General features: G+C 68.7%; 54 protein-coding genes and 1 pseudogene (2 of these 55 cut by a window edge). 24 read left to right on the top strand and 31 right to left on the bottom strand.

All coding sequences use genetic code 11. The annotated features are described in order from the left end of the window. Both mnmE and AC07OA_RS05785 read right to left on the bottom strand, forming a co-directional pair. Positions 1 to 689: the 5' portion of a tRNA uridine-5-carboxymethylaminomethyl(34) synthesis GTPase MnmE gene (mnmE, locus tag AC07OA_RS05790; RefSeq protein WP_494662806.1), read on the bottom strand. The gene continues 655 nt to the left of window position 1, outside the view; 689 of the gene's 1344 nt are visible here — the first part of the coding sequence; its start codon is at positions 687 to 689; the stop codon falls past the left edge of the window. After that, positions 686 to 943, bottom strand: coding sequence for a DUF6489 family protein (locus AC07OA_RS05785; RefSeq protein ID WP_494662805.1), 258 nt, complete (start codon positions 941 to 943; stop codon positions 686 to 688). Before AC07OA_RS05785 ends, mnmE begins: the two co-directional genes overlap by 4 nt. 105 nt (positions 944 to 1048) lie before the next feature. On the opposite strand from AC07OA_RS05785, the gene AC07OA_RS05780 reads away from it, so the two are divergent. Next, positions 1049 to 1744: a dienelactone hydrolase family protein gene (locus AC07OA_RS05780; RefSeq protein WP_494662804.1), complete on the top strand. Its 696-nt coding sequence runs from the start codon at positions 1049 to 1051 to the stop codon at positions 1742 to 1744. 4 nt (positions 1745 to 1748) lie between these two features. Continuing rightward, complete coding sequence (locus AC07OA_RS05775; protein WP_494662803.1) at positions 1749 to 2714, top strand: quinone oxidoreductase family protein; 966 nt, start codon at positions 1749 to 1751, stop codon at positions 2712 to 2714. An 862-nt stretch (positions 2715 to 3576) separates the two neighbouring features. Here AC07OA_RS05775 and rho read toward each other — a convergent pair. From rho to hemE, 4 genes are all read right to left on the bottom strand, one after another. Next, entirely contained in the window at positions 3577 to 4989 is a 1413-nt protein-coding gene (gene rho, locus AC07OA_RS05770) for a transcription termination factor Rho (RefSeq protein WP_494662802.1), read from the bottom strand. A 262-nt stretch (positions 4990 to 5251) separates the two neighbouring features. Next, on the bottom strand, positions 5252 to 5719 hold the full coding sequence (locus AC07OA_RS05765) for a HemJ family protein (RefSeq protein WP_494662801.1): 468 nt from the start codon (positions 5717 to 5719) through the stop codon (positions 5252 to 5254). Next, the gene (gene hemH / locus AC07OA_RS05760; protein ID WP_494662800.1) at positions 5716 to 6738 is read right to left on the bottom strand and encodes a ferrochelatase; all 1023 of its coding nucleotides are present in this window, start codon (positions 6736 to 6738) and stop codon (positions 5716 to 5718) included. The genes AC07OA_RS05765 and hemH overlap by 4 nt, the downstream gene beginning before the upstream one ends. Further along, on the bottom strand, positions 6735 to 7763 hold the full coding sequence (hemE, locus tag AC07OA_RS05755; RefSeq protein WP_494662799.1) for a uroporphyrinogen decarboxylase: 1029 nt from the start codon (positions 7761 to 7763) through the stop codon (positions 6735 to 6737). Before hemE ends, hemH begins: the two co-directional genes overlap by 4 nt. A 454-nt stretch (positions 7764 to 8217) precedes the next feature. On the opposite strand from hemE, the gene AC07OA_RS05750 reads away from it, so the two are divergent. The 5 genes from AC07OA_RS05750 to dnaQ are packed head-to-tail and all read left to right on the top strand — an operon-like array spanning position 8218 to position 11907. Next, positions 8218 to 9117 carry a pyruvate, water dikinase regulatory protein gene (locus AC07OA_RS05750; RefSeq protein ID WP_494662798.1) on the top strand — a complete coding sequence of 300 codons (900 nt, stop codon included), beginning with the start codon at positions 8218 to 8220 and terminating at the stop codon, positions 9115 to 9117. Next, a complete protein-coding gene (locus AC07OA_RS05745) occupies positions 9114 to 9713 on the top strand; it encodes a Maf family protein (protein ID WP_494662797.1) in 600 nt (199 codons plus the stop codon). Before AC07OA_RS05750 ends, AC07OA_RS05745 begins: the two co-directional genes overlap by 4 nt. After that, positions 9710 to 10564, top strand: coding sequence for a shikimate dehydrogenase (gene aroE, locus AC07OA_RS05740; RefSeq protein ID WP_494662796.1), 855 nt, complete (start codon positions 9710 to 9712; stop codon positions 10562 to 10564). The genes AC07OA_RS05745 and aroE overlap by 4 nt, the downstream gene beginning before the upstream one ends. Further along, positions 10561 to 11184 (top strand): dephospho-CoA kinase, encoded by a 624-nt coding sequence (gene coaE, locus AC07OA_RS05735; RefSeq protein WP_494662795.1) that lies wholly within the window; start codon positions 10561 to 10563, stop codon positions 11182 to 11184. Before aroE ends, coaE begins: the two co-directional genes overlap by 4 nt. 6 nt (positions 11185 to 11190) lie before the next feature. After that, a complete protein-coding gene (dnaQ, locus tag AC07OA_RS05730) occupies positions 11191 to 11907 on the top strand; it encodes a DNA polymerase III subunit epsilon (protein WP_494662794.1) in 717 nt (238 codons plus the stop codon). A 708-nt stretch (positions 11908 to 12615) separates the two neighbouring features. Here dnaQ and AC07OA_RS05725 read toward each other — a convergent pair. Then, a complete protein-coding gene (locus AC07OA_RS05725) occupies positions 12616 to 13503 on the bottom strand; it encodes an SDR family oxidoreductase (protein ID WP_494662793.1) in 888 nt (295 codons plus the stop codon). Between the two features lie 79 nt (positions 13504 to 13582). Between AC07OA_RS05725 and AC07OA_RS05720 the strand changes: the two genes are divergently transcribed. Then, positions 13583 to 14428: a helix-turn-helix transcriptional regulator gene (locus AC07OA_RS05720; protein ID WP_494662792.1), complete on the top strand. Its 846-nt coding sequence runs from the start codon at positions 13583 to 13585 to the stop codon at positions 14426 to 14428. A gap of 161 nt (positions 14429 to 14589) precedes the next feature. On the opposite strand, the gene AC07OA_RS05715 is transcribed toward AC07OA_RS05720, so the two are convergent. The 5 genes from AC07OA_RS05715 to AC07OA_RS05695 all read right to left on the bottom strand — a co-directional run bounded on the left by AC07OA_RS05715 (position 14590) and on the right by AC07OA_RS05695 (position 20087). Beyond that, positions 14590 to 15396 carry an exodeoxyribonuclease III gene (locus tag AC07OA_RS05715; protein ID WP_494662791.1) on the bottom strand — a complete coding sequence of 269 codons (807 nt, stop codon included), beginning with the start codon at positions 15394 to 15396 and terminating at the stop codon, positions 14590 to 14592. Positions 15397 to 15653: 257 nt separating this feature from the next. Continuing rightward, entirely contained in the window at positions 15654 to 16298 is a 645-nt protein-coding gene (locus AC07OA_RS05710) for an outer-membrane lipoprotein carrier protein LolA (protein WP_494662790.1), read from the bottom strand. A gap of 240 nt (positions 16299 to 16538) precedes the next feature. Then, a complete protein-coding gene (locus AC07OA_RS05705) occupies positions 16539 to 16772 on the bottom strand; it encodes a CsbD family protein (protein ID WP_494662789.1) in 234 nt (77 codons plus the stop codon). A 67-nt stretch (positions 16773 to 16839) separates the two neighbouring features. Continuing rightward, on the bottom strand, positions 16840 to 19272 hold the full coding sequence (locus tag AC07OA_RS05700) for an FtsK/SpoIIIE family DNA translocase (RefSeq protein WP_494662788.1): 2433 nt from the start codon (positions 19270 to 19272) through the stop codon (positions 16840 to 16842). A 308-nt stretch (positions 19273 to 19580) separates the two neighbouring features. Then, positions 19581 to 20087 (bottom strand): DUF1993 domain-containing protein, encoded by a 507-nt coding sequence (locus AC07OA_RS05695; protein ID WP_494662787.1) that lies wholly within the window; start codon positions 20085 to 20087, stop codon positions 19581 to 19583. 146 nt (positions 20088 to 20233) lie between these two features. On the opposite strand from AC07OA_RS05695, the gene AC07OA_RS05690 reads away from it, so the two are divergent. Beyond that, positions 20234 to 20668, top strand: coding sequence for a CBS domain-containing protein (locus AC07OA_RS05690; RefSeq protein WP_494662786.1), 435 nt, complete (start codon positions 20234 to 20236; stop codon positions 20666 to 20668). A 173-nt stretch (positions 20669 to 20841) separates the two neighbouring features. Here AC07OA_RS05690 and mdh read toward each other — a convergent pair whose 3' ends face one another. Then, positions 20842 to 21804, bottom strand: a complete 963-nt coding sequence (gene mdh / locus AC07OA_RS05685) for a malate dehydrogenase (protein WP_494662785.1) — start codon at positions 21802 to 21804, stop codon at positions 20842 to 20844. Positions 21805 to 21937: 133 nt separating this feature from the next. Between mdh and AC07OA_RS05680 the strand changes: the two genes are divergently transcribed. Together AC07OA_RS05680 and AC07OA_RS05675 are read left to right on the top strand one after the other, a co-directional pair. Then, entirely contained in the window at positions 21938 to 22984 is a 1047-nt protein-coding gene (locus AC07OA_RS05680; protein ID WP_494662784.1) for a MaoC family dehydratase, read from the top strand. Beyond that, a complete protein-coding gene (locus AC07OA_RS05675) occupies positions 22977 to 23402 on the top strand; it encodes an HIT domain-containing protein (RefSeq protein ID WP_494662783.1) in 426 nt (141 codons plus the stop codon). The genes AC07OA_RS05680 and AC07OA_RS05675 overlap by 8 nt, the downstream gene beginning before the upstream one ends. Before the next feature lie 34 nt (positions 23403 to 23436). On the opposite strand, the gene AC07OA_RS05670 is transcribed toward AC07OA_RS05675, so the two are convergent. After that, a complete protein-coding gene (locus AC07OA_RS05670; RefSeq protein ID WP_494662782.1) occupies positions 23437 to 24438 on the bottom strand; it encodes a hypothetical protein in 1002 nt (333 codons plus the stop codon). An 11-nt stretch (positions 24439 to 24449) separates the two neighbouring features. After that, positions 24450 to 25328: an HpcH/HpaI aldolase/citrate lyase family protein gene (locus AC07OA_RS05665; protein WP_494662781.1), complete on the bottom strand. Its 879-nt coding sequence runs from the start codon at positions 25326 to 25328 to the stop codon at positions 24450 to 24452. Positions 25329 to 25456: 128 nt separating this feature from the next. On the opposite strand from AC07OA_RS05665, the gene AC07OA_RS05660 reads away from it, so the two are divergent. Then, on the top strand, positions 25457 to 25837 hold the full coding sequence (locus tag AC07OA_RS05660) for a DUF2237 family protein (RefSeq protein WP_494662780.1): 381 nt from the start codon (positions 25457 to 25459) through the stop codon (positions 25835 to 25837). Positions 25838 to 25932: 95 nt separating this feature from the next. Here the strand turns inward: AC07OA_RS05660 and AC07OA_RS05655 are convergent, their stop codons facing one another. The 4 genes from AC07OA_RS05655 to AC07OA_RS05640 form a co-directional block, all read right to left on the bottom strand. Further along, positions 25933 to 27312, bottom strand: coding sequence for an FAD-containing oxidoreductase (locus AC07OA_RS05655; protein WP_494662779.1), 1380 nt, complete (start codon positions 27310 to 27312; stop codon positions 25933 to 25935). Positions 27313 to 27321: 9 nt separating this feature from the next. Further along, entirely contained in the window at positions 27322 to 27786 is a 465-nt protein-coding gene (locus AC07OA_RS05650; protein ID WP_494662778.1) for a DUF4126 domain-containing protein, read from the bottom strand. 111 nt (positions 27787 to 27897) lie between these two features. Continuing rightward, the gene (thpR, locus tag AC07OA_RS05645; RefSeq protein WP_494662777.1) at positions 27898 to 28437 is read right to left on the bottom strand and encodes an RNA 2',3'-cyclic phosphodiesterase; all 540 of its coding nucleotides are present in this window, start codon (positions 28435 to 28437) and stop codon (positions 27898 to 27900) included. A 144-nt stretch (positions 28438 to 28581) separates the two neighbouring features. Then, entirely contained in the window at positions 28582 to 29634 is a 1053-nt protein-coding gene (locus AC07OA_RS05640; RefSeq protein WP_494662776.1) for an aldo/keto reductase, read from the bottom strand. Positions 29635 to 29795: 161 nt separating this feature from the next. Here AC07OA_RS05640 and AC07OA_RS05635 point away from each other — a divergent pair, with 161 nt between their 5' ends. Further along, a complete protein-coding gene (locus tag AC07OA_RS05635) occupies positions 29796 to 30545 on the top strand; it encodes a Bax inhibitor-1/YccA family protein (protein WP_494662775.1) in 750 nt (249 codons plus the stop codon). A gap of 213 nt (positions 30546 to 30758) precedes the next feature. On the opposite strand, the gene AC07OA_RS05630 is transcribed toward AC07OA_RS05635, so the two are convergent. From AC07OA_RS05630 to acnA, 3 genes are all read right to left on the bottom strand, one after another. Next, positions 30759 to 31097 (bottom strand): DUF2794 domain-containing protein, encoded by a 339-nt coding sequence (locus AC07OA_RS05630; RefSeq protein ID WP_494662774.1) that lies wholly within the window; start codon positions 31095 to 31097, stop codon positions 30759 to 30761. A gap of 594 nt (positions 31098 to 31691) precedes the next feature. Further along, positions 31692 to 32405 carry a DUF1223 domain-containing protein gene (locus AC07OA_RS05625; protein ID WP_494662773.1) on the bottom strand — a complete coding sequence of 238 codons (714 nt, stop codon included), beginning with the start codon at positions 32403 to 32405 and terminating at the stop codon, positions 31692 to 31694. Between the two features lie 172 nt (positions 32406 to 32577). Next, complete coding sequence (acnA, locus tag AC07OA_RS05620; protein ID WP_494662772.1) at positions 32578 to 35265, bottom strand: aconitate hydratase AcnA; 2688 nt, start codon at positions 35263 to 35265, stop codon at positions 32578 to 32580. Positions 35266 to 35458: 193 nt separating this feature from the next. Here acnA and ccmA point away from each other — a divergent pair, with 193 nt between their 5' ends. The 3 genes and pseudogenes from ccmA to AC07OA_RS05605 form a co-directional block, all read left to right on the top strand. Further along, entirely contained in the window at positions 35459 to 36073 is a 615-nt protein-coding gene (ccmA, locus tag AC07OA_RS05615) for a heme ABC exporter ATP-binding protein CcmA (RefSeq protein WP_494662771.1), read from the top strand. Beyond that, complete coding sequence (gene ccmB / locus AC07OA_RS05610) at positions 36070 to 36735, top strand: heme exporter protein CcmB (protein ID WP_494662770.1); 666 nt, start codon at positions 36070 to 36072, stop codon at positions 36733 to 36735. The genes ccmA and ccmB overlap by 4 nt, the downstream gene beginning before the upstream one ends. Positions 36736 to 36765: 30 nt before the next feature. Further along, positions 36766 to 36873: pseudogene (locus AC07OA_RS05605) on the top strand (hypothetical protein); the annotation flags it as partial. A gap of 8 nt (positions 36874 to 36881) precedes the next feature. On the opposite strand, the gene AC07OA_RS05600 reads toward AC07OA_RS05605, so the two are convergent. Further along, positions 36882 to 37781 (bottom strand): DMT family transporter, encoded by a 900-nt coding sequence (locus AC07OA_RS05600; protein ID WP_494662769.1) that lies wholly within the window; start codon positions 37779 to 37781, stop codon positions 36882 to 36884. A gap of 80 nt (positions 37782 to 37861) precedes the next feature. Further along, positions 37862 to 38212: a DUF3147 family protein gene (locus tag AC07OA_RS05595; RefSeq protein ID WP_494662768.1), complete on the bottom strand. Its 351-nt coding sequence runs from the start codon at positions 38210 to 38212 to the stop codon at positions 37862 to 37864. A 154-nt stretch (positions 38213 to 38366) separates the two neighbouring features. Here AC07OA_RS05595 and AC07OA_RS05590 point away from each other — a divergent pair, with 154 nt between their 5' ends. From AC07OA_RS05590 to AC07OA_RS05575, 4 genes are read left to right on the top strand one after another with little or no spacing between them, the layout of a single operon-like run. Continuing rightward, positions 38367 to 38924 carry a Spy/CpxP family protein refolding chaperone gene (locus AC07OA_RS05590; protein WP_494662767.1) on the top strand — a complete coding sequence of 186 codons (558 nt, stop codon included), beginning with the start codon at positions 38367 to 38369 and terminating at the stop codon, positions 38922 to 38924. A 48-nt stretch (positions 38925 to 38972) separates the two neighbouring features. Beyond that, complete coding sequence (gene ccmC / locus AC07OA_RS05585) at positions 38973 to 39722, top strand: heme ABC transporter permease CcmC (protein WP_494662766.1); 750 nt, start codon at positions 38973 to 38975, stop codon at positions 39720 to 39722. Positions 39723 to 39739: 17 nt separating this feature from the next. After that, a complete protein-coding gene (ccmD, locus tag AC07OA_RS05580; RefSeq protein WP_494662765.1) occupies positions 39740 to 39907 on the top strand; it encodes a heme exporter protein CcmD in 168 nt (55 codons plus the stop codon). After that, a complete protein-coding gene (locus AC07OA_RS05575; RefSeq protein WP_494662764.1) occupies positions 39904 to 40416 on the top strand; it encodes a DsbE family thiol:disulfide interchange protein in 513 nt (170 codons plus the stop codon). Before ccmD ends, AC07OA_RS05575 begins: the two co-directional genes overlap by 4 nt. 62 nt (positions 40417 to 40478) lie before the next feature. Here the strand turns inward: AC07OA_RS05575 and AC07OA_RS05570 are convergent, their stop codons facing one another. Further along, on the bottom strand, positions 40479 to 40838 hold the full coding sequence (locus tag AC07OA_RS05570; RefSeq protein ID WP_494662763.1) for a glycine zipper 2TM domain-containing protein: 360 nt from the start codon (positions 40836 to 40838) through the stop codon (positions 40479 to 40481). Positions 40839 to 41078: 240 nt separating this feature from the next. Between AC07OA_RS05570 and AC07OA_RS05565 the strand changes: the two genes are divergently transcribed. Then, positions 41079 to 41354, top strand: a complete 276-nt coding sequence (locus AC07OA_RS05565) for a hypothetical protein (protein ID WP_494662762.1) — start codon at positions 41079 to 41081, stop codon at positions 41352 to 41354. Between the two features lie 18 nt (positions 41355 to 41372). Here AC07OA_RS05565 and AC07OA_RS05560 read toward each other — a convergent pair whose 3' ends face one another. From AC07OA_RS05560 to AC07OA_RS05540, 5 genes are read right to left on the bottom strand one after another with little or no spacing between them, the layout of a single operon-like run. Beyond that, the gene (locus tag AC07OA_RS05560) at positions 41373 to 42686 is read right to left on the bottom strand and encodes a bifunctional folylpolyglutamate synthase/dihydrofolate synthase (RefSeq protein ID WP_494662761.1); all 1314 of its coding nucleotides are present in this window, start codon (positions 42684 to 42686) and stop codon (positions 41373 to 41375) included. Positions 42687 to 42694: 8 nt separating this feature from the next. After that, positions 42695 to 43627 (bottom strand): acetyl-CoA carboxylase carboxyltransferase subunit beta, encoded by a 933-nt coding sequence (locus tag AC07OA_RS05555; protein ID WP_494662760.1) that lies wholly within the window; start codon positions 43625 to 43627, stop codon positions 42695 to 42697. An 11-nt stretch (positions 43628 to 43638) separates the two neighbouring features. Further along, positions 43639 to 44475 (bottom strand): tryptophan synthase subunit alpha, encoded by an 837-nt coding sequence (trpA, locus tag AC07OA_RS05550; RefSeq protein WP_494662759.1) that lies wholly within the window; start codon positions 44473 to 44475, stop codon positions 43639 to 43641. Then, a complete protein-coding gene (trpB, locus tag AC07OA_RS05545) occupies positions 44476 to 45708 on the bottom strand; it encodes a tryptophan synthase subunit beta (RefSeq protein WP_494662758.1) in 1233 nt (410 codons plus the stop codon). A gap of 16 nt (positions 45709 to 45724) precedes the next feature. Beyond that, on the bottom strand, positions 45725 to 46372 hold the full coding sequence (locus AC07OA_RS05540; protein WP_494662757.1) for a phosphoribosylanthranilate isomerase: 648 nt from the start codon (positions 46370 to 46372) through the stop codon (positions 45725 to 45727). Between the two features lie 1146 nt (positions 46373 to 47518). Between AC07OA_RS05540 and AC07OA_RS05535 the strand changes: the two genes are divergently transcribed. Further along, positions 47519 to 48067 carry a hypothetical protein gene (locus AC07OA_RS05535; RefSeq protein WP_494662756.1) on the top strand — a complete coding sequence of 183 codons (549 nt, stop codon included), beginning with the start codon at positions 47519 to 47521 and terminating at the stop codon, positions 48065 to 48067. A gap of 138 nt (positions 48068 to 48205) precedes the next feature. Here the strand turns inward: AC07OA_RS05535 and AC07OA_RS05530 are convergent, their stop codons facing one another. Beyond that, the gene (locus AC07OA_RS05530; protein WP_494662755.1) at positions 48206 to 50494 is read right to left on the bottom strand and encodes an NADP-dependent malic enzyme; all 2289 of its coding nucleotides are present in this window, start codon (positions 50492 to 50494) and stop codon (positions 48206 to 48208) included. A 279-nt stretch (positions 50495 to 50773) separates the two neighbouring features. Here AC07OA_RS05530 and dapB point away from each other — a divergent pair, with 279 nt between their 5' ends. Together dapB and AC07OA_RS05520 are read left to right on the top strand one after the other, a co-directional pair. Beyond that, a complete protein-coding gene (dapB, locus tag AC07OA_RS05525; protein ID WP_494662754.1) occupies positions 50774 to 51577 on the top strand; it encodes a 4-hydroxy-tetrahydrodipicolinate reductase in 804 nt (267 codons plus the stop codon). 83 nt (positions 51578 to 51660) lie between these two features. Next, a protein-coding gene (locus tag AC07OA_RS05520) for an intermembrane phospholipid transport protein YdbH family protein (protein WP_494662753.1) crosses the window boundary here: on the top strand, positions 51661 to 54526 show its 5' portion. The gene runs 392 nt beyond the window's last position; the window shows 2866 of its 3258 coding nt (coding positions 1-2866); its start codon is at positions 51661 to 51663; its stop codon lies off the right edge, out of view.

Below are 54526 nucleotides of genomic sequence, written 5' to 3'. Positions count from 1 at the left end.
TTGAGCAGGGTGCTCTTGCCCGCATTGGGCGCCCCGACCAGGGCGATCCGGAAGCCGTCGCGCACCCGCCGTCCACGTGAAGCATCGGCCAGGGCCTCGCCGATCTCGGCGTGCAGAGCCTCCAGTCCAGGGCGAGCCCGGGCGGCGACGTCCTCCGGCAGCTCCTCGTCCGGAAAGTCCACGGCCGCTTCCAGCATGGCCAGGGCCTGGACCAGCAAGCCCCGCCAAGCGTCATAGCGCTGGCTGAGCGCCCCGCCCAACTGACCCAAGGCCTGCCGGCGCTGGGCCTCGGTCTCGGCGTCGATCAGGTCGGCCACGCCCTCGGCCTGGGTCAGGTCCAGCTTGCCGTTCTCGAAGGCCCGGCGCGTGAACTCCCCCGGCTCGGCGAGACGCAGGCCGTTCTCGTTCAGAGCCGACAACACCGCCTCGACCACCGCCCGGCCGCCATGCACGTGAAACTCGGCCGAGTCCTCGCCGGTGTAGCTGGCCGGCCCCTCGAACCAGATGACCAGGGCGTCGTCCAGCACCACGCCCTGGTGGGTCAGCTTTCGCAGAACGGCGCGCCGGGGCTTGGGAACGGCGCCCGCCAGGTCCCGCACCGCCTCGCTGGCGCGCGGTCCCGACACCCGGATGACGGCCACCGCCGCCCTGCCCGCGCCGGTGGCCGGCGCGTAGATCGTGTCGTTCATTCCGACTTGCCGCCCATGCCCGTCATGGCCGCCCCGGCCGCCGCCGTCATCAGCTTGCGGAACTGGTCCTGGGCGCCCGTGCCGAACGCCATCCAGTTCTTCATCAGCTCCTCGGGCGCCAGCATGGCCATGTTGCTGGTCATGCGGTCCTGCATTTCCTTGACCAGATGGTCGTTGAGCGCCGTGACGTCCGGGAGGCCGAGAAAAGCCCGCGCCTCGACCGGGGTGCAGTCAATCTCAATGGTCATCTTCATGATCTGGGGTTCCCTGGGGTCGAAGCACGATGTTGTTATGCCTCGACCGCGACGGCGCACGTTAGAGCGCTTCGGGCCAAACGCCCATCGATACGGAGAGCCCCTATGAGCGAGACCCTCACGATCACCACGCCCGACGGCGCCTTCTCGGCCTATGTGGCGCGTCCTTCCGCGGAGTCCGCCCCGGCGGTCGTGGTCATCCAGGAGATCTTCGGCGTCAACAAGGTGATGCGCGACGTCTGCGACGCCCTGGCCGACCAGGGCTTCCTCGCCGTCTGCCCGGACCTGTTCTGGCGGATCGAGCCGGGCATCGACATCACCGACCAGAGCGAAGCCGAGTGGAAGAAGGCCTTCGAGCTCTACAACGCCTTCGACGTCGACCACGGCGTAGCCGACATCGCCGCCACCATCGCCGCCGTCCGCGCCCTGCCCGGCGTGAACGGCAAGGTCGGGGCGGTCGGCTACTGCCTGGGCGGCCTGCTGGCCTTCCTGACCTCCGCCCGCACCGACGCCGACGCCACCGTCGCCTATTACGGCGTAGGCATCGAAAAGCACGTGGGCGAGGCCGAGAAGCTGGCGCGCCCCCTGCTGATCCACATCGCCGAGGAAGACCAGTTCGTGCCCAAGGAGGCCCAGAAGGTGATCCTCGACGCGCTGAAGGAACATCCGCAGATCGAGATCCACACCTATCCTGGCCGCGACCATGCCTTCGCCCGGGTGGGCGGCGAGCACTACGACGCGGCTGACGCGGGTAAGGCCAACGGCCGCAGCCTGACCTTCTTCAAATCCAACCTGGGCTGACCCGATGCTGGCCATACAAGCCGTCCGCACCGGCGGCCCCGAGGTGCTCGAGGCCGTCGACCTGCCCGCGCCCGCGCCGGGTCCGGGCCAGGTCCTGGTCCGTCACCAGGCCGTGGGCCTGAACTTCATCGACACCTATCATCGCGGCGGCCTGTATCCCCTGAAGATGCCCGCGGTGCTGGGGCTGGAGGCGGCAGGCGTCGTCGAGGCCCTGGGCGAAGGCGTCACGCGGTTCGGGGTGGGCGACCGCGTCGCCTACAACGGCACGCTCGGCGCCTATGCCCAGGCCGCCGTGGTTCCCGCCGATCGCGCGGTGAAGGTTCCCGACGCGGTCAGTCTGGAGACGGCGGCGGCGGTGCTGCTCAAGGGCATGACCGCCGAATTCCTGGTCCGACGCTGCCACAAAGTCGAACCCGGTCAGACCGTATTGATCCATGCCGCCGCCGGCGGGGTGGGCTCGATCCTGGTGCAGTGGTGCAAGGCCCTGGGGGCGACCGTGATCGCCACGGTCGGGTCCGAGGCCAAGGCCGCCCTCGCCCGCGACCACGGCGCCGACCATGTGATCCTCTACGGGCAGGAGGACGTCGCGGCCCGGGTGCTGGAGATCACCGGCGGCCAGGGCGTGGCGGTGGCCTATGACGGGGTCGGCAAGGACACCTTCGAGGCCAGCCTCAAGAGCCTGGGACGGCGCGGGGTGCTGGCCACCTTCGGCAACGCCTCGGGACCGGTACCACCGTTCGCCCCACTGGAGCTGTCGGGCAAGTCGCTGTTCGTCACCCGGCCCCGGCTGTTCGATTACATCGCCTCGACCGCCGAGCTGGACGAAAGCGCCGAGGCGCTGTTCGCCGTGCTGGCTTCAGGCGCGGTGAAGATCGAGATCGGCCAGACGTTTCCGTTGGCCGAGGCCCGTGCGGCGCACGAGGCGCTGGAGGGTCGGCGGACGACCGGAGCGACGCTGCTGATTCCGTAATACTTCTCCTCCCCCGTGAAACGGGGGAGGTGGCCGCGCAGTGGACGGAGGGGGCGTCCGGCCGCCGCACGACGCCCCCTCCGTCACGATGCGTATTCGCATCGCGACACCTCCCCCGCTTCGCGGGGGAGGAGGAAAGGCGCGTCTATCCCTAGCGGATAGCCAACGGAGTTCAGCGATTTCAATCGCCTGAAAAATCTCGACCACACTTATCCCCCACCTCACGGCCTGGCGCATAATCGAGGGACTTCAAGGCGATGGGGAGGGCGCTAAGGCCTGCGACCTTCGCGGCCTTGGGGTGCGGTCGAGCGGGCGCGCTCGTCGGCGGCGGTCTCGCAAGAGGCCGTAACCTTGTCCATCTGGTGCCGGCCGGGCCTCGAAAATAAACGGCGTTGGACGAAGGGCCGATGAGGGCGACAGGCTTGCGGCGACGCAAGCGTTCCGGGACCGGGCGACGCAAGCCCGGCCCGCCCGTCGGGGGCTAAGACCGGCGCGGTTCCAACAGGACCGGACGCCGGGCGCTCCCGGATAATGATCGCGCGGAGCGTCGGTCCAAGTCGAAACGGTATTTCTTCAAACAGCTTCCGGGCCTGGCCCGGCGCTCCGCAGCCCTCCCCGAATTTCGCAGCGAAAGCGCGAGGACGAGAGATCATGCGCGCTGACACTTGCCCCCACCTGGCGGCTTCGCCGCCTGTCCGCCCCCGTAGGGGGCGGAGGACGCGCACCTCTTCCCCTACGGGGGGAAGACGACCGCGAAGCGGTCCGTAGGGGGCAAGTGGGCGCCGCACCAACCCCTGCAAGCAACAAAAAAGGCGGCCGGTTCGCACAGGCCGCCCTTCGTGTTTCACGTGAAACACCAAGCTTAAGTGTTCATGCTCTGGAAGAAATCGCCGTTCGTCTTCGACTGGCGCAGCTTTTCCAGCAGGAACTCGATGGCGTCCGAAGCGCCCATCGGGTTGAGGATGCGGCGCAGGACGTAGGTCTTCTGCAGCTGGTCCTTCGGGGTGATGAGCTCTTCCTTGCGGGTGCCGGACTTGAGCACGTCGATGGCCGGGAAGATGCGCTTGTCGGCGACCTTGCGGTCCAGGACGATTTCCGAGTTACCGGTGCCCTTGAACTCTTCGAAGATCACTTCGTCCATGCGGCTGCCGGTGTCGATCAGGGCCGTGGCGATGATCGACAGCGAGCCGCCCTCCTCCACGTTGCGCGCCGCGCCGAAGAAGCGCTTGGGGCGCTGCAGGGCGTTGGCGTCGACACCGCCGGTCAGCACCTTGCCCGACGACGGGACGGTGGTGTTGTAGGCGCGGCCCAGACGCGTGACCGAGTCGAGCAGGATGACCACGTCGCGCTTGTGCTCGACCAGGCGCTTGGCCTTTTCGATGACCATCTCGGCCACCTGCACGTGGCGGGTCGCCGGCTCGTCGAAGGTCGAGGCGATGACCTCGCCCTTCACGGTGCGCTGCATGTCAGTGACTTCTTCCGGGCGCTCGTCGATCAGCAGGACGATCAGATAGCACTCGGGGTGGTTGGTCTCGATCGACTTGGCGATGTTCTGCAGCATCACCGTCTTGCCGACGCGCGGCGGGGCGACGATCAGGCAGCGCTGGCCCTTGCCCAGCGGGGCGACGATGTCGATGACCCGGCCCGAGCGATCCTTGATGGTCGGATCGGGCAGTTCCATGTTCAGGCGCTCTTCGGGATAGAGCGGCGTCAGATTGTCGAAGTGGACCTTGTGGCGGACGTTGTCCGGGCTCTCGAAGTTGATCTTCGAGACGCTGGTCAGGGCGAAGTAGCGTTCGCCTTCGCGCGGCGAGCGGATAGCGCCCTCCACGCTGTCGCCGGTGCGCAGGCCGAACTTGCGGATTTGCGAGGGCGACACGTAGATATCGTCCGGACCCGGAAGATAGTTGGCTTCCGGCGAGCGCAGGAAGCCGAAGCCGTCCTGCACCACTTCCATCGTGCCCGAGCCGAAGATCTCCACGCCTTCCTCGGCGAGGGTCTTCAGGATCGCGAACATCATGTCCTGCTTGCGCATGGAGTTGGCGTTCTCGACCTCGAAGGTCTCGGCGAAGGCCAGCAGGTCGGCGGGCGACTTTTCCTTCAGCTCCTGCAGCGACATCCGCGTCAGGCCCATGGCGGCGACGGCGGCGCTGATCTCGGAGTCTTCGTCGCCGGCGTCATCGCCGACGGAGGTGTCAGTGGCCGGCTCGACCGTCGTATCGACGACGGGTTCCAGCTCGGGGGTGTTTTCGGGGGTTTCGGTCTGGTCAGTCATAGTGACACTCAACGTCGCGCGGCCCGCGAGGTCGCGAGCCGTGCCTTGGTTCTAGACGGACTCGTCGCGGTGAAGCGGCGAGCGGGTCGCGCCATGACGACGGCGCGTATCGATCGGGGGACAGACCTTCGAAGCCAGAGCTCCGGGGGCGCGTCAGGACGAGCGCCGGTCCGTAAGAGGCGGGAACGCGGAGCCTTGGCGCCGCGCCTGTCTGGATGGGAACCACAAGCAGCCTCGCCGGTCAAGCAAAGCCGCCAGCAGATCAGTGTCCCAGGAACTTGGTCGTCACCGACAGCACGATGACGATCGCCGCCAGGAAGGGCAGCTCGTTGGTCATCCGCCAGAACTTCTCCGAGCGGGTATTGGTCCCCGAGGCGAACTGGCGGCGGGCCTTGGAAACGAAGCCGTGCCAGGCGAACAGGAAGATGAGGGCGGCGATCTTGGTCAGGGCCCAGGGCTTCAGATAGAAGTCCGGCCCCAGCCGCTGGGTGTCGGCCATGGCCAGCAGCAGGCCCATCAGGAGCGCCAGGATCATAGCCGGGTTGATGATGATCCGCAGGGTGCGCAGTTCGGCCAGCTTGAACGTCGCGTCCATCTCCGAACCGGGCTCGGCCTTCATGTGATAGACGAACAGGCGCGGCAGGATCAGCATGCCGGCGATCCAGGCCATCACGAAGATGATGTGCAGGCCGCGGATCAGGTCGAAATGACCGGCCAGGAAATCCATCATGCGCGCGCTTCCTTGACGCTGGAGCCTTGAACCCGGTCGTCCGAGCCGACGGCGGTTTCCACCGCGCGACCCAGGGCCCGGACGAAGCCCGGCGCGACGCCCAGGGCCGGCACGCGGACATAGACCGGGCAGCCCGCCTCAAAGGCCACTTCGCGATATTCGTGGTCAAGCTCGACCAGGGTCTCGATGTGCTCGGAGACGAAGGCGATGGGGGTCACGACGAGGGCCAGCCCCTGCTTGGCGGCGGCGCGGATCTCATCCTCGGTCGAAGGGCCGATCCACTTCATAGGCCCGACCCGGCTCTGATAGGTCACCCGCCAGTCCCAGCCCTCGCCCAGCCTGGCCGCCACCGCCGCGGCCGTCGCCTCGATCTGCTGCTGGTAGGGATCGCCGCCCAGGATCACCTTCTCCGGCAGACCATGGGCCGAGAACAGCAACCGCGCCGGACCCGGACGTCCGGCCTTGTCGTAGGTGGCCTGGATCAGGTCGGCATGGGCCTGAATGAAATCTTCGTCCGTCGGATAGCTGAGGATCGTCGAGACCCGACCCGGACCCTTGCGATAGGCGCGCTTCCACGCCTTCAGCGACGAGCCGGTCGTGGTCGTGGAGTACTGCGGATAGAGCGGCAGCAGCACCACCTCGTCCGGGGCGAAGGCCTTCACCGCCTTGGCCGTCTCGTTGGTCAGCGGCTTCCAGTAGCGCATGGCGATGAAGCAACGCGTCTCGGCGTCCGGCAAGCGGGCGGCCAGGTCGGCTTCCAGCGCCCGGGCCTGTTTCTCGGTTTCCGGCAACAGGGGCGAACCGCCGCCCATCAGGGCGTAGTTTTCCTTGGCGAGCTTCGTGCGGGTCGTCGCGATCAGGGCCGCGATCGGATAGCGCGCCGGGGCCGGCAGGCCGATGATCGCCGGGTCCCGGAAGAGGTTGAACAGGAACGGCCGCACCGAGTCCTGTCCGTCCGGTCCGCCCAGGTTGAACAGGACGACGGCGATCTTGCGCCTCTTGCCCCCCGTGGTCGTCATTTGCCGGTGACCCGCGCCAGCACCGCCTCGACATGGGCGATGGGCGTGTCGGGCAGGATGCCATGACCCAGGTTGAAGATGTAAGGGCCCTGCCCCCACTGCTCCAGCAGCTGATCCACCCGCGCCAGCAGGGCGTCTCCGCCGGCCCGCAGCAGCAGCGGATCCAGCGCGCCCTGGATGGCCTTGGTCTTCTGGATCGACTGGCCCAGGGCGGCGGAGGCCTGGGTGTCCAGCGCCACGCCCTGCACGGGGGCGAGCTTGGCGTAGGTCTCGACCAGGGTCCCGGCCCCACGCGGGAAGCCGATGATCGGGGTGGTCACGCCCTTGGCGCGCAGGCCCTCGACGATGGCGGTGTGCGGCTTGGTCACCAGGCGGTCGAACAGCGGCTCAGACAGCCCTTCGGCCCAGCTCTCGAACAGCTTCAGCACCTGAGCGCCCGAGGCCGCTTGCATAGCCAGGTAGTCGATGGTGGCGTCGACCAGCACCTGGATCAAGGCGTCCAGCTTTTCGGGGTTCTGATAGGCGAAGGTCCGAGCCCCGGAACGATCGCTGGATCCGCCTTCGATCATGTAGGTCGCCACCGTCCAGGGCGCGCCGGCAAAACCGATCAGGGTCCGGTCCGGCTCGAGAGCCGAACGCACCCGGCTCAGGGTCTCGCCCACCGCGCCCAGCGCCTGGCCGGCCTGGCTTGTCAGGTCGCGCATCGACTCGATCGACGGCAGCTCGCCCAGCTTGGGCCCCTCGCCCGCCTCGAACCAGACCTTCTGGCCCAGGGCCTGGGGTATCAGCAGGATGTCGGCGAAGACGATGGCCGCGTCGTACGGAAACCGCCGCATGGGCTGCAGCGTCACCTCGGCGGCCTTCTCCGGGTTCAGGCAGAAATCGATGAAGGTCGGCTCGGTGGCCCGGACGGCCCGATACTCCGGCAGATACCGTCCGGCCTGGCGCATGAACCACACGGGCGGGCGTTCGGCCTTCTGGCCATCAAGGACGGAAAGGAGCTTGGGCTTCTGAGCGTTCGACATGCAGGCCTTAAATCCCGTCAGGCCCGTGGGCTCAAGCCCGTATCTCCCCGGAGGCCTTCTTCCTTTCTACCTTCTTTCTTTAAGAAGATCTTAAGGAAGATTGTAGGAGATGGTGAGCAAGTGCCTAACGGGGAAAACCCGTTCGCGGTCGCGTGCGCTCTCAGGACATCGCCAGAACATCCAAGCTCCGCCCACATGTGGGCGCGGCCCTGTGAACTGTGGGGATCGTTTGCTAGAGCTTCGAAATTGCTAATGAAACGTTAATATGGCTAACGGCGCCGTAACCATGAGCGCGCGCTCATCCCCGGTTTGGGGGAATCGCGGCTACACGATCTGTGGAGACGATCTCAGACTGGGGATTGTCCGCGATCAACGCGACCGTTTAACACAGGGTCAGTTCGACGCACCGTAACGAGGCGGGATTCACCCCCGCTCATCCCCAGGGGTCAGGCCAGTGGTTAAGCAACCGTTAACGGATGATCCACAGGAAGCTGGCCTGGCTGAGGAAAAGGCCGCGCCCAGGTTCGCCACCTATTTCCACATCCACCTGGTGTCGGACTCCACCGGCGAGACCCTGAACGCCATGGCCCGGGCGGTCTGCGCGCGGTTCACCGACATTCTGCCGATAGAACACATCTACGCCCTGGTGCGTTCCACGCGCCAACTCGACCGGGCGTTGGAGGAGATCGCCGGCGCGCCGGGCGTGGTGATGCACACGATCATCGACCCCAATCTGCGCGCGGCGCTGGAAGAAGGCTGCCGGCGGCTGGAGATGCCGTGCATCGCCGCTCTGGACCCAGTGGTCAGCGCCATGTCGCGCTATCTGGGCGCGCGGATCTCGACCCGGGTCGGCGCCCAGCACGCCCTGAACAACGACTATTTCGACCGCATCGAGGCCTTGGACTACGCCATCGCCCACGACGACGGCCAGGGCGGTCAGGACCTGACCCAGGCCGACGTCATCCTGGTGGGGGTGTCGCGCACCTCCAAGACCCCGACCTGCATCTATCTGGCCCATCGCGGCGTGCGCGCCGCCAACGTGCCGCTGGTGCCGGGCCGCCCGCCGCCCGACGAGCTGTTCACCCTGAAGAACACTCTGATCGTCGGGCTGATGACCTCGCCCGAGCGGCTGATCCAGATCCGCCGCAACCGCCTGCTCTCCCTCAAGGAGAACCGCGAGAGCGACTATATCGACACCGACGCCGTGCGGCAGGAGATCATCGCCGCCCGCCGGCTGTTCGAGCGCCAGGGCTGGCCGATCATCGACGTCACCCGCCGCTCGGTCGAGGAGACGGCGGCGGCGATCATCAACCTGCTGTCGGGCGGCCGGGGCCAGGTCGAGGTCCTGGGATGAGCTCACCGCCCATCACCCTGGCTTCGACCAGCGCGACCCGCCAGGCGATCCTGCGCAACGCCGGCGTCGCCTTCGAGGCTGTCGCGTCCGGCGTCGACGAGGACGCCGCCAAGGCCGGCCTGCTGGCCGAGGGCGCCGCGCCCCGCGACATCGCCGACGCCCTGGCCGAGCTGAAGGCCTTCAAGGTCTCGACCAAGCGCTCGGGCCTGGTGATCGGCTCGGACCAGACCCTGGAGCTGGACGGCGTCCTGATCGACAAGGTCGACACCGTCGAAGAGGCCCGCGCACGCCTGATCCAGTTGCGCGGCAAGGTCCACAAGCTGCACTCGGCCGTGGTCGTGGCGCGCGACGGCCAGCCGATCTGGCGCATCGTCGAGACCGCCCGGCTGTCGGTGCGGACTTTCAGCGACGCCTGGCTCGACGGCTATATCGAGCGCAACAGCCCCGACATCCTGTGGTCGGTGGGCTGCTACCTGCTGGAAGGCGAAGGCGTGCAGCTGTTCGACCGCGTCGACGGCGACTATTTCGGCATCCTGGGCCTGCCGGTCACCCGCCTGTTCGATTTCTTGCGCCTGCACGGAGCCCTCCCCTCATGAGCGTCACGGGAGCGGCCATCGTCGCCGGGGTCTGCGGCCAGCCGATCCGCCATTCGATGAGCCCGGTGATCCACAACGCCTGGATCGCCGCGGCCGCGCTGAACGCCGCGTATGTGCCGTTCGCCCCGGGCGAGGACAGTTTCGAGACCTTCGTCGAGGGCCTGCGCGGCGGGGCGATCCGGGGGCTCAACGTCACCATCCCGTTCAAGGAGCAGGCCCTGGCGGCGGCCGACCGCTGCAGCGACCTGGCCCGCTTGGCCGGCGCGGCCAACCTGCTGGTCTTCGAGGCCGACGGCGCGATCGTCGCCGACAATACCGATGGTCCCGGCCTGATCGCCGCTATCGCGGTGCAAGCTCCCGGCTTCGACCTGGCGTCCTCGCCCGTGGTGATCCTGGGCGCCGGCGGCGCGGCGCGGGGCGCGGCGGCCGCCCTGGCCTTGGCCGGCGCGCCCCGCGTCAGCATCGTCAACCGCACCTTCGCCCGCGCCGAGGCCATCGCCCGCACCGTCGGCGGCGTGGTCGAGGCCGCCGCCGAAGACGAGCTGGACACCCTGCTGGCCGACGCCGGCCTCGTCATCAACGCCACGTCCCTGGGCCTGGGCGGCGGACCCGGTCCCGCCGCGCGGCTGGAGCTGACCCCGAAGAACGCCGTGGTGCTGGACATGGTCTACAAGCCCCTGCGCACCGAATTCCTCCAGCGCGCCGAGGCGGCCGGCCGGCGCACGGTGGACGGACTGGAGATGCTGCTGCGCCAGGCGGTCCCCAGCTTCGAGGCCTTCTTCGGCGTCGCGCCTCCCGCCGAAGTGGATATCCGCGCCCTCGCCCTGGCCCAGCTAGGAGCCGCGAAATGATCGTCGTGGGCCTCACCGGTTCCATCGGCATGGGCAAGTCGACGACCTCGACCATGTTCCAGGACGAGGGCGTGCCGGTCTATGACGCCGACGCGGCGGTCCATGCGCTCTACGCCAGCGGTGGGGCGGCGGTGGCCCCGGTCGAGGCGGCCTTTCCCGGCGTGGTGGTGGACGGCGCCATCGACCGCGCCCGGCTGAGCGCCAGGGTGGTCGGCGATTCCGAGGCCCTGGCGGTGCTGGAATCCATCGTCCATCCGCTGGTCGGCGCTCACCGCATCGGCTTCTTCGAGGATGCGCAGGCCCAGGGCGCCGACGTGGTGGTGCTCGACATCCCGCTCCTCTTCGAGACCAACGGTCACAAGAAGGTCGACAAGATCGTCGTGGTCTCGGCCCCCGCCGACGTCCAGCGCCGGCGGGTGCTGGCTCGGCCGGGCATGGACGAGGCCAAGTTCGAGGCGATCCTGGCCCGCCAGACGCCCGACGCCGAGAAGCGTGAACGCGCCGACTTCGTGATCGATACGGGACAAGGCCTGGACCACGCCCGCGACCAGGTCCGCGACATCCTGACTCGTCTTCGGACGGCGGCTCCGCTTGAAGGCTCCGGCGAACACGCCCATTAAACGGCCATGGCGCGTGAGATCATCCTCGACACCGAAACCACCGGCTTCGATCCCAAGACCGGCGACCGCCTGGTCGAAATCGGCTGCATCGAGGTGGTCGACTTCATGCCCACCGGCCGGTCGTTCCACGAATATTGCGACCCGCTGCGCGACATGCCGGCCGAGGCCGAGAAGGTGCACGGCCTGTCCAGCGCCTTCCTGAAGGGCAAGCCGAAGTTCGAGGAGATCGCCGACCGGTTCCTGGAGTTCGTCGGCGACAGCCCGGTGATCGCCCACAACGCCGCCTTCGACCGCAGCTTCGTCAATTTCGAGCTGGAAAAGTGCGGCCGCGCGCCGATCGTGGAGGCCAGCTGGGTCGATACCCTGGCCATGGCCAAGAAGCGCTTTCCGGGCATGTACAACTCGCTCGACGCGCTCTGCAAACGCTTCAAGATCAGCCTCGACAGCCGCGACAAGCACGGCGCCCTGATCGACGCCCACCTGCTGGCCGAGGTGTATCTGGAGCTGCAGGGCGGCAAGGAACGCGCCCTGGAGCTGACGGCGGTGGTGGCCGTCAACGCCGTCTCGGCCGCCCGCGCCGGCTCGTACGGCGCCCGCGCCCGGCCGCTGGCCCCGCGCTCGACCGAGGCGGAGCGCGAAATCCATGCCGCCTTCGTGAAGAAGAACCTCAAGGACAAGGCCGTCTGGATCCAGTTCGGCGTCGGGGCCGTGGCCGAGGGCTGAGCCCTTCATCACTTGCCCCCTTCGGGCCTTCGGCCCTCCTTCCCCCGTAGGGGGAAGAGGACGGTTTGCGTGGGCGTCCTCCGCCCCCTACGGGGGCGGACAGGCGGCGAAGCCGCCAGGTGGGGGCAAGTGGGTGTGATCCCACGCCGGCGGCTGTGAGTTGGAGGAAAGGGACGCGGAGCGCCGGACGACGTCCGGAGTGTTTGAATGTGTGTACCGTTTCGACGAAGCCCGTTCGCTCCGCGCAACCGTTACTCGCCAGCTTCCGGTAGGCAGCCCTGTTGAGGCTTAGCCGGACCCGGTTCCGCCGTTTCCGACGGTCCCGGACGCCGGGGGCGCGGACCTATGGGCAAAACACGCGCTTTATCCCCGTTCGACGCCGACGGCGGGCGGGCTCCCCAACGATGGAAGTCCCCGGACACGCTGGAGTAACCCCCTCCAGCCCAATCCCGCTCGATTACCCCCCGCCGCCGCATCGGTCGCTGGCCATGCGCCCTTTCCCTGCGTCGAGGTGAGGACAGGATACGGCGGGTCCGACACCCTGCGGGGAATAAAGATTTAGCGCAGCGATTTCAGAAGGCTGACGCGCCATGAGCCGGGGACATGCACTTGTGCGTGTCCCCACCTTCGCCCACGGCGTCTGATCGTCATGCTCAGCGGATGAGTTTGGGGACACGCACAAGTGCATGTCCCCGGCCGTGCGTGAACCTAGTCTCCGAAGTACCGCGCCTCCGCGATGTCCGCGAGAAGATCCGGCTGACGCGGCGTCCAGTCCAGCAAGGCCCGCGTCTTTGCCGCCGAGGTCGGGGAGTCCGCGCCGGCGAAGCGGACGAACCAGCCGAAGTGGTCGGCCGCCTCCTCTGGCGAGATGCTGACCGTCGGCACGCCCAGCCCTGCGCCGATGGCGTCGGCGATCGCCTTGAACGGCACGGCCTCCTCGGCGATGGCGTGGTAGCGCGCCCCGCCCTCGCCGCGCTCCAGCGCACGCCGGTAGACCGGCGCGGCGTCGAGGCGGTGCACGGCCGACCAGCGGTTGGCGCCGTCGCCGATATAGGCCGCCACGCCCTTCTCGCGCGCCAGGCCGATCAGGTGCGGCACGAAGCCGTGGTCGCCCCGGCCGTGGACCGACGGCGGCAGGCGCACGACCGAGGCCTTGATCCCGCGCGCGGCCAGCGCCGCTGCCGCGGTTTCCGACTGGCGTGGGTGGCCCTGCGCTGGCCAGGCGTCGTCCTCGACCGCCGTGCGCCCCTGGACCAGCAGCAGGGTTCCCGAGGTGACCAGCAGCGGCTTGTCCGATCCCTCCAGCGCTCCGCCCAGCGCCTCGATGGCGCGGCGGTCCAGCTCGCAGTTCTCGATGAAGCGCGAGAAGTCGTGATTGAAGGCGGTGTGGATCACGCCGTCGGCGGCGGCCGCGCCCCGGGCCAGGCTGTCCAGATCCTCGAGGGTTCCGAGATGGACCTGCGCCCCGGCCGTCTCGAGCGCCTGGGCTCCGGCGTCGGACCGAGTCAGGCCCAGCACCTGGTGGCCGGCGGCGATCAGGTCGGCGACCACCGCCGAGCCGACGAAGCCGGTGGCTCCGGTGACGAAAACACGCATGAAAACTCTCCGATAGTGCGACGAGAGTCATTCTGCGCCTATGATATGCCGGTAAAAGACGTGATCTTATCAGGGTATAATGACTAACAGGATCAGCCCGCCCTCGGTCCAGGACTCGCTGGCCACCTATCTAAAAGGTCGGCGCACGCGGCTGAACCCGGCCGATTTCGGCCTGCCCGCCGGTCGGCGGCGCACGCCGGGCCTGCGCCGCGAAGAGGTGGCGCAGCGGGCCAATATCAGCGCCACCTGGTACACCTGGCTGGAACAGGGACGCGGCGGCGCGCCCTCGGCCGACGTTCTGGATCGCATCGCCCGCGCCCTGCTGCTGACCGACGTCGAGCGCGAACACTTGTTCCTGCTGGGCCTGGGCCGCCCGCCCGAGGTTCGCTACGCCAAGTCCGAAGGGGTGACGCCCAGGCTGCAGCGGGTGCTGGACGCCTTCGAGGTCAGCCCGGCGCTGGTGCGCACCGCCACCTGGGACGTGGTGGCCTGGAACAAGGCGGCCGAGGCGGTGCTGACCGACTACGGCGCCCTGCCGCCCGACCAGCGCAACATCCTGCGGCTGATCTTCGGCGATCCGCGCGTGCGCGAGGCCCAGTTCGACTGGGACAGCGTGGCCCGGTTCGTGGTCGCGGCCTTCCGGGCCGACGCGGCGCGGGCCGGCGCCACCGACCAGGTCCAGGCCCTGGTCGAGGATCTGAGCCAGCAAAGCCCCGAGTTCGCCCGGCTGTGGCGCGAGAACGACGTGCGTCACTACGGCGAGGGCGTCAAACGCCTGCGCCATCCGCAGCTGGGGCCAATCGCCTTCGAATATTCCGCCTTCGCGGTGGATGGCCGGCCGGACCTGGGGCTGGTCGTCTACAATCCCGCGACGCCGGAGGATGTGGAGAGCGTGCGGGCGTTAATGCGGGCGAAAGCCAACTAGGTCCGCCCATCCCAATCACCGTCATCCCGGGCCTTGTGCCCGGGACCCCTCTATCCGCCGCAGGTGCGGGTGAGTGGCGCGCTGGCGCGCCAAGTCGCTTCACGTGAAAGCTGAACCAGGGGTCCCGGGCACAGGGCCCGGGATGACGGCTGAAAGAGAAACTAGACCTTCAAATCCGCCGTCACCGGTGCGTGGTCGCTGGGGCGTTCCCATTCGCGCACCGTGTCGTGCACCTTCGACGAGACCTTGCCGTCGACGATGGCCGCGTCGCGCAGGCCGGGGCTGGCCAGGATGTGGTCCAGGCGCAGGCCGCGGTTGGACTTGCGGAAGTCGGTGGCGCGGTAGCTCCACCAGGAAAACAGCTTTTCCGGCTCGGGCGTCGCCAGGCGCGGCAGGTCCAGCAGGTCCATCGCCTTGATCATGGCGTCGAAGGCTTCCAGCTCGGCCGGGGTGTGGCTGACGATCTTCAGCATCTGGCGGTGGCTCCAGACGTCGTTCTCGCCGGGCGCGATGTTCAGGTCGCCGGTGACGATCAGCGGCGCCTTGGGGTCGCGCTTCTTCAAGGCCGCCGTCAGGGTCTCGTAGAAATCGAGCTTGTGGTCGAACTTCGGATTGGCGGCCCGGTCGGGCAGGTCGCCGCCGGCCGGGATGTAGAAGTTCTGGATCTCGACTCCGGCCACCTTGACCGCCACGCAGCGGGCGTGGCCCTCGCGGCAGTTCATCAGGGTGGGCGCGTCCTCGATGGGCAGGCGCGAGGCGATGGCCACGCCGTGCCAGCCCTTCTGGCCCATGATCTTCAGGTGCGGCAGGCCCATTTCGACGAAGGCCTCGCGGGGGAATTCCCCCTCCTGGCACTTGATCTCCTGCATGCAGAGCACGTCGGGCGCCTGCTCGTCGACGAAGCGGGCGGCCTGCTCGGCGCGCAGGCGGACGGAATTGACGTTCCAGGTGGCGATACGGAGGCGCATGCCTCTCCTCTAGGGCCTGGCTTGGAGGCTGCACAACGAAAAACGCCCAGAGGCGGAGCCTCTGGGCGAAAGTCGGGTCTCTCATGCCGCCGCCGGGAGGGGATAGGTCCGGCACGGTTGCGAAGAGCGGGTCGGGCGCTCCTCGCCATGCGTGTTAAATCTGCCACGGCGAGAATCTAAGTCAAGGATAATCGCGTTAACATCTTGCATGTTGTGAAATTGTCGCATTTCACCTGCTTCGAACCGCGAAAATGCAACTACGGCTTGCCAACCCGGCGTCTCGGATCGGTAAGGACGAAGAGCTTCGGGTCCAGGCCCGAGGCCTTTTCGAAGTCGATCAGCCGCACGCGGGTCTCGCCGCCCTTCACGTCGGTGACGGTCCAGCCGATCAGGGCGGGCTCGCTGCTGAAGTCCAGGGCGATGCGGCCCAGAGTCTGGCGCTTGGCGTCGACGGCGGTGATCGTGAAGCCGTCCGCCAGCTTGCGCACGCCGGTGATGATCACGCCGCGATCCAGCCGCACCTCGCGGGCCAGCAGCAGGTTCAGCGGCGTGCGGCTGAGCGGATAGCTCTCGAAGGTCTTCAAGCGGCTGTCGAAGATGTTGACGTTGTTGCCGTTGCTGACGACCAGTAGGCCGCCCGGGCCGTCATAGGCGAAGCGGGCCTTGCCGGGACGCTGCAGGTAGAAGGTCCCCTGCGTCTGGGTCCCGCGCGCGTCGGTCTGGACGAACCGGCCCTTGGCCGAGCCCAGGGTCTGGATGTAGCCGGTGGCCTTGTCGACCAGGGCCTGGTCCTCGGCCGACAGCTTGGCCGCGGGCGGCTGGGCGGCCAGGGCCGGGCCGGCGAGCGCCAGGCTCAGGCCGGCGGCGAGGATCAGGCGGCGGCTGGAAGTCGTGGTGGTCATGCGATCTCCCGAGGGCGTTCCGCGAAAGTGTGAGCGGTTTCGCGAGTGGAACGCCCGTCCAAAAAAATGTCGCCAACCTTTGCCCTGACGATGCGACGAGCGAAAGGCTCTCGCGCGACCATTTTCCGGCGCTCCGATGAAGCACCGTTCAGGTTCGGAGTGGTTGGAGCCGAGACAAACGCCGGCGCAAGGTCAAGGTTGCGGCTGGGGACACACGCATGCGTGTGTCCCCAATCGTCATCAGTCCTTGGCGTCCTTGACGGCGCCCTTCAGGTCGCCCTGCTTGACGTTGCCGGCGACCTTGTCCGACTTGCCTTCCGACTTCAGGTCCTTGTCGCCGATGACCGTCCCGACGCCGGACTCGACCTTGCCGACGGTTTCCTGCTTGCGGCCGGCTTCGCGGTCGCAGGCGGCGAGGCCCGCCAGGGCGGTCACGAGGGTCAGGGCCAGGATCGGCGTGCGGCGTCGGGTCATGGTCGAGGCTCCGTTTCGGTCGTAGGTCGCCCTACAACGCAAGCGGAGCCTTGATCGATCCGGGCGCCTACAGCGGAGGCGGCGGCGGGGCCAGAATCTCGCGCTTGCCGGCGTGGTTGGCGGGGCCGACCACGCCCTCCTTCTCCATCCGCTCCATCAGCGAGGCGGCGCGGTTGTAGCCGATCTGCAGGCGGCGCTGGATGTAGCTGGTCGAGGCCTTGCGGTCGCGGGTGACCACCGCCACGGCGTGGTCGTAGAGGTCGTTGGCCCCGCCCTCGCCCGAGAACGCGCCCTCGATCGCCTCTTCCTGCTCCTCGTCGCCGCCGGCGGTGACTTCTTCCAGGTAGTTGGGGATGCCCTGGTCGCGCAGGAACTTGGCCACGGCCTCGACCTCGCCGTCGCTGACGAACGGGCCGTGCAGACGGGTGATGCGGCCGCCGCCGGCCATGTAGAGCATGTCGCCCTGGCCCAGCAGCTGCTCGGCGCCCTGCTCGCCCAGGATGGTGCGGGCGTCGATCTTGCTGGTGACCTGGAAGCTGATCCGGGTGGGGAAGTTGGCCTTGATGGTGCCGGTGATGACGTCGACCGACGGGCGCTGGGTGGCCATGATCAGGTGGATGCCGGCGGCGCGGGCCATCTGGGCCAGGCGCTGGACGGCGCCTTCGATGTCCTTGCCGGCCACCATCATCAGGTCGGCCACCTCGTCGATGACCACCACGAGGTAGGGCATGGGCTCGGGGCGGATCTTCTCGGTCTCGTAGATCGGGCGGCCGGCGTCGTCGAAGCCGGTCTGGACGGTGCGTTCGAAGTGCTCGCCCTTCTCCAGGGCCTCGTTGGCCTTCTCGTTGAAGCCGCCGATGTTGCGCACGCCGATCTTGGACATCCGGCGATAGCGGTCCTCCATCTCGCGGACGGTCCACTTCAGCGCCACCACGGCCTTCTTCGGATCGGTCACGACCGGCGCCAGCAGATGCGGGATGCCGTCGTAGACGCTGAGCTCCAGCATCTTCGGGTCGATCATGATGAAGCGGCATTTCTCGGGCGGCAGCTTGTAGAGGATCGACAGGATCATGGCGTTGACGCCGACCGACTTGCCCGAGCCGGTGGTGCCGGCGATCAGCAGGTGGGGCATCTTGGCCAGGTCGGCGATGTAGGTGTCGCCGCCGATGGTCTCGCCCAGGGCCATGGGCAGGTTGTGGCTGGCGCGCTCGTAGTCGGCCGAGGACAGCAGGTCGCGCAGATAGACCGTCTCGCGGCGCGAGTTGGGCATCTCGATGCCGATGGCGTTGCGGCCCTGGGCCACGGCCACGCGGCACGAGATCACGCTCATGGAGCGGGCGATGTCATCCGCGAGTGCAACGACGCGGGCGGTCTTGGTGCCGGCGGCCGGCACCAGCTCGTACATGGTGACCACGGGGCCGGGTCGGATCTGGTCGATCTGGCCGCGCACGCCGAACTCGGCCAGCACGCTCTCCAGCAGGCGGGCGTTCTGGCGCAGGGCCTCTTCGTCGAACTCGGCCGAGCGCGGCTTGGGCTTGGCCAGCATGGCCAGCTCCGGCAGCTGGAAGCCGCCCTCGTCCTCGAAGTCGAAGGCCTTCTGCTGTTCGCGCTGCTCGCGGGTGTTGGACTTGGCCGGCGTCTTGGGCTGGGCGATCGCCAGCGGGCGGGCGTCGAAGCTGGGCTCGAAGGCGTCGTCGTCATCATCCTCGACGACGGGCGTGGGCTTGGCCGGCTTGGCCGCCTTGCGGGGAACGACGGGCGCTTCGGGCTCGATCTCGATCACCGGCGCGGCGGCCGCCTTGCGAGGCGCGCGCGGACGGGCGGGGGCCTGCGGCTCCGGAACCGGGGCCGGCGCGGGGGCGCGCTCGCGGGGTTGGCTCAGGCCGTGGAGGAAGTCGCCGATGGCCTCCGGATCGATGCGGCGCACGCCGATGGCGTAGCCCAGGGCCACGGCCGCGGCGATGGCCAGCAGCAGGGCGGCGATCAGATGGGCGCCGGGCAGGCGCGCGAAGCCGAGGATCCCGGCCACCAGGTTCAGGAGGCCGTCGCCCCAGAACCCGCCCAGGCCCTTGGCCAGCGGCCAGGCGGCGGGGCGCGGCGGGGCGGCCAGCAGGCCGGCCAGGGCCAGCAGGCCCAGGCCTCCGACCAGGGCGCGCACCCGCAGGTCGCGGCGATGGGCGGCCGGATCGGGCTGCGACACCCGGCTCATGCCGAACACCAGCATCAGGGCCGCGGCGACCCAGCCGGCCAGGCCCAACGACTGCATGACGATGTCGGCCAGGGCCGCGCCGGGCCCGCCCAGCGCGTTGGTGGCCGGCAGGCCGGTGGCGGCGTTCAGGCTGGGATCAGCGGCGTTGTAGGTGGCGACCGCCAGCAGCAGGCCCGCGCCCACCACGCAGATCACCCCGCCCCGGAACCGCGCCGTCCACGGCTGAGCCCAGCCGTAGCGGATCGCCTCCCAGACCAGTTCGACGTTGGATCGCCGCGCCGCTCGCGCCATGGATAGTCACCCTGAACTCGTAGAACCCCGATGTTTTGCCCCAAGAGGGTTAAGGGGCGTTTACCTCGATGGCCGCGCGATGTGGCTTGGCGTCGCGGCCTGGGGCCGTACGACCGGACTCGACGTGCCGGCGAGTCACACTGGCCCGTAACCCGCCATTGGTCGGCGGGCAGTGGGTGTCGTGATGGACAAGGAGCTTTTGAGTCAGTTGCCGTTGGTGTTGACGGCGTTCGCCGGGGTGGTCACCGCCCTGGCCACCTTGGTGTGGGCGTTCCGGCGCAAGCCCTGAGCTTGCGCCGGGGGTTCACTCAGGCCGTGCCGAGGTAATCGCGCTTGCCGATCTCGACCCCGTTCTTGCGCAGGATCGCGTAGGCGGTGGTCAGGTGGAAGAAGAAGTTCGGCTGGGCCTGGGTCTGCAGATAGGCAAGGCCCTTGACCACGCTGGTCTCGCCGCGACGCGTCAGGGTGATGTCGCGATCCTCGGCGTTCTCGAAGGCGGCCGGATCCAGGCCCTCCACATAGGCGATGGCGCGGTCGATACGGGCGATCAGGTCATCGAACCCGGTCTCCACGTCGTCCCAGGCGGGAACCTCCTCGCCGGCCAGGCGCGCGCAGCAGCCCTTGGCGAAGTCGGTGGCGATCTGCACCTGGCGCAGCAGGGGGAACATGTCGGGGAACAGGCGCGCCTTCAGCAGGCTGTCGGGGTCCAGCTTCTTGGCCTCGACATGGGCGGCGGCCTTGGCCAGCACGCCCTTGAGGCCCTTCAGGCCCTGGACGAAGACCGGCACGCTGGCCTGGTGGATGGTGATGGTCATGAAGGACTCCGGGGGATGAGGCCGGGCCGGTCTAGCCTGCGTCGCGGCCTCGGCAAAGAGATGGGGCAAAGCGGCGCCGGACGGAACGGGGCGAGCGCGGCGGGGTTTCTGTGGGGTCTCAATTCACTCCTTCAGGAGCATCCCCCATGAAAGTCAGCGACGCGATGACCAGCCAGGTCTCCACCGCCGCCCCCACCGACAGCATCCGCAAGGTCGCCCAGGTCATGGCCCACGTCGACAGCGGCGTGGTGCCGGTGGTCGAGGGCGGCAAGGTGGTGGGCCTGGTCACCGACCGCGACATCGTCCTGCGCGTGGTCGCCGAAGGCCGCAGCTTCGACAGCCCCGTCTCCGAAGCCATGAGCGAGGGCGAGGTCCAGAGCGTGCGCGAGGACGACGTCCTGGCCGACGCCACCGCCAAGATGGCCAACCACCAGATCCGCCGCCTGGTCGTGCTCAACGAGGCCGGAAACCTGACCGGCATCCTGTCGCTGGGCGACGTGGCCAAGGACTACGGCGCCAAGCAGGTGGGCCGGACGCTGGAGGAGATCTCGCAGGAAGGCGGCGAGGCGGCGGCGCACTAGACCCCCTCAGTCGCTCCGCGACAGCTCCCCCTGAGGGGGAGCATTGCTCGGCGTAAATCCTCCCCCTCTGGGGGAGGTGGCCCGGAGGGCCGGAGGGGGTCCTGCGGCGTCGGCAAAGAAAAAGGGCGGCCCCTTTCGGAGCCGCCCTTTCCATATCCGAAGCTCGTAAAAGCCTAGACCAGCGACGGGTCGATAGCCTTGCAGGCTTCCATCAGGCCCTTCACCGACTCGACGGACTTGGCGAACATCGCCTTTTCCTCGTCGTTGGTTTCGAACTCGATGATCTTCTCCGCGCCGCCGGCGCCGATCAGGACCGGAACGCCCACGTACAGGTCCGACAGGCCGTATTGGCCGGTCAGGAAGGTGGCGCACGGCAGGACGCGCTTCTTGTCCTTGATGTAGCTGGTGGCCATGGCGATGGCGCTTTCGGCCGGGGCGTAGAAAGCCGAGCCGGTCTTCAGCAGGGCCACGATCTCGCCGCCGCCCTTGCGGGTGCGCTCGACGATGGCGTCCAGTTCTTCCTGCGACAGGAAGCCGGCCTTCACGGCGTCGGGCAGCGGCAGGCCGCCGACGGTGGAGTGACGGACCATCGGCACCATGTCGTCGCCGTGACCGCCCAGGGTCCAGGCGTGGATGTCTTCCACCGACACGCCGGTCTTTTCGGCCAGGAAGTAGGCGAAGCGCGCCGAGTCCAGGACGCCGGCCATGCCGATGACCTTTTCCTTGGGCAGGCCCGAGAACTGCTGCAGCGCCCAGACCATGGCGTCCAGCGGGTTGGTGATGCAGATGACGAAGGCGTTGGGCGCATGCTGCTTGATGCCTTCGCCGACGGCCTTCATGACCTTCAGGTTGATACCCAGCAGGTCGTCGCGGCTCATGCCCGGCTTGCGCGGCACGCCGGCGGTGACGATGCAGACGTCGGCGCCGGCGATGTCGGCGTAGTCGTTGGCGCCCTTCAGGGACACGTCCTTGCCGAACACGGCCGAGGCCTCGGCGATGTCCAGCGACTTGCCCTGGGGCGTGCCCTCGGCGATGTCGAACAGGATCACGTCGCCCAGCTCTTCGCGAGCGGCGATGTGGGCCAGGGTGCCGCCGATCATACCGGCGCCGATGAGGGCGATCTTCGCGCGAGCCATGGGGTCTCCATCAGGGCTGTGGACGAGAAATGTCGCGCGCGGTCTACGCCCGCTGCGGCTCAGTCTCAAGCCCTCTTTCCCGTTTCGCTGCGGTGCGGCAAAACGAAGTGAACAACGATAAGGACGTGCGCCGATGAGCAAGACCGATCCGGGGAACTATTTCGAGGATTTCAGGCTCGGCCAAGTCATCGTGCATGCGATCCCGCGCACGGTCACGGCGGGCGACGTGGCGCTGTACATGGCGCTTTACGGGCCAAGGTTTTCGCTGTTTTCGTCCGACGTCTTCGCCCGCGATTGCGGTCTGGAAAGCGCCCCGGTCGATCCCCTGGTCGCCTTCCACGTGATCTTCGGCAAGACCGTTCCGGACATCAGCCTCAACGCCGTGGCCAACCTGGGCTACGCAGAGGGCCGGTTCCTGGCGCCGGTGCATCCGGGCGACACCCTGTCGGCCAAGTCCGAGGTGATCGGGCTGAAGGAGAACTCCAACGGCAAGACGGGCGTGGTCTATGTGCGCACCACGGGCGTGAACCAGCGCGGCGTGGCGGTGCTCTCCTACGTGCGCTGGGTGATGGTGCGAAAGCGCGACCCGGCCGCGGTGGTCGAGGGCCAGTCCGTGCCGGAGCTGGCGAGCGCGGTGGCCGCCGGCGATCTGGTCCCGCCGCCAGGGCTGAGCTTCAAGAAATACGACTATCTCCACGCCGGCGCCCCGCATGCCTTCGAGGACTACGCGGTCGGCGAGAAGATCGACCACGTGGACGGCATGGCGGTGGAAGAGGCCGAGGCCCAGATGGCCACCCGGCTGTGGCAGAACACCGCCAAGGTCCACTTCAACCAGTTCGAGCGCGCGAAAGACCCGTCGGGGCGGCGGCTGGTCTATGGCGGGGTGGTGATCTCCACGGCCAAGGCCCTGTCGTTCAACGGCCTGCAGAACGCCGGGCTGATCTTGGCGATCAACGGCGGGCGTCACGTCAGCCCGTTCTTCGCGGGCGGCACGGTGTTCGGCTGGTCCGAGGTGCTCGACAAGGCCGACCTGGGGTCGATGGGCGCGCTGCGCCTGCGGCTGGTGGCGACGGTCGACCGGCCGTGCGGCGACTTCCCTGACAAGGACGAGGCCGGGGCCTATGCGCCGGGCGTGATCCTCGACTTCGACTATTGGGCGGCGGTTCCGAAACGTGGCTGAGTTCGTCCTCGATCCGGCCTTCGTGGCTACGTCCCATCTGATCGGCGACCTGCCCCTGTGCCAGGCGCGGCTGCAGGACGACGCCCGCTATCCGTGGATCGTGCTGATCCCGCGCCTGCCGGGCCTGCGCGAGATCGAGGACCTGTCGGCCGCCGATCGCGTCCGGCTGGTCGAGGAGACCGTGCGGGCCGGTTCGGCCGTCCGGGCGGTGGCGCGGGACCTGGGCCTGGCGGTCGACAAGCTCAATGTCGGCGCCCTGGGCAATGTCACGCCCCAGCTGCACGTCCACGTCCTGGGCCGCCGGGTTGGAGACCCCGCCTGGCCGGGACCGGTGTGGGGGCATTCGGCGGGTCAGGCGTACGGGCCGGATCTGCTGGAAAAGGCCCTGGCGACGGCGAAGGCGGCTTTGGAGATCTAGTCGGGGACATGCCGCAAGGGCATGTCCCCGGCCGTTACCGCTTCTTCTTCTTGCTCGAACCCTTGGCCGTGGCCTTGCCCTTGGCGCCCTTCTTCGGCGCGACGGCCTTGCCCTTGCCCGCCTTCTTGCCCTTGGCGGTGGCGCCCTTGCCGGACTTCTTGGCGGCGGCCGCGCACTTGGCCTTGGCGGCCTTCAGGGCCTTGCCCTTCTTGCCCTTGGTCGAGCAGGCCGCCGGCTTTTCCGGAGCCGGGGCGGCGCGGGCCACGGGACGGGGCGCGCCCCAGATCACCGGGCCGCGGCCGGTGGGCACATAGCCCTCGGGCAGGGTGGCCTGGGCCACGCGGCGGGCGGTGACCGGGATCGCGGCGCCGTTGTCGGTCAGCTTGCCCGACCACGTCCCGTCGCCGCGCGGCGTCAGGTCCAGGGTCGCCAGCTGGCCGGGCTTGGGCGAGAAGCGCGCGGAAAAGCCGCCATAGGTGCGGTCGACGAAATCGATCAGGCCCGTCGAGCCCACCGCGCCCGGGCGGCGCATGTCGCGCCAGGCGCCTTCCAGCCCGTCGTAACCGCCCACCTTGTCGACGATCTGCAGGGCGTAGAGCGCCGCGCCGTCGGGGCCGTCGACCGCCCAGCCGCCGTCCAGCGGGCCCTGCAGGCCCTGGGCGGCCAGGATCGAGCTCTTGACCCGCAGGTCGTAGGCCTCGGCCACCGGCACATAGGCGCCCTGAGGGATGGCGCGGTTGGGATCGGCCTCGTCCGGATCGGGCGTGGGGATGGGCAGGATGGTCGGCTTGTGCGGCGCGACCTGGGCCGGCGGCGCGGCCTCCTCCTCGTCGGTGGTCTGGGGACCGCTCTGGGCGATCAGGTCGGCCAGGGGATCGACCGCCTCGGTCGCCGAGGGCGCGGCGGCGTCCTGGGTCGCCGGCGGGGCGGCCACCACCGGCGGCGGTGTTTGAGGCGCGGTCGCCACCGGCGCCTCCTGCGCGAAGGCGGTGGCGGCGACGGAGAGGGCCAGCAGGGAGATCAGAAGCGCGCGCATTGTCTTGGCTTCTAGGCCGCCGCGCGGTCGGCGATGGCGGCGGCCACCGCCACCAGCCGCTCGGCCTGGGTCAGGTGCAGCCGCTCGGCCATCTTGCCCTCGACCCGCAGGGCGCCCTTGCCGGCGTTCTCCGGCGCGGCGAAGGCGGCGATCACCGCCCGGCTCCAGGCGATCTCGTCGGCCGTGGGCGAGAAGGCGCGGTTGCAGATCTCCAGATGCTTGGGGTGGATCAGGGTCTTGCCGTCGAAGCCGAAGTCGACGGCCTGGCCGCAGACCGCCTCCAGGGCGTCCAGGTCCTCGATGTCGTTGTGCACCCCGTCCAAGATCGTCAGGCCGTGGGCGCGGGCGGCGGCCACCGACAGCGACAGGATCGGCAGGAAGGCCTCGCGCCCCGGCGTCTGGCGGGCCCGCATCTCCTTGGCCAGGTCGTTGACCCCCATCACCCAGCCCGAGAGCCGGGTGGTCCTGGACGCGGCGGCGATCTCCCACAGGTGGAAGGCGGCCTTGCCGGTCTCGATCATGGTCCACAGGCGCGTGGCGGCCGGGGCGGCGTGCAGGGCGGCCTGGTAGGCGTGGACGTTGGCGGCGTCGTTGACCTTCGGCACCAGCACCGCGTCGGGGCCGGCCTCGGCGGCGGCCTTCAGGTCGGCCGCGCCCCAGGGGGTGTCCAGGCCATTGGTGCGGATCACGATCTCGCGCGGGCCGAAGCCCCCGGCCTTGACCGCCGCCACGGCGGCCTCGCGGGCGGCCTCCTTCATGTCGGGGGCGACGGCGTCTTCCAGGTCCAGGATGATCACGTCGGCGTCCAGCGTGCGCGCCTTCTCCACCGCCTTGGCGTTGGAGGCGGGCATGTAGAGGGCGCTGCGGCGCGGCCGGGCGATGTCGGACATGGGGCTCCCGAGGGAATTCTGGGTCTTCCGGTTCTTCTAAAGCACCTGAAGCGCGACATCGGAAGACTTCACACGTCGCGACGGCAGAACGGTGTCCAGATTCGCGAGAACGGGGTTAAGCTCGCGCCATGACCACGCGCTACGACGACAACGCCAAGAACGTCCTGGGCCAGGAGCTGCAGCCCTGCTCGCTGAACCCGGTGACGGGCTTCTATCGCAACGGCTGCTGCGAGACGGGGCCGCACGACCTGGGCCTGCACACCGTGTGCGCGGTGATGACCGAGGAGTTCCTGGCCTTCTCGGCGGCCACGGGCAATGACCTGTCGACGCCGCGCCCGGAATACGCCTTCCGCGGCCTGGTCCCCGGCGACCGCTGGTGCCTGTGCGCCGGCCGCTGGAAGGAGGCGCTAGACGCCGGCGTCGCCCCGCAGGTGGTGCTGGACGCCACCCACGAGGAGATGCTGGCGGTGGTGCCGTTGGGGGTGCTCAAGGACCACGCCGTCGCCTAGGGCCGGGGACATGCACTCGTGCGTGTCCCCAACCGTCGCACGGCGTTTTTCATGATGAGCTTGGGGACACGCGCAAGCGCATGTCCCCGGCCGCGCTAGTCCAGCGGCTTCAACTCGCCCAACATCGTCGGGATCAGCTCCGACACCGTCGGATGGATGTGCACCGCGCGCTGGATCGTCGTGTAGGGCGCCTTGGCGTACATCAGGTCGAGCATGCCGTGCACGGCCTCGTCGCCGTTCAGACCCAGGATCGCCGCGCCGAGGATCTGTTTGGTCTCGGCGTCGACCACCACCTTCATGAAGCCCTGGGTCTCGCCCTTCTCGACCGCCCGGCCGACGCGGGTCATCGGGCGCTGGCCGACCAGCAGGGGGCGGCCCGTGGCGCGGGCCTCGGCCTCGGTCATGCCCACGCGCCCCAGGGGCGGGTCGATGAACAGGCCGTAGCAAGTGATGCGGTCGCTGACTTTTCTCGGATCGTCGTCCAGCAGGTTGGCCGCGACGATCTCGAAGTCGTTGTAGGCGGTGTGGGTGAAGGCGCCCTTGCCGTTGCAGTCGCCCATCGCCCAGATGCCCGGAACACTGGTGCGCAGCTGGTCGTCGACCACCACATAGCCGCGCTTGTCGAGTTCCACCCCGGCCTTGTCCAGACCCAGGTCGTCGGTGTTGGGCTTGCGGCCGATGGCCAAGAGCACGTGCGAGCCGAGCACCTGCGGCGCGCCCTCCTGGCAGGTCACGTGCACGCAGACCCCCTCGTCGTGCGGGGCGAAGCTGATGCATTCGGAATTGAGCCGGAAGTTCACCCCCTCGGCCTCGAGGATCTCGCGCACGGCGTCGGAGATCTCCGGATCCTCGCGGCCGATGAGGCGCGGACCCATCTCGACCACGGTCACCTCGGCGCCGAAGCGCCGGTACATCTGGGCGAACTCCAGCCCGATATAGCTGCCGCCGACGATGACCAGGTGCTGAGGCACGGTCTCGACCGCCATCATGCCGACATTGGTCAGGTACGAGATCTGGTCCAGGCCCGGCATGGGCGGGGCGTTGGCGCGGCCGCCGACGTTGAGGAAGATCTTCGGCGCGGTCAGCAGGTCCTCGCCCACCCGCACGGTGTTTTCGCTCTCGAAGCGGGCATGGCCCCGGAAGACCGTGCAGCCCTTCATGCCGTCCAGCCAGGTTTCCAGATTGCCCCGGGCGTTGAGGGTGACGGTGCGGGCGCGGTCGTGGACCTTCTTCATGTCGATCCCGACCTCGCCGCTCAGCGTGACGCCGTAGTCGGCCGCCCGCCGGGCCAGATGGGCGGCGTAGGCGCTGGCCACCAGGGTTTTGGTCGGCATGCAGCCGGTGTTGACGCAGGTGCCGCCGAAGTCCTGGCGCTCGATCACCGCCACGGTCCAGCCGGCGGCGGTCAGGCGGCCGGCCAACGAGGGTCCCGCCTGGCCGGCCCCGATGACGATGGCGTCGAAACTTTTGGGCACGCGCGATCCTTACTTGGTGGCGACGACGATCAGGATAGCGCCGCCGACGGCGACAAGATCCTCGATCAGGGCGGCGGGCAGGTCCTTGCCGAAGGCCTTGGCCAGGCGTCCGCGCACATCGGCCCCGCCCAGGGTGCCGATCACCGCCCCGGCGGCGCCGGCCACGGCGCCGCCGATCCAGGCGTTGCCGAGGAAGCCGATGGCCGCGCCGCAGAAGGCGCCGCTGAGGATGCGGGTTCCGAACTGCACCGGCACCTTGCGGCTGGGGGTCTTGGGCAGCTGGTCGCTGACCAGCTCCAGCACGGCCAGCACGGTGAACACCCAGGGCGCGATGGCGCCGCCCAGCCAGGCCAGGGGCGTGCCCTGAAGCGGGATCAGGCTCAGATGGGCGCCCCAGGCGACGGCGGCGGGGGCGGTCATGGCGCGCAGGCCGGCGATCACGCCGATCAGCAGGGCGAACAGATAGAGGGTCATCAGCGGGTCCGATCCTTCGAGCGCCGCCGTGATCTGGCGCGCGGGCGGATCAAACCGCAAGACCGAACGACGTTCTTGGACGTTTCGGCTCCGCTTGGACCGTCCCCGACGCTAGGGACTCAGCGGATACTCGGCCTCCAGGCGGTAGGCCGAGCCGTGCTTGGTCTGCCAGCTGGAATAGAGCCCGAACCGGTCCACCCGGAACGGCGGCGAGCGCAGCAGATTGTGGCCCTGGATCCAGGCGGCGACCTCGGGGACCGGCGGATTCTTCAGATAGGCCAGGGTGACGTGAGGGCGATAGGCGCGCGTCTCGGGCTTGAGGCCGACGTGGCGCGCGGCCGCCTCGTTGGCGTGCTGCAGCCGGGTCAGGCCGGGACTGTCGGCCACCCCCGCCCAGACGGCGTGGATGTCGGCGCCCTCGCCGAAATGACCGGCCCCGGCCAGGCTCAGGTCGAAGGCTGGCGCTTCGATCCTGGACAGTTCCTCGGCAAGGTCCGCCGCGTCCGGCTCGGGCACGTCGCCGACGAAGCGCAGGGTGATGTGGAACGCCTCGACCGGTCGCCACCTGGCGCCGTCGATGCCGTACTGGCGGGGGACCAGGTCTTCGGCCAGGTCGCGAGGGATGGCGATGGCGGTGAACAGGCGGATCATGGGTGTCTCTTACTCCTCACCCGCGCAGCGGGGGAGGTGTCGCGATGCGAATACGCATCGTGACGGAGGGGGCGTCGTGCGGCGGTTGGACGCCCCCTCCGTCCGCTACGCGGACACCTCCCCCGTTTCACGGGTGAGGAGAGATCAGGGACAAGGATTGGGCTGCAGCGCGTGCAGGGCGTTGACCGCCTTTTCCATCTCCTCGGTCCAGACCAGGTCGAAAGCGCCGATGTCGGTCTTCAACTGGTCCATCGAGGTGGCGCCGATGATGGTCGAGGTCACGAACGGGCGGGTGTCGCAGAACTTCAGGGCCAGCTGAGCAGGATCGACGCCGAAATGGGCGGCCAGATCCACATATCCGCGGATGGCCGGCTCGGCGCCGGGGCCTTCGTAGCGGGCCATGCGGTTGTAGAGCGCCTTGCGCGAACCCTCGGGGATCTTGCCGTCCAGGTACTTGCCGGTCAGCTGGCCCTGGGCCAGGGGCGAATAGGCCAGCAGGCCCACCTGCTCGCGCATGGCGATCTCGGCCAGACCATATTCGAAGGTGCGGTTGGCCAAGTGGTAGGCGTTCTGAATCGAGGCGATGCGCGGCAGGCCCTTGGTTTCCGCCTCGGCCAGGAAGCGCATCACGCCCCAGGGAAACTCGTTGGAGACGCCGATGCTGCGGATCGTGCCCTTCTTCACATGGGCGTCCAGGGCTTCGAGGATGTCACCGAAGCTCTCGAAGTCCTGCGCATAGTCCTGGAAGGTCTGGCCGCCGAACACCCGCACCGGGCGGTCGGGCCAGTGCAGCTGGTAGAGATCCAGGTAATCGGTCTGAAGACGCTTCAGCGAGCCCTCGACCGCCTCGTCGATCTGGGCGCGGGTCTGGCGGGTGATGGAGCCGTCCTTGCGCATCCACGGCAGGCCGCCGAAGGCGCTGCCTCGGCCGGCGACCTTGGAGGCCAGGACGATCTCGCCGCGCTTGCCGGTCTTCTTCAGCCACGAGCCGATGTAGCGCTCGGTATTGCCCTGGGTCTCGGGATTGGGCGGGCTGGAATACATCTCGGCGGTGTCCCAGAAGGTCACGCCCTGGGCCAGGGCGTAGTCCATCTGTTCATGGGCTTCGGCCTCGCTGTTCTGCGAACCCCAGGTCATGGTGCCCAGGCAGCAGCGCGAGACCTGGATGCCGGTCCGGCCGAGTTCCACGTAATCCATGTCGTTTCCTTCGATGCGCGCCCGCCGCGACGCGTAAGTATTTTAGATAGAGGCTGGCCGCCGCCGCAGAAAGCGCAACATCTTGCATGATCCTGGCAGGACCCCGATATTCGGGGAGCGTCCAACACGGGCGCGCTGCTTTTGCGAAGGGTCTTACCCCGATGAACGACTTCAACCGCGGCTACGCGCGCTCGATCCCCGCGGATCGCGCCGACATGTCGGTTGACGCCGGCCTGCGTAGTTTCATGCTCGGCGTCTACAACAAGGTCGCCCTGGGCCTCCTGCTGTCGGCCGTCCTGGCCTTCCTGACCAGCTACTATCAGCCGGTCGCCAGCCTGCTTTATGTGGTCACTCCCGAAGGCCGTATCGGCTTCACCGGCCTGGGCCTGGCGCTTCGCTTCGCGCCTATCGTCATGATGCTGGTGGCGATGTTCGCCATGCGTAACCCCACCGCCCGCTCGTCCGGCGCCCTCTACTGGGCCCTGGTCGCGTCCATCGGCGCGGGCCTGGGCCTGTGGCTGCTGCGCTTCAACATCCAGTCGGTGTTCTCAACCTTCCTGATCACCTCGATCGCCTTCGGCGGCCTCTCCCTGTTCGGCTACACCACCAAGAAGGACCTGACCGGCTTCGGCAGCTTCCTGATCATGGGCCTGATCGGCCTGGTGCTGGCCTCGCTGGCGCAGATGTTCCTGCAGCTGCCGGGCCTGTCGTTCATCATCAGCATCCTGGGCGTGTTCATCTTCGCGGGCCTGATCGCCTACGACACCCAGAATCTGAAGATGAGCTACTACCAGATGGGCGGCGACGTGCAGTCGATGGCGGTGGCCACCAACTACGGCGCGCTGAACCTCTATCTGAACTTCATCAACCTGTTCCAATTCCTGCTCAGCATCTTCGGCCGCGGCCGCTAGATCCTGAACTTCGGAACGATAGAGCCCCGGCGGGAAACCGCCGGGGCTTTTTGTTTGGTCGTCGCCGCTGGACGCCCCCTCCGTCATGTCGCGTATCCGCGCCATGCCACCTCCCCCGTTTCACGGGTGAGGAGGAGCAGCGCCGATCTTCTCCTCCCCTGCGAAGCGGGGGAGGTGGCGCGAGGCGAAGCGGAGGGGGCGTCCAGCGCCGCCCTAATCCACCACCTTGAACCGCCCCTTGTCGAACATCCGCAGCACCTGAGCCAGGTCATGACCGCGCTTGAGCGTCATGCCGCCCTGGCCGATCACCGCCCATTCGCCCTGCTTGCGGGCCAGGGCGGGGCGTTTCTCGATGCGGTAGAGCGGGGCCTCGGCCGCGTGGCGGAACACCGAGAAGACGGCGTGGTCGCTCTGGCCGGCCATGCCGTAGTCGCGCCACTCGCCGGCGGCGACCATCCGGCCATAGAGCCGCAGGAGCTGGTCGATCTCGCGACGCTCGAAGAACACGACACCGGCCTTGCCGGTGATGGGGGGGCTGGAATCCAGGGCCATCGGACGAATCCTAAACCCAAATCGGCCCTCCTGGCGAGCGGGGCAAACAAGGCCTTCCGACCCCCCCGCCGGGACAAGCGTTGCCGTGACGCTACAGCCCGGATCGATAATCTCCGACCTGTCTCATGCCGCCACGGAATGACCTTAATTCGGACTTTCGACCGCCCGGTTGCCCCATCAGTTTGACGATGTCGGCTGATCGGACATCCTGCGGTTCAGGATCCTGAACAGCCCCCCCAGCCCCCTTGATCGTGGGCCGGTCGGCCGACAGACACCGCCTGAGACATATCGCTAGAGACCCCGCGTGGCGCCCCTCTCCACGCGGGGTTTTCGCGTCTGGGGCCTGGCTCGCGGGCGCGGCGGCGCTCGAACACATCTCGAACACGAACGGTCGCGAAACGACCTTGATCGCGCCCTGTGAGCGCCGGCTTGGGCCGCCATAACATCAGGGTCGACCGGTCAGACCTTCGGGATCGGACCCTGATTGCCCCCCAGCCCTCCCGACCCTTGGGTCCGGCCGGCCGACGAACATTCCCCTCCCCTAAGAGGCCCGTGCGGAAACCCCCTCCCCGCGCGGGCCTTTCTTTATGGGGTTTATTTCTCGGCGGGTTCCTGCAGCACCCCGATCACCCGGCCGCCCTTGGCGCCCTGGACGATGACCACGGTCTTCAGGTCTTCGTCGCCCGAGGTCGGCAGGCGATAGAGCTTGGGCCGGCCGCTCCAGGGACCCAGGCGGACCAGCTCGCGCACCACGTTGCGGTGGACCAGGGTCTGGCCGCGATTGTCGCCGCGCTTGACGGCGATGTCCTGCTCGCGCGGGTCGTAGCGCACCAGCCAGACCTCGCCGCCGCCGCGCGGGGCGGGGCCCGAGCCGACGGCCACGCGGTTCGTGCCGATGAATTCCATGTCCGGCGCGCGGGGCGGCGTCTTGGCCGCGTCCTTGACCAGGGTCTGCACCGCCTCGGCCTTGGCGCCGGAGGCCTGCTGGCGGCCGGCCACCACCACCTGCGGGGTCGGCACGTCGCGCAGCGAGAACTTGGTGGCGTAGGCGCGCTGGCGGGCGGCGAAGGCCGGCTTGGCGAAGGTGTCGCTCCAGCCGAGGTAGTCCCAGTAGTCAACCGAATAGGTCAGGGCCAGCACGCCCTTGTCGTCGGCGAGATCCGCCACGACCTGGTTGGCCTTGCCGCACGAGGAACAACCTTGAGCGGTGAACAGCTCGACGACCACCGGCGGTTTCGCGGCGAACGCGGACGCGCTCGAAAAACCCGAAAGGGCGACGACAACGAAGAAGAGCAAGGCCTGACGCATGTGCGGGGCACTTAAGCCAAGATCGCGGCCGATGGCCGTTCACGAGGCCGTGAAGGCGGCATTCTCGCGCAAAAGAAGAATCCCCGACGGGACATCTGCGGGACGGGCAAAGAAAAAGCCGGGCCCCGCGAGAGGTCCGGCTTGATCTTTTCGGCGCTGAAAAGCCCCGCGCTTAGTCGGCCTTGGCCAGGTTGCGCAGCACGTAGTTCAGCACGCCGCCGTTCTTGAAGTATTCAAGCTCGGTCGGGGTGTCGATGCGGCAGCGCACCGGGAAGCGGGCGATGCGGCCATCGGTCGGGCGATAAAGCTCGACGATCAGCTGCTTGCGCGGCGCCAGGTCCTGCAGGCCGCGGATCGAGACGATCTCCTCGCCCGTCAGTTCCAGCTTCTGCCAGCCTTCCTGGACGAACTGCAGGGGCAGCACGCCCATGCCGACCAGGTTCGAGCGGTGGATGCGCTCGAAGCTTTCGCAGATCACCGCGCGGACGCCCAGCAGCTTGGTGCCCTTGGCGGCCCAGTCACGCGAGCTGCCGGTGCCGTATTCCTTGCCGCCGAACACGACGGCCGGACGGCCCTCGGCCTGGTACTTCATGGCCGCGTCGTAGATCGACATCACTTCGCCCGAGGGGAAGTGCTTGGTCACGCCGCCTTCGATCTCCGGGGTGATCTTGTTGCGGATGCGGATGTTGGCGAAGGTGCCGCGCATCATGACCTGGTGGTTGCCGCGGCGGGCGCCGTAGCCGTTGAAGTCCAGCGGGTCGACGCCGTGGTCGATCAGGTACTGGCCGGCCGGGCTGGTCTTCTTGATCGAACCGGCCGGGCTGATGTGGTCGGTGGTGATCGAGTCGCCGAACACGGCCAGGACGCGGGCTTCCACGATGTCGGTGACCGGGGTCGGGGTCATCGACATGTTGGGGAAGTAGGGCGGGTTCTGGACGTAGGTGGAGTCGCCTTCCCAGGCGTAGGTCTGGCCGCCGGTGATCTTGATCCCCTGCCAGTTCTTGTCGCCCTTGAAGACGTCGCCGTAGCGGGTGGCGAACATCTTTTCGTTGATGGCCTTGCGCTGCAGGGCGGCGATGTCCTCGTTCGAAGGCCAGATGTCCTTCAGGAAGACGTCGTTGCCCTTCTTGTCCTGGCCGATCGGCTGGGTGGCTAAGTCGATCTTCATCGAGCCGGCCAGGGCGTAGGCCACCACCAGCGGCGGCGAGGCCAGGTAGTTGGCGCGCACGTCCGGGTTCACGCGGCCTTCGAAGTTGCGGTTGCCCGACAGCACCGAGCAGGCCACCAGGTCGGCGTCGTTGACGGCCTTGCTGATGTTCTCCGGCAGCGGGCCGGAGTTGCCGATGCAGGTGGTGCAGCCATAACCCACGAGGTTGAAGCCCAGGGCGTCCAGGTGCTTGGTCAGGCCGGCCTTGGCCAGGTAGTCGGTGACCACCTGCGAGCCGGGGGCTAGCGAGGTCTTCACCCACGGCTTGGCCTTCAGGCCCTTGGCGACCGCGTTCTTGGCCAGCAGGCCGGCGGCGATCAGCACCGAGGGGTTGGAGGTGTTGGTGCACGAGGTGATGGCCGCGATGACCACGTCGCCGTGACCGACGTCGAAGTTCTCGCCTTCCACCGGCACGCGGGCGTCGGGGGACTCGGCCTTGCCGAACTCGCCGACCAGGCTTTCAGCGAATTTCGAGGCGGCGTCCGACAGCAGAACGCGGTCCTGCGGGCGCTTGGGGCCGGCCAGCGACGGCAGGACCGACGACAGGTCCAGTTCCAGGGTGTCGGTGAAGGTGGGCTCGGCGACGCCGGGCTCCCACCACAGGCCCTGGGCCTTGGCGTAGGCTTCCACCAGGGCGACGCGCTCGGCCGTGCGGCCGGTGCCCTTCAGGAAGGCGATGGTGGCGGCGCTGATCGGGAAGAAGCCGCAGGTGGCGCCGTATTCCGGAGCCATGTTGGCGATGGTGGCCTGGTCTTCCAGGGTGAGGTTCGCCAGGGCGTCGCCGTAGAATTCGACGAACTTGCCGACCACGCCCTTCTTGCGCAGCATCTGGGTGACGGTCAGCACCAGGTCGGTGGCGGTCGCGCCTTCCGGCATGGCGCCGGTCAGCTTGAAGCCGATGACCTCGGGGATCAGCATCGGGATCGGCTGGCCCAGCATCGCGGCCTCGGCCTCGATGCCGCCCACGCCCCAGCCCAGGACCGACAGGCCGTTGACCATGGTGGTGTGGCTGTCGGTGCCGACGACGGTGTCGGGATAGGCCACTTCGCCGTCTTCGGCCGCGGCGGTCCAGACGGTCTGGGCCAGATATTCCAGGTTCACCTGGTGACAGATGCCGGTGCCCGGGGGCACGACGCGGAAGTTGTTGAAGGCCGACGAGCCCCAGCGCAGGAAGCGGTAGCGCTCGATGTTGCGCTCGTATTCCTTGGCGACGTTCTCGTCATAGGCCTTGGGCGAACCGAAGTTGTCGACCATGACCGAGTGGTCGATGACCAGGTCGACGGGGTTCAGCGGGTTGATCTTGGCCGGGTCCGAACCCAGGGCGACCATGGCGTCGCGCATGGCGGCCAGGTCGACGACGGCCGGAACGCCGGTGAAGTCCTGCATCAGCACGCGGGCCGGGCGGAAGCTGATCTCGTGCTCGACCGAGCCCTTGTTGTTCAGCCAGTTGGCCACGGCCTTCAGGTCGTCTTCGTTGACCGAAACGCCGTCTTCATAGCGCAGCAGGTTCTCCAGCAGCACCTTCATCGAGACCGGAAGCTTGCTGGTGTCGGCAAGACCGGCTTCCTCGGCGGCGGGAAGGCTGTAATAGACGTAGGTCTTGCCGCCGACGACGAGTTCGCGGCGGGTTTTGAGGCTGTCGACTGACGCCATTTGGAAGGATCCCTTCTCTGTCCACGGCCGCCGGAAAACCACTCCCGGGATCGCGCGCTCGAGGCGGACCCACAGCGTCCATCCCCGCGCCGCGTACATCCCATCCAAATCGGAGGGTGACGGCCGAGGGCTTCTTAGCCTTGGACGATGGCAACGTCCATGCACAGGGCAGGGTCTTAGAGGCTTCCGGCCCATGTTGAGAACTATTCGCATCAAGGACTTAAGTCTTGTCCGGGGCGAACGGCGGCTGTTCTCGGGGCTAGACCTGGAGATCTCGGCGGGAGACGCCGTGGCCCTGACCGGCCGCAACGGCGCGGGCAAGACCAGCCTGCTGCGGGCGGTGGCGGGACTCTTACGGCCCATCGATGGGGCGATTTCGTTTCACGGCGAGGCCGGCGAGCTGGAGGCCGAGGCGGCCCGAGCCGAGGCCCTGCACATGGTCGGCCATCACGACGGGCTGAAATCCACCCGCTCGGCCTGGGAGGAACTGCGGTTCCAGACCCTGTGGACCGGCGGGACCGAGGCCTCGGCGCGGGCGGCCGCGACGGCGTTGGACCTGGACCGCCTGCTCGATCTGGAGGTCCGCCGCCTGTCGGCCGGCCAGCGGCGGCGGGTGGCCCTGGCGCGTCTGCTGGCCAGCCCCCGGTCGCTGTGGCTGCTGGACGAGCCGATGGCTCCGCTGGACGCCGGTCATCGCGAAGGCTTCGGCGCCCTGATGGCCGCGCACCTTTCCGCTGGCGGCATGGTGCTGGCCGCCGTGCACGACCCCCTGCCCGTCCCCTGCCGCGTGGTCGAGGTGGGCGGATGAAGGCGTTCCTGGTCCTCCTGAAGCGCGAACTGGCCCTGGCCTGGGGCAAGGGCGGCGGACCGCTGCTGGCCCTGGCCTTCTACGCCTGCGTGGTCACCCTGTTGCCGCTGGCCGCTGGCCGCGCGCCCGAGCGGCTGGCCAGTTTGGCGCCCGGCATCGCCTGGCTGGCCCTGGCCCTGGCGGCCCTGCTGTCGCTGGAGCGCCTGTTCGAGCGCGACTTCGAGGACGGGGCGCTGGACCTGCTGGCCCTCGGCCCCGCGCCGCTCGAAGCGGTGGCCGTCGCCAAATGCCTGGCCCACTGGCTGGCCGCTGGCGCGCCTTTAGCCCTGGCCGCTCCGGTCGCGGCGCTGGCCTTGGGCGCCTCGCCGGCCATCATCCCGCTGCTGATCCCCTGCGCCCTCGCCGGGGGGCTGGCCTTCTCGTTCCTGGGTGGCCTCGGGGCGAGCCTGGCCCTGGGCTCCAAGCGCGGCGGTCTCTTGGTGGCGGTGATCGTCCTGCCGCTCTACGTGCCGCCGGTGATCTTCGGCGCCGGCGCGCTGGACGCCCTGGCCGGCGGCCTGCCGTGGACGGGCGGGCTGTTCCTGCTGCTGGCCTATTCAGCGGCATCGGTGGCGCTGAGCCCCATCGCCATGGCGGCGGCGTGTCGGAATGCGTTGGATTGATGCTCCCTCTCCCAGAGGGAGAGGGTCGGGGTGAGGGGTTACGGAGTTCGACGGAGTGCCGGCACGTCGGTTGAGGTCTTAACCCCTCACCCTCCCATCGCTTCGCGACGGGTCCCTCCCTCTCCCTCTGGGAGAGGGTCCGATATCTAAATCGGCCCCGCGCTGGCTGTTACCGCCGGGGGCTCGAGCTTCTCGCCCAGCACCACCGCGAAGCTGCCGGCGATGATCATCACACCCCCCGCGCCCAGGGCCCAGGTCAGGTGGTCGCCGAACAGCAGGACGCCGATGCAGGCCCCCATCAGCGGCTCGATATTGATGAACACCCCGGCGCTGGCGCTGCCCACCCGGGCCGAGCCGTACTGCCAGGCGGCCGTGGCCAGCAGGGTGCCGAACACCCCCACCCCCAGGATGCCGGTCCAGGCCAGGGGCGAGAGGGCCAGTTTCGGCGGGCCGTGCATGATCCAGGCGAGCGGCAGGATCGTGAAGGCGGCGATGATCACCGTCGCGGCCGGGATGGCCATGGCGTCCGACAGCTTGGGCGCGCGGCGCAGCACGATCAGCCAGGCCAGGAAGATGAACAGCGACCCCAGCGACAGGGCCACGCCCAGGGGCGAGCCGGCGCCGTCGGGCTTGCCGGCGATCAGGGCCGCCCCCAGGGTCGCGGCCGCCACCCCGCCCCACGAGGCGCGGCTGACCTTTTCGCCCAAGAGCTTGGCCGAGATGGCGATCAGGGCCGGCATGGCCCCCACCAGCAGGGCCGCCAGGGTGACGCTGACATGGGCCAGGCCCTCGAACTGCACCATGAAGGCCACGCCATAGAGCGCGCCCGCCGCCAGGATCACCGGTGACTTGAACAGCGCCCGCGCCTCGGCCGTCCGGAGGGCGAACGGCGCGGCCACCACGGCGGCCACGGCGAAGCGCAGCAGCACCAGGTGGGCGGCGTCGGTCTCGCGCAGCACCAGCTTGCTCAGCGGAAAGCCCAGCCCCCAGCAGAAGCCGGCGAGGGCCAGGGCGAAGAAGGCGACGGACTTGGCGGAACGGTTCATGGCCGGGCTTCTAGCCGCTTTCGCGGGACGAACGATAGGCGGGCTGTCTAGCGGCGGCGATTGTCAGTTCGTGGCAGCAGTCACAGCTTCAGGCCAAAGCGAGGTCCCACCGCCGTCATGCCCAGATAGAGGCCGACGGTCACCGCGCAGCCGATCCCGAGCGCGACCCAGAAATCCACGCCTCGCCGCAGCAGGGCCGGTACGATCAGGAACATCGGCAGGGACGGCAGCACGTACCAGAACGTCGCCTCCACATGGGCCGCCATCCGCTCCACGTCGCGGGTGTCGCGCCACAGCCACAGCATGCCCAGGATCGAGATCAGCGGCAGGGAGGCCACCAAGGCGCCGAAGCCGGGCTGGCGCTTGGCGATCTCCGACACCAGGGCGATGATCACGCCCGAAATCGCGGCCTTGGCCAGCAGATAGAGCATCTTGGAGGTCTCCCGAGTCCTTCGTTGCGACGCGGTGATCCTAGGCCTGCCCCTGTCCGTCAGTCCTGCAACATTCGCCGAAACTTCTGACATTCCGACGTTACACGGAGCATTGAGGGTCCGGGCCAGGGACATTTTCCATCGGAGCAACCTCATGCGCTTCCAGCCGAGCCGCCTCGCCCTTCTGGCCGCGGCCGCGATCTCTCTCTCCACCGTGGCGGTCGCCGTCGCCCAGGACGGCCCGCCTCCCGGCCCGCCGCCGATGGGCCAGGACGGCCCGGGCGGTCCCGGCGGTCCGCCGATGCGCCATCACCGCTTCGACCCCGAGGCCCGCGCCCAGCACCTGCGCGACGTGCTGCAACTGCGCGCCGACCAGGACGGCGCCCTGAAAACCTATCTGGCCGCCACCGCCCCGCCGGAACGCGACGGCAAGGGCCCGGACCGCAAGTCGGCCGACGGTCCGCCCAAGCGCCCGACCACGCCCGAGCGCCTGGACCGCGAGACCGAGCATCTGAACCGCGCCAAGGCCCGCATCGACGCCACCCGCGCCTTCTACGCCGCCCTGTCGCCCAGCCAGAGGAAGGCCTTCGACGCCATCGGCCCGGCAGGCGGCGACCACGGTCCGCGCTTCCGCCATGCCCAGTTCCGCCACTTCAAGGGCGGTCCGGACGGCTTCCCGGGCAAGGGTCCCGAGCGCCCGAAGGCCGACTAGGTAGCGTCCACGATTGCGGGCGCCCTCCAGGTCTTCTAAGGCTCGGTCATGGGCGCCCGTGATCCACACCACCATCCGCTGGACTTCCTGACCAACCCCGAGCGGTTCATGGCCTTCTCGCGCTGGGCCGCGCCGATGTTCGGCGCCCTGGCGGCCGGTCTCGCCGTGGTCGGCCTGGTCCTGACCTTCGCCGCGCCGGAGGACTATCAGCAGGGCGACACGGTGCGGATGATGTTCATACACGTGCCGGCCGCCGTGATCAGCATGTTCGTCTATTTCTGCCTGGGCGCAGCGAGCTTCCTGGCTTTGATTTTCCGCCACGCCCTGGCCGACGCCGCCGCCGTGGCCTGCGCGCCGCTGGGCGCGGTGTTCACCGTCCTGGCCCTGGCCACCGGTTCGCTGTGGGGCAAGCCGATGTGGGGCACCTGGTGGGTGTGGGACGCCCGCCTGACCTCGGTGCTGGTGCTGCTGCTGTTCTATCTGGGCTATCTGGCCCTGCGTTCGGCCCTTGAGGACGAGCAGAAGGCGGCCCGCGCCGCCGCCATCCTGGCCCTGGTGGGCCTGATCAACCTGCCGATCATCAAGTTCTCGGTCGAATGGTGGAACAGTCTGCACCAGGGCAGCTCCACCCTGCTGGCCAAGCCGGGCGACGCCCTGCCGGCGGTCTATGCCTGGCCGATGCTGATCATGACCCTGGCCTATCTGTCGGCCTTCGGGTCCCTGTGGTTGGTGCGGATCCGGGCGCTGGTCTGGCGGCGTAAGGCTCGGGCCCTGGCCCTGCAGCTGGCTGAAAACTAGAGACTGGGGGGCTAGCCGTGCACTTCGATTTCGACGCGGGCAAATACGCCGTTTTCGTCTGGCCGGCCTTCGCCCTGTCGGCCGCCGCCTTCGTCTGGATGATCGCCGACAGCCTGGCCTCGGCCCGCCGCTGGCGGCGCGAAGCCGAGCGGCTGGCGGCGCTGAAAGAGGCCCGCAAGCCGTGAGGCGCTGGATCGGTTTCGCGCCGCTGATCGTGCTGGTCGGCCTGGGCGTGCTGTTCGCCGGCTATGCCTTGAAGCACGACCCGCACGTCCAGCCTCATGCCCTGGTGGGTAAGCCGGTCCCGGCCGTCACCTTGCCCGACATGGACACCGGCGTGATGACCGCCGTGCGTGAGGCCCCCGCCGGCCCTCGGCTGATCAATTTCTACGCCTCCTGGTGCGCGCCCTGCCGGGTCGAGGCCCCGCAGCTGATGACGCTGAAGGCCCAGGGGGTCACCGTGGTCGGGATCGCCTACAAGGACGATCCGGCCAAGACCCGCGCCTTCCTGGCCGAGCTGGGCGATCCGTTCGCCGCCAAGCTGGTCGACCGCAGCGGCCGGGCCGGCATCGAGTTCGGCGTCACCGGCGTGCCCGAGACCTTCGTGGTCGGGTCCGACGGCACGATCCTGGCCAAGCACAGCGGCCCGCTGACCGACGCCGACGCGGCGGAATTGGCCAGCAAGCTGCGCTGAGACGGCAAAAGGCCCGGACGGCTTTCGCGGTCCGGGCCTTTCCTTTCAGGCTTCAAGTCAGGTTAGCAGCGCGAACCCTTGCCGATCTGGCTGCCGGCATAGGCGCCGACGCCGGCGCCCAGCAGGGTGCCCGGGGTGCGGTCGCCGCGCGAGACCGAGTTGCCCAGCAGGCCGCCGGCCAGGGCGCCGATGATCGCGCCGGTCGCCTTGCCGCTCTTGCGGTCGGCGCGGCAGCGCTCGTAGCCGCGATAGCGGGTGTCGTAGCGACGGTCGTAACGGTTGTCGTAGCGCGTCTCGTAGCGGTGGTTGTCGCGATAGTAGCGGCCATCATGGGCCGAGGCGAAGCTCGGAGCCGAAACCAGCGACAGCGCGGCCGTGGCGGCGGCGATGGTCGAAACGGTGATCTTGGTGGCGGTACGCATCGGGTGTCCCTTTCGGAAAAGCTTTGGTTCGACCGCTCCGGCCCCGAATCCGTTGCGATCTTGAGGACACCCTAGACGGCCCACCCTGAACGGCGTCGACAACCCGACTTTCATCTGGCGTTCAGGTTCGCGGCGGGCTTTCCCCGTTTCTACGGGTTTTTACCCAGACGGAGCCGCGACCATTAACCGCGCGTTGACCATGCTCGCCGACTTTCCATTAACCATGATAGAGTCGCGTCCATGAGCACGATCCGCCCGACCGGCCTGCCCTCCGTTCCTACGCGCCCTGCCTCGACGCAGGGTTCGGCGGGCGCCGGCGGCTCGCGCGCGGCGGCGTTCTTCCAGGCGGCCGTGGCCGACGCCACGCCGACGCGGCCCACCACCCCGCCCATCGCGGTCCAGCTGCAGACCCAGGCCCAGCCGCAGCGCCAGCCTCCGGCCAAGCCGTTCGTCCAGCCGGCCGAACCGCCGCAGAAGGTCCTGCGTCCGGGTTCGCTGCTGAATATCCTGGTTTAACCCTAGCCTAGACCGGCCCTAAACCGGCCAGGTCTCCGGGCTCAGCGCCAGCACCTCACCCGCCAGGTAGAGCGAGCCGCAAATCAGCACGTGCGGCGCGGGCTCGATGGCCAGGGCCTTGTCCAGCGCCTGCTCGACCCCCTCGCAGGCATGGGCCCTCAGACCCGCCAGTTCACCGGCCGCCGCCGTCTGGGCGGCGCTGGCGGCGGCGTGGCCCTCGAAGCTGACCGTGAACAGCTTGGGTTTCAGCGGCGCGAACGGGGTGAAGAAGCCGGTGGCGTCCTTGTTGGCCAGCAGGCCGGCGATCAGGGCCACGGGCCGGCCGTCGCGGGCCGCCAGCTCGCCCAAGGCCCGGGCCACGGCCGCGCCGGCATGGGGATTATGGCCGCCGTCCAGCCAAAGGTCCGCCCCCGCCGCCTTGGCCTTGTCGGCCAGCGGCCCGGCCGTCAGCCGCTGGAAGCGGGCGGGCCAGGTCACTGACGTCACGCCCTTGGCGATGGCCGCCTCGTCGATGCGTGGATCGTTCAGCGTCAGGATCGCCGCCACCGCCAGGCCGGCATTGGCGAACTGGTGTTCCCCGGGCAGGGCCGGGGCCGGCAGGTCCAGCAGACGGTCCTGCATCTGCACCAGCAGCCGTCCTCGCTCGCTCCAGGCGTCGAAATCGCGGCCCATCAGGGTCAGGTCGGCTTCGAACAGATCGGCCTCGCGCTCGACGACCCGTTCGGCCTCCTCCTGCTGGCGGGCCGAGACGACAGGCGTATTGGGCTTGATGATCCCAGCCTTCTCCTGGGCGATGGCGCCCAGGGTATCGCCCAGAAACTCGCGGTGGTCGATGTCGATAGGGGCGATGACGCTGGCCGCCGGGTTGACCACGTTGGTGGCGTCCAGCACCCCGCCCAGGCCGACCTCGACCAGGCACAGGTCGGCCGGGACCTCCGAAAAGGCCTGGAAGGCCGCGGCGGTGGTGATCTCGAAGAAGGTGATCGGCAGGCCGGCGTTGGCGGTCTCGACCCGGTCCAGCACGTCGGCCAGATGTTCGTCGGTGATCAGGGTCCCGGCGAGACGAATGCGCTCGGCGAACCGCACCAGGTGCGGCGAGGTGAAGACGTGCACCTTCAGGCCCGCCGCCTCGGCGATGGCGCGCAGATAGGCGACCGTCGAGCCCTTGCCGTTGGTGCCGGCCACGTGGATCACCGGCGGCAGCTTCTTCTGCGGATCGCCCAGGGCGGCGCACAGCCGGTTCATCCGGTCCAGCGACAGGTCGATCAGCTTGGGGTGCAGGGCCTGCAGCCGCGCCAGCGCGGCGTCATGGGCGCGGAGGTGGTCGGTCATGAAGGCGGTTAGGCCGCCTTCAGCTTCCGGCCCATCATCAAGGTGCCCAGGATCGAGCCCAGCACCGCCGGCAGTTCCTTGCGCGGGGTGACGCGATCGACCATGCCCTTCTCGACCAGATATTCCGAGCGCTGGAAGCCCGGCGGCAGGGTCTCGCGGATGGTCTGCTCGATGACGCGCGGACCGGCGAAGCCGATCAGGGCGCCCGGCTCGGCCAGGTGGACGTCGCCCAACATGGCGTAGGAGGCGGTGACGCCGCCGGTGGTCGGGTCGGTGAGGACCACGACGTAAGGCAGGCCGGCGTCCTTCATGGCGTTGATGGCCAGGGTGGTGCGGGCCATCTGCATCAGGGACAGGGCCCCTTCCTGCATCCGCGCGCCGCCGGCGGCGGTGAAGGCGATCAGCGGCACCTGACGGGCGATCGCGGCCTCGGCGGCGGCGATGAAGCCCTCGCCGGCGGCCATGCCCAGCGAACCGCCCATGAAGGCGAAGTCCTGGACCAGCACCACGGCCTCGACGCCGCCCACCTTGCCGAAGCCGATGGCCATGGCGTCCTGCTCGCCGGTGCTCTTGCGCGCGGCGGCCAGGCGGTCCTTGTAGGACTTGCCGTCGGAGAAATGCAGCGGATCCTCGACCACGGCCGGGGTCGGTAGGACCTCGTGCTCGCCGTCGTCGAAGGTGAACTTGAAGCGCGCCTCGGGACCGATGCGCATGTGACGCCCGGCCGGGGTGACCCACAGGGCCGCCTCCAGGTCGGAGCGGTAGATCATCTCGCCCGTGTCGGGGCATTTGACCCAAAGGTTCTCGGGCGTTTCGCGCTTGGCGAACGCGCCGCGCACGCCGGGCGCGATCCGCGAGAGCCAGCCGCCGCCGCGACGCTCGGTCGTGGCCTTGGTCTTGTCGCCGCCCTTCTTGGGCCCCTGGGGTTCAGCCATCGCCATAGCCTTCAGCCTCACGCCATTTCGAGTCGCGCCGATCGCACAGCCTTAGCCAGCTCCGACGCCTTGGAAAGAACCTTCTCGGTCACGTTTTCGTTCAACTTGGCCGCCGAAGCGATTTCGTCGACGAGGGCCGAGCCCACCACCACGCCGTCGGCCACGCGGGCCACGGCCGCCGCCCGTTCGGGTGTCTTGATGCCGAAACCCACGGCCACCGGCAGTCCCGAGGCCTTGCGCAGGCGCTCCACGGGCTTGGCCACGGCGTCGGCGTCGGCCTCCAGCACGCCGGTCACCCCGGCCACCGAGACGTAATAGATGAAGCCCGAGGTGCGGGCGACCACGGCCGGCAGGCGCGCGTCGTCGGTCGTGGGCGTGGCCAGGCGGATCAGGTTCATCTTGGCCGCCTCGAGCGCGTCGGTCAGCGGACCGGCCTCCTCGGGCGGGCAGTCGACGATGATCACCCCGTCGGCGCCCGCATCGGACGCGTCGTTGGCGAAGGCCTCGTAGCCGTGGAACAGCACCGGGTTCAGATAGCCCATCAGCACGATCGGCGTGACCGTATTGGTCTCGCGGAAGCGGCGGACCAGGGCGAGCACGTCGCGCATCTTGGTGCCGGCGGCCAGCGAGCGCTGCGAGGCCAGCTGGATGGTCGGTCCCTCGGCCATGGGATCGGAGAAGGGCATGCCCAGCTCGATCACGTCGGCGTGGTCGGCCAGGCCCTTCATGATCTGGAACGAGGTCTCCAGGTCCGGGTCGCCGGCCATGACATAGGCGATGAACAGGGCGCGGTGGTCGTTTTCCCGCTGGAAGGCGCGGTCCAGGCGCGTGCCGTCGCGATAGCTGGTCGTCATCTAGATCGTCCGTCCCAGGGCGTCGGCCACGGTGAAGATGTCCTTGTCGCCCCGGCCCGACAGGCACAGCACGATCACCCCGCCCTCGCCGATCTCCTTGGCCAGCTGCGGCAGCTTGGCCAGGGCGTGGGCGCTTTCGAGCGCGGGGATGATCCCCTCCAGCTCGGCGCACAGCTGGAAGGCCTTCAGGGCCTCGTCATCGGTGCAGGTCAGGTACTGGGCGCGGCCCACGTCGTGCAGGAAGCTGTGCTCGGGGCCGATGCCCGGATAGTCCAGGCCGGCCGAGATCGAGTGGGCGTCCAGGATCTGGCCGTCGTCGTCCTGCAGCAGGTAGGTCTTGTTGCCGTGCAGCACGCCCGGGCGGCCGCCGGTCAGGGAGGCGGCGTGCTTGTCGGTCTCCAGGCCGTGGCCCGAGGCCTCGACGCCGTAGATCTTGACGCTCTCGTCGGCCAGGAACGGGTGGAACATGCCGATGGCGTTACTGCCACCCCCCACACAAGCGACGACAGCGTCTGGAAGACGCCCTTCCAGCTCCTGGATCTGCTCGCGGGTCTCGGACCCGATCACGGCCTGAAAGTCGCGGACCATGGCCGGATAGGGATGCGGACCGGCGGCGGTGCCGATCATGTAATAGGTGTCGGCCACGTTGGTGACCCAGTCGCGCATGGCCTCGTTCATGGCGTCCTTGAGAGTCGCCGCGCCGGAGGTCACGGGGCGGACTTCCGCGCCCAAGAGGTTCATGCGGAAGACATTGGGCTTCTGCCGGGCCACGTCGACGGCGCCCATATAGACCACGCAGGGCAGGCCGAAGCGGGCGGTGACGGTGGCGCTGGCCACGCCGTGCTGGCCCGCGCCCGTCTCGGCGATGATCCGGGTCTTGCCCATGCGCTGGGCCAGCAGGATCTGGCCCATGCAGTTGTTGATCTTGTGCGCGCCGGTGTGGTTCAGCTCCTCGCGCTTGAAATAGATCTTCGCGCCGCCGAGATGCTTGGAAAGACGCTCGGCGAAATAGAGCGGCGAGGGGCGGCCGACGTAGTGGGTCAGATAGCCCTTCAGCTCGGCCTGGAACGCCGGATCGTTCTTGGCCTCGGTGTAGGCGCGGTCCAGCTCGAGCACGAGCGGCATCAGGGTCTCGGCCACGTAGAGGCCGCCGTAGTCGCCGAAGCGGCCCTTGGCGTCGGGATAGGCGGACCAGTCGTTAGGCCGTTCTGGGGGCTTGCTCGGAGCGTTCACGGGCTCTTCCAAATCGTCAGGCGCGTTTGACGGCGTCGAGAAACGCCGTGATCAGAGCCGGGTCCTTTAGGCCGGGACCCCGCTCGACGCCAGAGGAAACGTCCACCAGGGGCGCGCCGGAGGCCTTGATCGCCTCGCCCACGTTCCACGGATCCAGCCCTCCGGCCAGGAAATGCGGGCGAGAAAACCGCCGGCCGTCCAGCAGGCCCCAGTCGAACCTTGCGCCGGTGCCGCCGGGCAGGGTTGATCCTTCCATCGGCTTGGCGTCGAACATCAGGTGCTCGACCACGCCGTCGAAGGCCTTAGCGGCGTCGACGTCCGAGGCCGACGAGACCGAGAACGCCTTGATCATGCCGGCGCCCGAGCGGCGGCCGATCTCGGCGACGCGGGCGGGGGTCTCGCGGCCGTGCACCTGGATCAGGTCGGGCTTCAGCGTGGCCATCAGCCGGTCGACCAGGGCGTCGTCGGGATCGACCGTCACGGCCACGGTCTTGACCGGCGGGCCGTTGCGCAGCGGCTGGACGAGCCGCGCGGCGGCTTCTGGCTCCAGGTTGCGCGGGCTCTTGGCGAAGAACACGAACCCCACGAACGCGGCTCCACCCGCGACGGCGGCGGCGAGGGTCTCGGGGGTGGAAAGCCCGCAGATCTTGGCTTTGGTGACCATGGAGCGGGAGTTACGTGCGGGGAAGCGGGATGGCAAGGGCCGGCGCGGTGCGCAGGCGTCCTCCGCCCCCTACGGGGGCGGACAGACCGCGAAGCGGTCAGGTGGGGGCAAGTGGGTATGATCCCACGCCAGCGGCTGTGAGAAATGGGAAGGGTGCGAAGCGCCCGGGCCTCGCCCGGAGGTTTTGCAGTCTGTGTACCGTTTCGACGAAGTGCAGGCGCTTCGCGTGGACCGTTTTCCGGAAGCCTTCGGATCGCGGATTTTTAACCCGCTCCGATGGAGGCCCCCGACGGGCGGGACGCTGGCTACATCCCGGACCGCAGAGGCGATTTCAGCCCCTGCCTGCCGCGTTCGCCGATCCTCCGCCGCCAGGGCTTCGTCTCACTAAGAGCACCTGCCCTGGACCGCCGCGAAGTCGCCACTGAAGGCCACCGGCGAGCGCTCCCCGCTCGACCACCCCTGAGAGCCGTTCGGTCGCCGGCCGGACGCCCTTCCCATGCTTTCAGGTGACATCAGGATACGGCGGGTTTGAACGCCGAGCGTTCGTGACGCTGATATTTTCGCAAGCGGTTGAAAGTTCTGGTGTTCGGCGCGCCGCTGGCGGGGATAGACGCCGCTCTATCCCCCAAACGCCCCCTTCTCCCCTTGCGGGAGAAGGTGTCGGCGAAGCCGACGGATGAGGGGTTGATGAGCCTATCGGAAAGGCCCGCGCGACCCCTCACCCGACCTCCTTCGGAGCCCACCCTCTCCCGCAAGGGGAGAGGGATCGCCAACCGTCTACCTCCTCACCCCGCCGGACCGCCCACGGCGGCCAGGCCGCGCCCTGAAATCCATGGTGGCGAGCCTGCTCTGGGGTCTGACCGTGTCAAGGAGGGCTCTCCGAGCCCCCGCGACGCGGTCGCCGGAGGCGATCCTTGACACGGTCAGACCCCAGAGCTCCCATTCCACCAAGGGTTTCAGGACGTGGCCTCATCCGCTGAGGGGCGGATGAATTCCCTTCTATAGCAATGAAATAGCCCAAATGTCGGTCACATCATTCTTGACGAAAAGCTGTCAGGAACGCAGAAAAAATGTCAGACTGGAAATTCCTGTTGTCCATTAACGACGATTGTGCGATTGAATGAGGGCAAGGCGCGGAGGTTCGTTATGAGCAGCGGTCGAACAAGGGAAGATCTCGCGGAATTTCTGACCTATCTCGCAGCTAAAGGTCTGGTAGCCGGAGCGACAGTCGCGGCTCGCAAGGCGGCTGCGTCTAAGATTTTGGGCATACTCGATGAAGATGAAGCAGCAGATGTCACGGTTCTCAACATCGATGAGATCGTCGACAGATTTGGCCGTCTTCATGGGAAAAATTATACGACAGACAGTCTTCTGACCTACAGAAGTCGTCTCAAGTCCGCGATCAGCGATTTCAAGGCTTATTCGGACAATCCGCTCGCATTTCGACCAAACGGCCAAGGTCGTGACAAGTCAAATGGCAAGGGGCCCAAGGACAAGGTGCAGCCCAAATCTGAACGGCCCGAGTTTCGACCTGAAGCACCGCGTCCAAGTACGGTGCCGATCGCTTCAAGTCATATTTTGCCAATACCGTTGAGAGCGGACTTAACGGTTTATATTCAGGGATTGCCTTTTGACCTAACCGAAGCCGAGGCGCGCAAAATCGCCGGCGTCGTGAGTGCGATGGCTATTTCCTAGAGACATAGCCCCCTTCCAAAAGGGGCTATTTGACCGAGGCAACTCGGTCGGCGCGGAGCTGCTGGGGCCGGACGTCCAAAGTCCTAGTGCCCCAGCAGTCCAACTTCATAATTACAGGACGTCGGCTGCTGTTCAACCCTACTCCGCCGCCGCCAAATCCCCCGCCGCCTCGTACGCCGCCATCGTCGCCATGTTCAGCACCTTGGACACCGACGCCGACAGCGGCGCGATCTGCACCGGCTTGCTCAGCCCCAGCAGCACCGGCCCGATCACCGTCGCCTCGCCCAGGCTTTGGACCAGCTTGGTCGCGATCGAGGCCGAGTGGATGGCCGGCATGATCAGGATGTTGGCGCTGTCGGTCAGGCGCATGAACGGGTAGTTGGCGCGCTTTTCGGGGTCGAGCGCCAGTTCGGGCGGCATTTCGCCCTCGTATTCGAAGTCGACGTCCATCTCGTCGAGCATGGCCACGGCCTCGCGCACCTTGTCGGAGCGCTCGCCCATCGGGTTGCCGAAGGTGGAGTAGCTCATGAAGGCCACGCGCGGCTTGAAGCCCAGGCGCTTGACGGCGCGGGCGGCCTCGCAGGCGATCTCGACCAGCTCGTCGGCCTCGGGCAGTTCGGTGACGTTGGTGTCGGCCACGAAGACGGTGCGGCCCTTGGCCAGCACCACCGACATGCCCATGATCCGGCCGCCGGGGGCCGGGTCGACGACGCGGAGGACTTCCTCCAGGGCCTGGTCGAAGCTGCGGGTGACGCCGGTGACCATGCCGTCGGCCTCGCCCAGGGTGACCATCGAGGCGGCGAAGCTGTTGCGGTCCTGGTTGATCAGGCGCTGGACGTCGCGCTTGAGATAGCCCTGCCGCTGCAGGCGCTTGTAGAGATAGTCCACATAGTCGGGATTGCGGTCGCTGAGGCGGGCGTTGACGATCTCCAGCCCCGCGGTGTCGGGGTCCAGGCCCACCACGCGCATGTTCTCGTGCACCAGGTTCTCGCGGCCGCAGAGGATGGCCTTGCCGAAGCCGCCGGTCTGGAAGGCGTAGGCGGCGCGGATGACGGTGGGGTCCTCGCCCTCGGCGAAGACGATGCGCTTGGGATTGGCCAGGACCGAGCCGGAGATCTTCTGCAGGAAGCCGGCGGTGGGGTCCAGGCGCTGGGCGAGGCTGGCGCGATAGGCGTCCATGTCGGCGATGGGGCGGCGGGCCACGCCCGTGTCCATGGCCGCCTGGGCCACGAACGGCGGCACGTACCAGATCAGGCGCGGGTCGAAGGCCGAGGGGATGATGTAGTTGGGGCCGAACTTCAGCTGGCGGCCGTGATAGGCGGCGGCCACTTCATCCGGCACGTCCTCGCGGGCGAGCATGGCCAGGGCGTTGGCGCAGGCGATCTTCATCTCGTGATTGACGCGCCGGGCCCGCACGTCCAGCGCGCCGCGGAAGATGTAGGGGAAGCCCAGGACGTTGTTGACCTGGTTGGGATAGTCGCTGCGGCCGGTGCCCATGATCGCGTCCTTGCGGATGGCGTGGACCTCTTCCGGGGTGATCTCCGGATCCGGATTGGCCATGGCGAAGATGACCGGGTTGGGGGCCATGCTGGCGATCATCTCGGGCGTGAAGGCGCCTTTCGCGGAGAGGCCCAGCAGGACGTCGGCGCCCTTGACGGCTTCAGCCAGGGTGCGCAGGTCGGTCTCGACCGCGTGGGCGCTCTTCCACTGGTTCATACCCTCGGTGCGGCCGCGATAGAGCACGCCCTTGGAGTCGACGGCGATCACGTTCTCGGGCTTGACGCCCATGGCCTTGATCAGCTCCAGCGAGGCGATGCCCGCCGCGCCGGGGCCGTTCAGCACCACCTTCACGTCCTCGATGGCCTTGCCGGTGATGTGGCAGGCGTTGATCAGGCCGGCGGCGCAGATGATCGCCGTGCCGTGCTGGTCGTCGTGGAACACCGGGATGTCGAGCAGCTCCTGCAGCTCGGTCTCGATGCGGAAGCATTCGGGGCTCTTGATGTCCTCCAGATTGATGCCGCCGAAGGTGACGCCGATGTTCTTGACGACGGTGATCAGCTCGTCGGCGTCCTTGGTGGTCACCTCGATGTCGATGCTGTCGACGTCGCCGAAGCGCTTGAAGAGGACGCTCTTGCCTTCCATCACCGGCTTGGAGGCCAGGGCCCCCAGGTCGCCGAGGCCCAGGATGGCGGTGCCGTTGGAGATCACGGCCACCAGGTTGCCCTTGGAGGTGTAGTCGTAGGCGGTGTCGGGGTCTTTCGCGATCGCGTGCACCGGCACGGCGACGCCGGGGGAATAGGCCAGCGACAGGTCGCGCTGGGTGGCCATCGGCTTGGTGGCCACGACACCGATCTTCCCGGGGGTGGGATAGCGGTGGAAGTTCAGCGCTTCCTCGTCGGTGAAGGTCTTCTTTTCCGCGTCGCTCATTGGCGCGTCCCCCTGTCCTCTGACCACGGTTCCATGGTCGTCCTGCGCACACGTCGATGGAGGCGCCGATCGTGCGACGCGCCCTTATGATGGCCGCACCGTAGCGACGGGGGCGGCCCGTCACAACCTCGGCAGGCTGAAGTTTTTGCCCGCAAACGCTTGTTCTGCTTGGGATTGCCCGTGTCCAACGTTGTCATATCGCCCGGGCGGTCGCCGCCCGGTCCTTGACCTGAGGGGCGGGGCGGGAGAGTACCGCAGGGTCAATTCCGGGAGATCGCCTTGAGCCAGACTACCGCCGTCGAGCCCGTCCGCATCGCCCTGGCCGGCGCCCTGGGCCGCATGGGCCTGGCCCTGGCCAAGACCCTGGACGGCCGGACCGACGCGACGGTGACCGGACGCTTCGACCGTCCGGGCGCTGAAGGTCCGGGCCTGGTCGAGCGCGACGCCGCCCTGGCCGGCGCCGACGTGGCCATCGACTTCACGATCCCCGAGGCCTCGGTCGCCCTGGCCGAAGCCTGCGCCGACATTTCTACAAGAGAGGGCGGCGGCCCGGCCCTGGTGATCGGCTCCACCGGCTTTTCCGACGACCAGACCGCCCGCATCGCGGCGGCGGCGGCCAAGGTCGCCATCGTCAAGTCGGGCAACTATTCGCTGGGCGTCAACATGCTGATGGGGCTGGTGAAACAGGCCGCCGCCGCCCTGCCCGCTTCGGACTGGGACGTCGAGGTCTACGAGGCCCACCACAAGCGGAAGATCGACGCCCCTTCGGGCACCGCCCTGATGCTGGGCCAGGCGGCGGCCGACGGGCGGGGCGTGGGCCTGGGCCAAGTCGCCGACCGTGGCCGCGACGGCGTCACCGGTCCGCGCCAGGAGGGCGCCATCGGCTTTTCGGTGGTGCGCGGCGGCGGGATCATCGGCGAGCACAGCGTGATCTTCGCCGGCGAGGAGGAGGTCCTGACGCTGTCGCACTCGGCCACCGACCGGGGGCTGTTCGCGCGCGGCGCCGTGGCCGCCGCCCTGTGGGTGCGAGACAAGCCGCCCGGCCTCTACGACATGCAGGATGTGCTGGGCTTTTCGGCCTGAACTTTGTTGCGGCCCTGAAAAAAATCGCGGGCCTCAACCCCTGAGGCCTAACAATCGCCTCAGCTTGCGGCATTGTGCCCCCGATGGCCGACCCCCAGCCTGACGCCCAGCCGTCCCCCGTTTCCGATCGTCGCCCGACCCGCGCGGCCCTGCTCGACGCTGGGCTGGAGGCGATGAGCCTGGCGGCGCTCGCCTTCATCGCCATCGGGTTTTCCACCTATGCCGGACGCCGCGAGATCAGCCGCGAGCTGGCCCTGGCCTGGCTGAACGACAAGGGGATCGAGGCGACGCTCGACCTGGAGGATCTGGACGCCACGGGCTTCGCCGGCGCCATCCGCCTGGGTCCCAAGAACGCCCCGGTGTTCTCGGCCGAGCGGATCGAGGTGGCCTACGACCTGATCAGCCCGTGGAGCGGCGGCGATTTCGCGCTGAACACCCGGGCCGTGCGGCTGGTGCGGCCGCGCCTGAACGCCCGCCTCGACCAGAACGGCCTGGACTTCGGAACCCTGCAGCCCCTGATCGACCAGGCGCTGAAGTCGCCCGGCGAGCCCGACAAGCCCGGCCCCGCCATCCTGGTCGAGGACGCCCGGGTGCTGCTGCGCACCCCCGGCGGTCCGGCCCGGCTGAGCGGCGATGCCAGCCTGGACGACGGCAAGCTGTTGCGGTTCGACGGCCGCCTGGCCCCCATGCGTTACGCCACCCGCGACCTGTCGTTCGACACCGACGGCGCCCTGCTCAAGGCCCGCAAGCGCGGCGACCGGCTGACGCTGGACGTCCAGCTGGACCTGAAGGCCCTCAGCGCCGGCCAGCTGGACCTGACCGAGGCCGAAGGCGGCTTGCAGGCCGACCTCACCTATCCGGACCTCAAGAAGCTCTCGATGGTCGGCCCCGCCGAGGCGCGGCTGGCGATCCGGGCGCGCGGGGCCGAGGTCGAGGCCGCCAGCCTGGGTGGTCTGGAGGCCAATCTCGCCGTCTCGGGCCTGTTGAGCGGCGACCTCAAGCGCGGCGGCCTGACCGGCAAGGCCACCCTGCACGCGCGCGGCGAGCGGCTGACCGCCCAGGCGCTGGACAGCCGCGAGGTGGTCGCCGACCTCGATCTTTCCAAGCTGGCCCTGACCTACGATCCCTCCGGGACCCGCGGCTCGGCCGCTGCCCGCCTGTCGGCCGCGGCCGAGCGGGCGGTGGCGGGCGGGGCGGCCCTGTCGCGTTCGTCGTTGGAGGCGCGCTCGTCCAGCCTGACCCTCGTTTCCGACGCGCAGCGCAGCTCGATCAGCGGCCCGCTGACCGTGGCCGTGGGCGGCGGCCGGGTGGCCGTGGGCGGGGTGGTGCTGTCCAGCCTGGCGGCCGACGGCAAGGGGCGGTTCTCGGCCGGCACCGACGGGGTGGCCCTGGCGCTGGACGCCTATGCCGACGCCGACGGGGCCATGACCGGTCCCGACGCCCAGCGGGTGGCGGCCGCCCTGCCCAACCCGGCCTACGGCCAGGCGGCGGCGAAGGCCCTGTCGAACTTCACCTTCAGCGCTCCGGCCTTCCATCTGGGCGTCAGCGGCGGCCAGACGACCCTGGCCCTGCCCCGCCCCATCGTCGTGGCGGCCTCGACGGGCGCCAAGGCGACGCTCAGCGCGCCCGGCGGCCCGCTGCTGGCGGCGCGGGGCGACACGGCCGACGGCCGGCTGGCCCTGACCCTGGCCGGCGGCGGCCTGCCGGAACTGAGCCTGAAGGCGCCCAACTGGCGCTCGGGGCCTTCGGGCCTCTCCAGCGACGTGATCGTGGCCGGAAGCCTCGACGTGCCGCCGTTCGAGGGCGTGGCGGGAACCCTGGCCGGCCGCGCCCAGCTGGCCGGCGGCGCCCTGACGATCCGTCTTTCCCGCTGCACGCCGATGACCGCCAAGGCCATCGCCATGGGCGAGCCGCCGATCAGCGACGTGACGTTCGACCTCTGCCCCACGGCCCAGCCGCTGGTCCTGGCGGCCAACGGACTCTGGCGCGCCTCCGCCGACATCAAGGACGGCCAGGCCATGGTCAATGTGGCCCAGGCGCGGCTGGAGGGGGTGAACGCCAGCTTCGTCGGCGGCGGACGCGGCTTCGACGCCGCCCAGATCAAGGTCACCGGCGGCCGGGTGGTCGAGGCGTCCACCGAGGGCAAGCGCTTCGAGACCATCGCCGCCTCGGGCCAGGTCGACCTGGCGCGCGACCAGTGGGCGGGCGTCCTCAACGCCGTGACCCTGGATGGCCGTCCGCTGGGCAAGGTCACCATCCGCCACGACGTCGCCAGCGGCCGGGGCCAGGCCGATATCGACGCCTCGGGCCTGGCCTTCGCCAAGGGCGGGCTGCAGCCCTTGGGCCTGACGCCCCTGGCCGCCGTGGCCCGCGACGCCGAGGGCCCTGCCCCCTTCACCGGCCGCTTCGCCTGGGCGGGCGACGTCATGACCAGCCAGGGCCGCATCTCGACCTCGGGCCTGGATTTCAAGAGCCCGCTGGGCCAGGTCCACGGCCTGAAGGGCGCGATCGTCTTCGACAGCCTGGCGCCCCTGACCAGCCCGGCCGGCCAGACCCTGACCATCGACAAGGTCGACGCCATCGTGCCGATCCAGGACGTGAAGGCCAGCTTCGCCCTGGGTCCTGAGGCCCTGCACCTGGAAACCGCCACCTTCGAAGCCTCCAAGGGCAAGGTCACGGCTCAGCCCCTGGACGTTCCGCTGGACGGCAAGGGAACGATCAAGGGCGCGGTCGATATCGCGGGCCTGGACCTGGGCCTGCTGGTCTCCGGTTCGACCCTGGCCGACAAGGTCAAGGTCGAGGCGGCCATCGACGGGCGCCTGCCGTTCGAGTTCGGGCCGGCTGGTTTCCGCTTCGTCGACGGCAAGGTCTTCGCCACCGGCCCCGGCCGCCTGTCGATCGCCCGCGAGGCCCTGACCGGCGTCCGGGCGGGCCAGGGCGGCGTCGATC

This window comes from Caulobacter sp. GW821-FHT09B08 (assembly GCF_059418225.1).
The sequence above is the reverse complement of the archived record's forward strand: the minus strand, read 5'-3'. Positions and strand labels throughout refer to the sequence as shown.

Excerpts from the sequence above, each read along its gene's own strand:
- AC07OA_RS05785 (WP_494662805.1), bottom strand. The coding sequence starts at position 943 with ATGAAGATGACCATTGAGATTGACTGCACCCCGGTCGAGGCGCGGGCT.
- AC07OA_RS05780 (WP_494662804.1), top strand. The coding sequence starts at position 1,049 with ATGAGCGAGACCCTCACGATCACCACGCCCGACGGCGCCTTCTCGGCC.
- AC07OA_RS05775 (WP_494662803.1), top strand. The coding sequence starts at position 1,749 with ATGCTGGCCATACAAGCCGTCCGCACCGGCGGCCCCGAGGTGCTCGAG.
- rho (WP_494662802.1), bottom strand. The coding sequence starts at position 4,989 with ATGACTGACCAGACCGAAACCCCCGAAAACACCCCCGAGCTGGAACCC.
- AC07OA_RS05765 (WP_494662801.1), bottom strand. The coding sequence starts at position 5,719 with ATGATGGATTTCCTGGCCGGTCATTTCGACCTGATCCGCGGCCTGCAC.
- hemH (WP_494662800.1), bottom strand. The coding sequence starts at position 6,738 with ATGACGACCACGGGGGGCAAGAGGCGCAAGATCGCCGTCGTCCTGTTC.
- hemE (WP_494662799.1), bottom strand. The coding sequence starts at position 7,763 with ATGTCGAACGCTCAGAAGCCCAAGCTCCTTTCCGTCCTTGATGGCCAG.
- AC07OA_RS05745 (WP_494662797.1), top strand. The coding sequence starts at position 9,114 with ATGAGCTCACCGCCCATCACCCTGGCTTCGACCAGCGCGACCCGCCAG.
- aroE (WP_494662796.1), top strand. The coding sequence starts at position 9,710 with ATGAGCGTCACGGGAGCGGCCATCGTCGCCGGGGTCTGCGGCCAGCCG.
- coaE (WP_494662795.1), top strand. The coding sequence starts at position 10,561 with ATGATCGTCGTGGGCCTCACCGGTTCCATCGGCATGGGCAAGTCGACG.
- dnaQ (WP_494662794.1), top strand. The coding sequence starts at position 11,191 with ATGGCGCGTGAGATCATCCTCGACACCGAAACCACCGGCTTCGATCCC.
- AC07OA_RS05725 (WP_494662793.1), bottom strand. The coding sequence starts at position 13,503 with ATGCGTGTTTTCGTCACCGGAGCCACCGGCTTCGTCGGCTCGGCGGTG.
- AC07OA_RS05720 (WP_494662792.1), top strand. The coding sequence starts at position 13,583 with ATGACTAACAGGATCAGCCCGCCCTCGGTCCAGGACTCGCTGGCCACC.
- AC07OA_RS05715 (WP_494662791.1), bottom strand. The coding sequence starts at position 15,396 with ATGCGCCTCCGTATCGCCACCTGGAACGTCAATTCCGTCCGCCTGCGC.
- AC07OA_RS05710 (WP_494662790.1), bottom strand. The coding sequence starts at position 16,298 with ATGACCACCACGACTTCCAGCCGCCGCCTGATCCTCGCCGCCGGCCTG.
- AC07OA_RS05705 (WP_494662789.1), bottom strand. The coding sequence starts at position 16,772 with ATGACCCGACGCCGCACGCCGATCCTGGCCCTGACCCTCGTGACCGCC.
- AC07OA_RS05700 (WP_494662788.1), bottom strand. The coding sequence starts at position 19,272 with ATGGCGCGAGCGGCGCGGCGATCCAACGTCGAACTGGTCTGGGAGGCG.
- AC07OA_RS05695 (WP_494662787.1), bottom strand. The coding sequence starts at position 20,087 with ATGACCATCACCATCCACCAGGCCAGCGTGCCGGTCTTCGTCCAGGGC.
- AC07OA_RS05690 (WP_494662786.1), top strand. The coding sequence starts at position 20,234 with ATGAAAGTCAGCGACGCGATGACCAGCCAGGTCTCCACCGCCGCCCCC.
- mdh (WP_494662785.1), bottom strand. The coding sequence starts at position 21,804 with ATGGCTCGCGCGAAGATCGCCCTCATCGGCGCCGGTATGATCGGCGGC.
- AC07OA_RS05680 (WP_494662784.1), top strand. The coding sequence starts at position 21,938 with ATGAGCAAGACCGATCCGGGGAACTATTTCGAGGATTTCAGGCTCGGC.
- AC07OA_RS05670 (WP_494662782.1), bottom strand. The coding sequence starts at position 24,438 with ATGCGCGCGCTTCTGATCTCCCTGCTGGCCCTCTCCGTCGCCGCCACC.
- AC07OA_RS05665 (WP_494662781.1), bottom strand. The coding sequence starts at position 25,328 with ATGTCCGACATCGCCCGGCCGCGCCGCAGCGCCCTCTACATGCCCGCC.
- AC07OA_RS05660 (WP_494662780.1), top strand. The coding sequence starts at position 25,457 with ATGACCACGCGCTACGACGACAACGCCAAGAACGTCCTGGGCCAGGAG.
- AC07OA_RS05650 (WP_494662778.1), bottom strand. The coding sequence starts at position 27,786 with ATGACCCTCTATCTGTTCGCCCTGCTGATCGGCGTGATCGCCGGCCTG.
- thpR (WP_494662777.1), bottom strand. The coding sequence starts at position 28,437 with ATGATCCGCCTGTTCACCGCCATCGCCATCCCTCGCGACCTGGCCGAA.
- AC07OA_RS05640 (WP_494662776.1), bottom strand. The coding sequence starts at position 29,634 with ATGGATTACGTGGAACTCGGCCGGACCGGCATCCAGGTCTCGCGCTGC.
- AC07OA_RS05635 (WP_494662775.1), top strand. The coding sequence starts at position 29,796 with ATGAACGACTTCAACCGCGGCTACGCGCGCTCGATCCCCGCGGATCGC.
- AC07OA_RS05630 (WP_494662774.1), bottom strand. The coding sequence starts at position 31,097 with ATGGCCCTGGATTCCAGCCCCCCCATCACCGGCAAGGCCGGTGTCGTG.
- AC07OA_RS05625 (WP_494662773.1), bottom strand. The coding sequence starts at position 32,405 with ATGCGTCAGGCCTTGCTCTTCTTCGTTGTCGTCGCCCTTTCGGGTTTT.
- acnA (WP_494662772.1), bottom strand. The coding sequence starts at position 35,265 with ATGGCGTCAGTCGACAGCCTCAAAACCCGCCGCGAACTCGTCGTCGGC.
- ccmA (WP_494662771.1), top strand. The coding sequence starts at position 35,459 with ATGTTGAGAACTATTCGCATCAAGGACTTAAGTCTTGTCCGGGGCGAA.
- ccmB (WP_494662770.1), top strand. The coding sequence starts at position 36,070 with ATGAAGGCGTTCCTGGTCCTCCTGAAGCGCGAACTGGCCCTGGCCTGG.
- AC07OA_RS05600 (WP_494662769.1), bottom strand. The coding sequence starts at position 37,781 with ATGAACCGTTCCGCCAAGTCCGTCGCCTTCTTCGCCCTGGCCCTCGCC.
- AC07OA_RS05595 (WP_494662768.1), bottom strand. The coding sequence starts at position 38,212 with ATGCTCTATCTGCTGGCCAAGGCCGCGATTTCGGGCGTGATCATCGCC.
- AC07OA_RS05590 (WP_494662767.1), top strand. The coding sequence starts at position 38,367 with ATGCGCTTCCAGCCGAGCCGCCTCGCCCTTCTGGCCGCGGCCGCGATC.
- ccmC (WP_494662766.1), top strand. The coding sequence starts at position 38,973 with ATGGGCGCCCGTGATCCACACCACCATCCGCTGGACTTCCTGACCAAC.
- AC07OA_RS05570 (WP_494662763.1), bottom strand. The coding sequence starts at position 40,838 with ATGCGTACCGCCACCAAGATCACCGTTTCGACCATCGCCGCCGCCACG.
- AC07OA_RS05565 (WP_494662762.1), top strand. The coding sequence starts at position 41,079 with ATGAGCACGATCCGCCCGACCGGCCTGCCCTCCGTTCCTACGCGCCCT.
- AC07OA_RS05560 (WP_494662761.1), bottom strand. The coding sequence starts at position 42,686 with ATGACCGACCACCTCCGCGCCCATGACGCCGCGCTGGCGCGGCTGCAG.
- AC07OA_RS05555 (WP_494662760.1), bottom strand. The coding sequence starts at position 43,627 with ATGGCGATGGCTGAACCCCAGGGGCCCAAGAAGGGCGGCGACAAGACC.
- trpA (WP_494662759.1), bottom strand. The coding sequence starts at position 44,475 with ATGACGACCAGCTATCGCGACGGCACGCGCCTGGACCGCGCCTTCCAG.
- AC07OA_RS05540 (WP_494662757.1), bottom strand. The coding sequence starts at position 46,372 with ATGGTCACCAAAGCCAAGATCTGCGGGCTTTCCACCCCCGAGACCCTC.
- AC07OA_RS05535 (WP_494662756.1), top strand. The coding sequence starts at position 47,519 with ATGAGCAGCGGTCGAACAAGGGAAGATCTCGCGGAATTTCTGACCTAT.
- AC07OA_RS05530 (WP_494662755.1), bottom strand. The coding sequence starts at position 50,494 with ATGAGCGACGCGGAAAAGAAGACCTTCACCGACGAGGAAGCGCTGAAC.